The sequence below is a fragment of the Bacillus sp. SIMBA_005 genome (assembly GCF_046535585.1).
Lineage (GTDB): Bacteria > Bacillota > Bacilli > Bacillales > Bacillaceae > Bacillus > Bacillus pumilus.
In genome coordinates, this window is the sequence record NZ_JAWRWI010000012.1 from 1 (window position 1) to 54,522 (window position 54,522).

The window sequence follows — 54,522 nt, forward strand, 5'->3', positions numbered from 1 at the left end:
AGCCAGGATCAAACTCTCCGAAAAAGTACAAAACCGAAGTTTTGTTTTTCGTCAGCGTTTGACTGACTACCTATGATGTTTCATAGGATTTTTTTATAAAAACTCGAATTAACAGGTACGTTTTGTCTTGTTTAGTTTTCAAAGATCATCTTCGCCGTTCTTAGCGGCTTTAATAATATAACATTTCGCTTCATTTTATGTCAACAACTTTTTTCAAGTTTATTTCCCGAAGCGTTTTGTGTTTGTCACTGTGTGTCAGCGACGATTAATAATATATCACGAAAACATTCTATCGGTCAACGCCTTTTCGAAACTTTTTTTGAAATAGTTTTATTGTGCATCTCAAACCCTTGTCCTGCATACAATCAAGTAACAATCTCGGACAAGTCAGGAGTGTTTGAATTGAGTCGATTATATGTGTTGCCAATTAAACGGCTGAAGCAAGTTGTCATTATTCTTGTAGCAGCCCTTGCAGCTGCAACCTTTTTTTATGTACAAAAGGCACCGCCGCTGTCGGTATTTAAAACAGAACATGGGCCCCGAGCCATTTATAAAGGCGAGACTTCCTCAAAGCATGTCTCCCTGACTTTTAATATCGGCTGGGGAGATGAGAAGGCAGTCCCAATTTTAAATGTCCTTCGAGAGCACGATATAAAGAACGCTACTTTCTTTCTATCTGCTTCTTGGGCCGAGCGTCATCCTGATATCGTCAAACAAATTAGAGAGGACGGCCACCAAATCGGCAGCCTTGGCTATGCTTATAAAAATTATAGCCAGCTTGAAGATAGTGAAATCAAGCAAGATCTTGTCCGGGCACAAAATTCATTTCAAAAGCTTGGACTAGATGACATTCAACTATTAAGACCGCCAACTGGGCAATTTAACGAAAAAGCATTAAAAATTGCCACACAGTACGGTTATACCGTTATCCATTACAGCGTCAATTCACAGGATTGGCTGAATCCAGGCATCGATCAGATTGTTCGGAATGTAAATGATCGAATGAAAAGCGGAGACATTGTTCTCTTCCATGCCTCAGATTCAGCAACCCAAACCGCTCAAGCCTTACCAGCTATTTTGAAACAAATCAAAGAGAAGAATTTAAAAAATGTGACGGTTGGCGAACTGATCTCCAATACCAAAACAAGGTCATCGGAAGTTAAGTAGCTTTCGCCTTTGAAAACCGCGGCATAGCTAATAACTGAAACGCATTACAGCCTAATAGCGGCAATAGCATTAAATACAGCCAGTCCTCTTCGTTAACTCTAAGCGCCGGGAACCATTCTAGCGACGTGATGACAACCATGAGAAACATTGCGGAAACAAATGTTTTCTTAGAGGACTGCTGCTGTTTAAAGTAAGCCACGATCAATGCGAACACACCGATAAAGACAGGCAGCCATAAGTATGGAAGAAATGATTCATTTTCCCCGAAAAGCAAAAACCGCAAGTAAGCTAAATCAAACAGCACAAAGATCACCAGAAACAGCTGAATGGTATTCCATAAAGAATGTGACCGGAAAATCTCTAACGCAAACCGGTGCACCGTCAAAAAGACAACAAACCCCATCTGGCTAATGACACTAAAAATCATCCCCACACCAATGAACCAAAACAACACAGATGCGATTTCTAGAATGTCAAACGATATAAAAAGCTTCTGATATTTCCCCCACTCCAGCGCAAAGCCTACCACGCTTGTAATGACCGCTCCAACAGCTAGCACAGAGAAGAAAAAACGAACTAAATCCCGACTTTTCATTGAATTGATCCAACCCCTATTTTTGTTATGTATAAATTTACGTGAAACATTCATATTAAAAGTAAGACATGTATCGAAAGGAGCCACAGTATGTCAAAAGGCATCTTGCGTATAATGAGCTGTTTTCTCCTTTTATCTCTAACAGCTTGTGCTCCCAAAACCCAATCCTCATCTAATATGGACTATGACGAAACAAAGAAAATGGTCGTCGATATATTGAAGACAGATGACGGTAAAAAGGCCATTCAACAGTTATTAAATGACGAGGCAATGAATGAAGCTTTGGTAATGGATGAACAAACTGTGAAAAAAACGATAGAGAAAACACTGACTTCTGATAAAGGCAAAGAGTTCTGGAAGAAGGTCTTTGAGGATTCTAAATTTGCCGAGACTTTCGCAAAATCCATGCAGCAACAGCATGAAAAGATGTTAAAACAGTTAATGAAGGACCCTGACTATCAGCAATTGATGATGGATATTCTCAAGGATCCCGAAATGGAAAAGAAATACGGTGAACTGGTCAAAAGCAAAGAGTTCAGAAAGCACTTAGAAAAAGTTATTACGGAAACATTAAGCAGTCCTCTCTATAAGAAGAAATTCGAAGATGAGCTGAAAAAAGCAGCATCTGAAAGCAGCAGTGATTCCGGTTCACAAGGAAGCGGCAGTTAAACATCACCCGAGTGGCACAAGGTCCACTCGGGCTTTCATTATGCTTTTACTGCTAATTGTTCAATAACTTTATTCGCAATGTGTTGATACACTTCTCCCGTTGGATGACTCGCATCATAGACGGATGGAGCAAAATCATCTTCATTCCAATCAGGCTGTCTTAAAGGAATTTGACCAAGGACCGATACTCGCAGCTCTTCCGCCAGCTTGTCCCCGCCGCCCTTTCCAAAAACATATTCCTTCTCACCTGTTTTCTTGCTTTCATAGTAGCTCATATTCTCAACGACCCCCAGCACCTCGTGATCTGTTTGCAGTGCCATTGCGCCTGCTCTAGCAGCAACGAAAGCAGCTGTTGGATGCGGTGTTGTAACAATGATTTCTTTACAGCTTGGAAGCATTGTATGAATATCAAGCGCCACATCTCCCGTTCCAGGTGGAAGGTCTAATAGTAAGTAATCTAATTCTCCCCACTCGACTTCGTGGAAGAAGTTATTTAGCATTTTACCAAGCATCGGTCCTCTCCAAATGACCGGTGCATTTTCTTCAACAAAAAAGCCCATTGAAATCACTTTGACACCAAAGCGTTCCACAGGAATAATTTTTTCCCCTTTAACCGTTGGTCTGACGGTAATTCCCATCATATCCGGTACACTAAAGCCATAAATATCTGCATCAATCAGTCCGACTTTTTTTCCTAGACGAGCCAGTGCTACAGCAAGGTTCACAGACACGGTGGATTTCCCAACGCCTCCCTTTCCACTCGCAATCGCAAGGAATTCAGGAGGATTTTTAGAATTGAGTAGGTTTTCTTCCTCATCTTGTGACGGCATAAACCTTTCAAGAGTTTCCTGAGGCAGTTCTTCAAAACGAAGTCCTACTGTGTTAGCACCCTCTGCTTTCAAGGCTTGTACGATGTCTTGCTGCAGTTTCATTTGCTCAGCAGTACCCGTTTTAGCAATAGCCACCTTTAAGCTCACATGTTCTTTTTCAGGTTTTAGGCTGATTTCCTTGATGGCATCCAGCTCACCAAGCGGTATATGAAGGAAAGGTTCGTCCATCTTCCCAACTAGTTTTCTCACATCATCTTGTCCGATCATAGCAGAACCTCACCCTTTATTGAATTCGTTTACAATCCAAGTATATCATACATATCCTTACAATGTCTGTCCTGTTTGCCTGCGTTCAAAAGGAAAAAGCCCCTTATTCAGGCGGCTCTTTTTGCTCTGTTAAATATCTTAATATGCCTTTATAAATGGAGGCGGCTATTTGATCTTGATATTTAGGTGTTGCCAGCTGGCCGGCCTCTTTCGGATTGGAGAGAAATCCAATTTCCACAAGAGCTCCGGGCTTTGTGACATTTTGCATTAAATAGATGCCATTGATACGCTTCGCCTTTCGATCTGTGTTTTCAAGATTATTGCGTAATTCATCTTGTATGAACTTCGCTGCCTTTTCATTCTCTTCATATTTTCCGTAAAAAAACGTCTGTGCGCCGCTCCATTTGTTCGATGGGATCGCATTTAAATGAATACTTAAATAGAGATCCGCTTCAGACTCATTGATGGCTTTTACACGGTTTCTTAAATCCTCCGCTTTCTTCCGCGCATATCCCTTTGTATTCTTTGACGATAAATCAGAATCATCCTCGCGGGTCATAAGAACAAGTGCTCCCTGCTCCTGTAAATAGTCACGTATCTTCATGGATACATCCAGTGCAATCTCTTTTTCAAGCAGTTCTCCTCCTACAGCCCCGCCATCTGGACCGCCATGACCCGGATCTAAATAGATGATCTTGCCGCTCAGAGGCAAGTTCCACGATTTCCACGAATCATCATTTAGAAATTGAAACCTGAATAAGAATAAGAGGACAATAAACCCGATTAAAAACCCTGTCCATTTCAGCTTTCTTTTCATCCCTGTCCCTCCCATACACCATTATTTTATAGATATGGGACAAGGGCTGGAAATATGCTTAGTGCAGCCGAAGCTTATGCCTTTTTTCTGATTCTCGAAAGCCTTCCTGCCACCACATGCTTAAAAAATCCTTCGCAAATGGATACAGACATGACATCTTCCGCTCCATTCGGAACATATTCGCCCACGATTGCAAACACCCTGCTAGCTCCTCAGCCAGCTCATCTTCTTCTTGAACTGACCGCTTCTTTATATCATCGAACGATTCACCGTACTTACTTGACTCACCGTATCTCCCACCTGCTAAAAAAGCTTCAATGGCGAAATCGATACAGCCATCACTCATAATCCCAGCTGGATCATCTGCAAATGGGAACAGCTTCTTCGTGAATTTCTCAGAAGCGACCGTCACCTGTTGAAGAGACAATGTACGCAACAGCTTCTTTTCAAGCGTGACATCTCGTTTTGTTTTCAATTGATAAAATGAAAGAACCTCTGCCATAGACTGAACTCCTTTTTTCTTTGTATTGTTCGTTGGTTTGAACAAAACATGCAGTTCAGTAAATGGAAATCAATGAGCTAATGGGTTGGAAAATTGTGATAAAATGAACATTTATATATAGAAAGAATGAAAAGGGGCAAAATTCATGAAGAAGTGGATGTATATCCTAGTGCTACTAACAATCGTCTTATCTGGTTGCAGCAGTAAGGCGACTGAGCAGAAGAGCGACATAAAAGGAATAGAAGACATATCATTAAAACAGCTTTCCAAGTACAAAAATTCCTATATTGGAGACAACGGAGCAATTGGCGCTATTTTATCCGATCTTCCAGGTAACGTGATTCGTGAGTATGAAATCATAGATGAAAAAGAGCTAAAAGTGACATATGGCGTGAAAGAAAATAGCAATTATACAGAAGAACAATTTGATACATTTTGGTTTGACAAGAAGGATACCATTGAAAAGAACTACTTATATAACGCATTGGCACTTTTTATTCTTATCGATAATGCTGAGCAAGTGACACTCAAGATAAACTCTAACGATAAACAATCCGTCACGTTTAAAAGACAAGAGCTAGAAAAAAGGCTCCCTCACTCCTTTAAAGAGTACCAAGACGATGTAGCGCTTTGGCAGAAGGAACTGGTTGATGGAGTTGTGAAGTCAAAAGAGAAACGCCAAGATGTATACAAATCGTTTCCCATGCAAAATTAATAAAACAGAGGGCTGTCTCCCTCTGTTTTTTTTGATTATTTAGTAAAAGCTTGAATCAATCGTTGTCGAAAGTTTTGATCCACTGCTGCAGTCAGTATAAATTCATTGAATACTTCTCCAACCCAGTGAGAATGATTCGCTTTCGGATCATTGATAAAAAAAGAAATGGATATTGATGATGTATCTGTTTTTCGATATAAAGCACCTGTAAAAACAAACAACGTTGCTCCGCCTTTACCTTCTAACGCCTTTTTATGCTTTGGGTCATTTTTCATGATATTAAAAATCTCATTCATTAGAGATTTGTATTGTTCTTCGGATACACCGCTCATTTTCTTGTATGCATCCCGACGACGATCAGATACATAAGCGGACCACAAAAGCATTGGCGTCAGCGGCATGAGTTCATCATGTTCTGTAAGACCTGCTTGTTTCATCTGATCATTGATCCTTTCTAAATCGAGCAAGTCAATCAAATAATCCGTACAAGCATTCGAACTGAATTGCATCATCCCTTTGGCAACATCTAGTAAAGTTGCATGCTCAGAAAAATCATTGACCTCAAGCCAGTACGTGTGTGCACCACCATCTGTTCTATCAATAAAAAACTTCTCTATATCAGACAATGCCACTTTTTCATCTATCTAGCTTGATGTCACCGCTAGAGACAGTTTTAACAAAATGAAACAAAACCATTAATTTCACCGTACTTGCAAGTGGTGTTTTTTGATCACCATTCCAATCTAATACCACCTCTTCATTTTCAATCATTGTCGCTGATACGTCCTTTTTGTTTTTCGTGACAAATGTCAAAAGATCTTCCTTTGTTTTATTCATATCTCTTTTATACAGCCAGATTTGAACCACCACGTAAAGTATGACTGCAACGATGACAACTAGACCAACTTTGAGTAACATGTTTCTCCTTTCCAAATAACAGAGGTTTTATATATTTAATATAACAAATATTTGAAATAAAGGCACAAAAAAGCAAAGGATTATGAATACCTTTGCTTCTTTGTGTGTTTATTGACGATGAATTTGCAGCTTCATCCCATCATGCGTAGCTTCAAAGCCCAACTTTTCATAAAAACGGCGTGCATCTGGTCTCTGTTTGTCTGTTGTTAGCTGAATCATATGACAGCCGCGGTCGCTTGCATGTTGAATAGCCTTTTTTATCAACATCGTGCCAATTCCTTTTCCTCTATGAGTCGAGGCCGTACGAACTCCTTCTATTGAAGCTCTCCATCCTCCTTGATGTGTAAGAAATGGCGTCATGGTCAATTGAAGAACACCGACTGCTTCTTCCTGATCACACGCAACAATGAGTTCAATATTTGGATCAGCATCTATTGAACGAAAGGCTTCGATATAGCTGTCTAATAATGGTTGCGTGTAACGCTCTCTTTTTTGACCTAACATATCATCCGCAAGCATGAAGACGATTTTGTCGAGATCATCCAGCTTGGCTTCTCTGAACGTCAATTGACTGAACTCCATTGAACACACCTCCTATGAAATTATTGACCAAAATACCATTGATGTGCGTTCTTATATAAGATGTGATCAGCTGCCTTTTCATTAAAGAGCTGTTGAATCAACTCAACATCACCGTATTCAAATGGACGCTTTGCTCTTGTGGATGGAAGGTCTGTACCAAACATCAATGCATCAGGATTCGTTTGATAAATGGACGTCAATGCATGTTCCACGTTTAAATCGACTCGTCCAAAACCAGTTGCTTTTACCCGAACCCCTTTATCAACCAGCTTGAGCAAATGCGGCAAACCTTCTTCCGACAAGCCTAAATGATCAATCGAAACGGCTGGCAGCTGTTCAAATGATCAATCGAAACGGCTGGCAGCTGTTCAAGCGTAGATGAGATGTCAGGGAGATGCTTAGCGTCTATGTAGAGCTCACTATGCCATCCCGCAAGCTCATACACCCTTCTCGCAAAATAATCGAGCTTCGAAATATCCTCCGAACCGCCCCGCTTCACATTAAAACGTAAAGCCTTCACCCCATGTTGATCCAAATGAACAATCTCATCATCGGCTGCGGTATAAGGTAATTGAGTCACACCGCAAAAAGCCGGTCCCATTTCATCCAGCGCCTTCAACAAATAGCCTTGATCGAAGCCTTGAAATGACCCTGAGACAATGGCTCCACCTACAATCCCCAGATCAGCCGTCTCTCTCCTATAATCATTCACCACATAACTCGGCGGTGTATATCCTTGGTTTTCTTGAATGGGAAAATCAAAATCAATGATATGAAAATGTGCATCAAAGATCCTCATGCTCGCGCCCCTCTTCTGCTTATTTGATCTGATTATATCAATAGCGAAAGCCAAGGGATATTTGGAATGACGAATTACTTCATATCATGAATACTTATCAAGCTTTCCATTCCTCTCGTAAGATGGCATAGTAAAACTCATCCCACCACTCATTTCCCTGGGGTATACATTTTTTAAAATATCCCTCTCTTCTCATCCCCATTTTCTCCATCACTCTCCACGATGGCACATTTTCAGGCTGACAAGTGGCAATGATTCGATGCAAATTCATTGTGCGAAAACCATGATGTAGGACAGCATAAGCCGCTTCTGATGCATAGCCTTTGTTTTGATATGCAGGATTGAAGACCCAGCCAATTTCATATGTGTGCTCACCAAAGTAAGGATGAAATGCGATATGCCCGATACATGTATGATCTTCTTTTAAAAGAACAGCAACATACTTAGCATCTTCATGAGAATTATTTTTGACAAATTCTTTCGCATCTCCTTTAGAAAATACATCTTCCGGAATATACTTCATCACGACCGGATCAGATGTATATGCATAGACATCCTGCCAATCATCATCCGTAAATGGTCGAATGAGACATCTTTCTGTCATTAGATTCATAGGACAACCTCCATCTTTTTTAACAGAAAACTTCTATACTCATATTTTATACGTATTCAAGAGGAAGAGACCAGTCATGATCTATCACATAAAAAGCACAAAAAAAAGCACCAGCACGAAGCTGATGCTTTTTTTATAAGGTTTGTCTGTAACAAACCTTTGTAAAACGTCCATACAATATAAAATTGATTAACGTTTTGAGAACTGAGGAGCTCTACGTGCGCCTTTAAGACCGTATTTCTTACGCTCTTTCATACGAGGGTCACGAGTAAGAAGTCCAGCACGTTTAAGTGATGTACGGTACTCAGGATCTACTTCTAGAAGAGCACGAGAGATACCGTGACGAATTGCTCCAGCTTGACCAGAGAATCCACCACCGTGAACAGTTACAAGAACATCGTAGCTGTTAGCTGTTTCTGTGATGTTCAAAGGTTGTTTCACGTCTTCGATTAAAGCAGCGAATGGAATGTATTCAGTAATTTCACGATTATTAACGACGATACGGCCTTCACCTGGAACTAAGCGAACGCGCGCTACAGAACTTTTACGACGACCTGTACCGTAATATTGAACCTGTGCCAAATTGTTAACCTCCCTTATAATTAACCGCGAAGTTCGTAAACTTCAGGTTGTTGTGCTTGATGTGGATGCTCAGAACCACGGTACACATTTAATTTTTTGAACATTTGACGGCCTAATGGACCCTTTGGAAGCATACCTTTGATAGCAAGCTCCAACATTTTTTCAGGGTAGTTTGTACGCATCTCAAGAGCAGTTCTTTGTTTCAAACCACCTGGGTGCATTGTGTGACGGTAGTAAATTTTGTCCGTCAATTTCTTACCTGTTAGTTCGATTTTCTCAGCATTGATGATGATGACATGATCACCTGTATCAACGTGTGGTGTATAAGTTGGTTTGTGCTTACCGCGCAAAAGTGATGCTACTTCAGTAGAAAGACGACCTAGAGTCTTGCCTGCCGCATCAACAACTAGCCATTTGCGCTCAATTGTGCTTGCGTTCGCCATTGGTGTTGTACGCATGAGTTTCCCTCCTAAATAAATCAATGAATTTTCCTTGAATCAAATGCTACGTTCTATTTCAAAACACAAGATAAGTCTTCCGGGGCTTATTTGTGGGGTTGAAATACATACCATATGATATCTTATAACTTTCTGCTTCCTGTGTCAAGAACATGTTACACCTGGTTTAGTTGTCATAGATAACTTCCCATAAATACAGTCCGTGACTAGGCGCAGTCTTGCCTGCCGCTTCGCGATTTCGGGCGGCAAGCATGGCTTTTATCTCATCAGGGTGGAATTTACCAGATCCGATTTCAAGTAACGTTCCAGCGATAATTCGCACCATGTTGTATAAAAAGCCATTTCCTCTCACACGCATTTCAAGGCCGTCTGAGACGTTTTTCCACTCAAGGGTGTAAATCTCCCTCACCTTGTCCTGAACCTCTGTATTGGCCGCACAAAAGCTTGTGAAATCGTGTGTGCCAATGAGGTGCCCAGCAGCTTCTCTCATTTTGTCTGCATCCAGCCGGTAAGGAAAGTGGCAGGCATACTGTCTCGTGAACACATTTTGGTGCGTTTCCGTTGAGACCTTATAACGATACTCCTTCGAAACGACACTAAAACGTGCATGAAACGATTCATCCACTTCCTCAGCCTTTAGAACCCTGATGTCATCCGGCAGGAGACTATTGAGGGCAAAAGGCCATCTTTCCATCGGGATCGAGAGCGGCGTGTCGAAATGGATGACCTGCCCCTTCGCATGGACACCGCTGTCCGTACGGCCAGAAGCCACAATCGGAATCAGTTCATCCCGTTTATGCATTCTTGCAAGAGCCGACTCGATCTCCGTCTGTACAGTTCGCTGCCCAGGCTGCACCTGATAGCCTTTAAAATGTGTCCCATCGTAGGATACGGTACATTTGACCTTCATCTAGGAATCACCTAATTTCTCAGAAGCACAAGGAGTGCTGTTAACAGGATGAACAGGAGCAGTGTGAACGTGTCTTTCATGCCCCAGACAAGCTGACGGTATTTCGTCCGCCCTTCTCCTCCGCGGTAGCCTCTCGCTTCCATAGCAGTCGCCAGCTCCTCTGCACGCTTAAACGCACTGACGAAAAGCGGAACAAGTAAGGGAACGATGGCTTTCATGCGATCTTTAAGAGGTCCGCTTGTAAAATCAACACCTCTTGCCATTTGTGCCTTCATGATTTTGTCCGTCTCTTCTAGTAAAGTTGGAATAAACCGAAGAGAGATCGACATCATGAGAGCAAGCTCATGAACAGGCAGTTTGATTTTACGGAATGGGTGAAGCAGCTTTTCCATACCGTCTGTCACTTCTATAGGCGTTGTGGTTAACGTCAGAAGTGTCGTCATCATGATGAGATAGACAAAACGGAGAGAAATGAAAATCCCCTGCTTTAGACCTTCTTCATAAATATTTAAAAAACCAAAGTGAAACAGCAAAGCGCCATCCTTAGTCATAAAAATATGCAGAATGAAGGTAAACAGGACAATCCATAGGATCGGCTTCATTCCTTTGAGAATAAAGTATAGCGGCACCTGAGAAACCATCACCACAAGGAGGGTAAAGACACCTAAAAGCCCGTAAGTGATGTAATTATTAGCAAAAAAGACAATAAAGACAAAAAAGAAAATTGATAACAGCTTTGTCCTTGGATCAAGACGATGGACAAAGGATGTACCTGGCACATATTTGCCGATAATCATACTATCCATCATGATGTCGTGTCCTCCTGATAAAGAGCTGTTAAGGCTTCTGCCATTTCATCCATGGTCAGAAGCGGCCTTGGAAACGTAATACCCAGCTTTTCTTCTACAGTCTGCTGGAATTTAATCGTTTCTGGGAGGTCGAGACCAAACGAAGACATGTCTGTACGATTGGCAAACAATTCTCTCGGCGTACCTGTCGCCTTCACCGTTCCTTTATGCATCACAATCATTTGATCCGCATAATGAGCGGCATCCTCCATACTGTGTGTAACCAGAATCGTGGTGAGGTTTGCCTTTTGATGAAGCTCATAGAACATGTCCATGATTTCCTTACGTCCGCGTGGATCTAACCCTGCAGTCGGCTCATCCAGCACTAGCACTTCCGGTTCCATCGCTAGAACACCTGCAATCGCCACACGTCTCATTTGACCACCGCTTAGTTCAAAGGGAGATCGAGATAATAAGGATTCAGGAAGACCAACCAGCTTCAGCATTTCCTTCGCCTTTGCTTCTGCCTTTTCCTGAGGAACACCGAAATTCATTGGACCAAAGCAGATATCCTTAAGGATCGTTTCTTCAAAGAGCTGATGCTCAGGAAACTGAAACACGATGCCTACTTTTTTCCTGAGGGACTTTAAATCCTTCTGCTTTTTATTGGCTTGTAAGACGGTGTCCCCAAGCTCAATGCTCCCCTTCGTTGGTTTGAGCAAGCCATTTAAATGCTGCAGCAACGTGGACTTGCCAGAGCCTGTATGACCAATGACAGCAACATAACTGCCCTCTTGGATGGAAGCATTGACATCATACAAAGCGAGACGCTCAAACGGCGTTTTCATTTGATAACGATGCTCTAATTCTTTGATCGTAATGTCCATAGCTCTTTCACCAATCCTTCTTGTGTCAAATGGGCATTTGCAAGCGGTACACCTTGCTGCTTCAATTGTTTGCTCAACCGATAGGAGAATGGCAGATCAAGTCCAATTTGAACTAGCTGTTCGTCTAATTCAAAAACTTCCTCTGGGGTTCCCTCGGCAAATTTTTTCCCGCCATTCATGACAATGACCCGGTCTGCCTTGGCGGCCTCGTCTAAATCATGTGTGATGGAAATGACTGTGACCGTTCCTTGTTCCTTCAGTAGTCTAACAGTCTCTAACACTTCTTCACGGCCAATCGGATCAAGCATCGATGTTGCTTCATCCAAGATCATGATGTCAGGGCTTGCGGCAAGTACACCTGCAATGGCGACTCTCTGCTTTTGCCCGCCTGATAGATGGTGCGGCTCTTGATCAAGAAACTCCTGCATATTGACCTGTTTGACAGCCCAATCTACACGTTCTATCATCAATTCCCGCTCAACCCCGTTATTTTCTAAACCAAAAGCCACATCATCACGAACCGTTGAGCCAACGAATTGGTTATCTGGGTTTTGAAAGACCATTCCGACCTTTTTGCGAATATCCCAGACACTCTCTTCTTTCAGCTCAATCTCTCCAACCTTGACCGTTCCAGCATCCGGTAAAATGAGCCCATTCAGTACACGGGCAAGTGTGGATTTACCTGAACCGTTATGACCAACAATGGCGAGCCATTCATTTTGATTCACATGCAATGACACTTGATCTAAAGCGGGCTTGTCCGCATCCTTGTGATAACGAAATACAATGTCCTTTACGTCAATTAATGTCTTCCCCATCTCTACCGGACCTCCTCTCAGCTCAACCTCTTCTTTGCTTCTTGCTAAAAAGCCGTAGTATCTAAAAAAGGGCATAGATCCAGTTATGAACTGTCCCGCCCTTTCTTAGATACACGCTATGTGATTAAACTAATTCAATGACAGCCATTGGTGCGCCATCGCCGCGACGAGGTCCAAGCTTCATGATACGAGTGTATCCACCTTGGCGATCTTCGTAGCGAGTTGCAACGTCAGCGAATAATTTTTGAAGTGCATCTTGGTTTGTTTCAGCGTTAGCTACTTCATTACGAATGTAAGCTGCAGCTTGACGGCGAGCATGAAGATCTCCGCGTTTGCCAAGAGTGATCATTTTTTCAACTACAGAGCGAAGTTCTTTCGCACGTGTTTCAGTTGTTTCGATGCGTTCGTTGATGATCAAATCAGTCGTTAGGTCACGAAGCATTGCTTTACGTTGTGCACTAGTGCGTCCTAGCTTTCTGTATGCCATGTGATGTCCCCTCCTTAGTTAGAGAATGCTGTATGAATAAAAAACACACGAAAATCCTAGTTCACAATGAAACTAGTCAATCGTCTTTACGAAGACCCAGTCCAAGTTCTTCTAGTTTCGCTTTCACTTCTTCAAGAGATTTACGTCCAAGGTTACGAACTTTCATCATATCCTCTTCTGTCTTGTTAGCAAGCTCTTGAACAGTATTAATACCCGCACGCTTCAAACAGTTGTAAGAACGAACAGAAAGATCAAGCTCTTCAATTGTCATTTCAAGCACTTTTTCTTTTTGGTCTTCTTCTTTCTCAACCATAATTTCAGCATGCTGAGCTTCGTCAGTTAACCCAACGAAAATATTCAGGTGTTCAGTTAAAATCTTAGAACCTAGAGCGATCGCTTCTTTCGGTCCTGTGCTTCCATCAGTCCATACATCTAGTGTTAATTTATCATAGTTTGTGATTTGCCCAACACGGGTGTTCTCCACTTGATAAGTCACACGAGATACAGGTGTATAGATTGAGTCGATCGGAATCACACCGATTGGCTGATCGTCTCTTTTGTTTGCATCAGCAGGATTATACCCGCGACCTCTTTGTGCAGTTAAGCGAACACGGAAGCTCGCATTCTTGCCAAGAGTTGCGATGTGGAGATCTGGATTTAAGATTTCAATATCGCTGTCGTGTGTAATATCAGCAGCTGTTACAGTACCTTCATCTTGTACATCAATTTCAAGCGTCTTCTCTTCTTCAGAGTAGATTTTGAGTGCAAGCTTTTTAATGTTTAAGATAATCGTTGTAACATCTTCAACCACGCCTTCGATCGTTGAGAATTCGTGTAAGACACCATCTATCTGGATCGATGTTACAGCTGCACCAGGAAGTGAGGATAAAAGGATACGACGAAGGGAGTTCCCTAAAGTGGTACCATATCCACGCTCAAGTGGCTCTACGACAAACTTGCCATACTTGGCATCGTCGCTGATTTCAACCGTTTCGATTTTTGGTTTTTCAATTTCGATCATCTAATAAAACCCTCCTTCAAAACGTCGAAACCTCGAATAGAATCATATGAGATTCCATCCGAAATTCCTCATTGTTTAGTCCCGTATGTGCTCAGGCAACGAGTCGTGTATTCGTCTCATAAATAACTGTATCATAACCCATTATTGACAGGGACACAAAATCTATACAAACAAATTACACGCGGCGACGTTTTGGTGGACGGCATCCGTTATGAGGAACTGGAGTTACGTCTCTGATTGCAGTAACTTCAAGACCTGCAGCTTGAAGTGCACGAATTGCAGCTTCACGACCAGAACCAGGACCTTTAACAGTTACTTCAAGTGTTTTAAGACCATGTTCGATAGAACCTTTAGCAGCAGTTTCAGCAGCCATTTGTGCAGCGAAAGGAGTAGATTTACGAGAACCTCTGAATCCTAATGCACCAGCACTTGACCAAGAAATTGCGTTTCCATGAACATCAGTAATCGTTACAATCGTGTTGTTGAAAGTGGAACGGATATGAGCGATTCCAGCTTCAATATTCTTTTTCACGCGACGTTTACGCGTATTTTGTTTACGAGCAGCAGCCATTCTTTAACTACCTCCTTTACTTATTTTTTCTTGTTAGCTACAGTACGACGCGGACCTTTACGAGTACGCGCGTTATTTTTTGTGTTTTGTCCACGAACAGGAAGTCCTCTACGATGACGGATTCCGCGGTAGCTTCCGATTTCAATTAGACGCTTAATGTTAAGTGAAACTTCACGACGAAGGTCACCTTCTACTTTAAGTTTGTCAATGATATCACGGATTTTACCAAGTTCGTCTTCAGTTAGATCGCGAACGCGAGTGTCTTCAGAAACACCTGCTTCTTTAAGGACTTGTTGCGCAGTCGTACGACCAATTCCAAAAACATATGTTAAAGAAATGACAACACGTTTATCACGTGGAATATCTACACCAGCAATACGAGCCATGATTTGGGCACCTCCTTGTTATTAGCCTTGTTTTTGTTTATGTTTTGGGTTTTCACAGATCACCATTACTTTTCCTTTTCTGCGAATAACCTTACATTTTTCACAGATAGGTTTAACAGATGGTCTCACTTTCATGTGTTTCCAACCTCCTTCTTCCGGAGTTGCTTTATTTGTAACGGTACGTAATTCTACCACGAGTTAAGTCATATGGAGATAATTCTACCGTAACTTTGTCTCCAGGTAAAATGCGAATGAAGTGCATACGGATTTTTCCTGATACATGAGCCAAAACTGTATGACCATTCTCTAGTTCAACTTTGAACATTGCATTTGGCAAAGTTTCTGCTACAGTACCTTCCACTTCAATTACATCGTCTTTCGCCATTCAAGTGTTCTCCCTTCTTCAAATCAGTAACTTGCTCTCTGACAAATGTCCAAATGAGTTCATCTCAATTGTCCATCTATCACCCGACCTGTTTTGAATATACTGTTCTGAACTTCCGGAGATACGCAACCATAAAGGTTATATGATTGATATTTTTTCTTAGGAGAATGAAATTTACGCTTTTCTCCGTCTGCGATTAGTACATGGCAGCCACCGAACATGCCGATGACACCTGTATACTGATCTTGTTCTTTCCTTTGGACTATACAGACAACCTGCCCGATTTGGGCCTGAAAGGCTTCAGTGAAGACCTAAATCTTAGTCAGTATATCAAAACCTGTATCTGTAATCGCAATCGTATGCTCAAAGTGAGCACACTTTTTCCCATCAACCGTTACAACCGTCCAGTTATCAGCCAATGTTTTCACATATCGGCTGCCTGCGTTCACCATCGGTTCGATGGCCAACACCATTCCAGGTTTTAGCCGCGGGCCTTTGTTGGGCGGACCATAATGAGGAATTTGAGGGTCCTCATGAAGATCCTGTCCGACCCCATGTCCAACATATTCTCTAACAACTGAGAAATTCTCGTTTTCTACATACGTTTGTATGGCATGGGAAATGTTCGACAGACGTTCGCCTGGCTTTGCTTCCTGTAAGCCTTTATATAGAGATTCCTCTGTGACTTCCAGTAGTTTGCGGTCTTCATCACTGATTACCCCAACTGGATAAGTCCAAGCAGAGTCACCATGATAGCCATTTAACTTCGCGCCAATATCGATACTAATGATGTCACCATCACGTAAAACCCGTTTACCAGGAATACCGTGAACGAGTTCTTCATTCACCGAAACGCAAATGCTCCCGCGAAAACCATTATACCCTTTAAAAGATGGGATTGCACCCTGCTTTGTAATAAAACGTTCGGCAATTTGATCCAATTCTTTTGTCGAAATACCTGGTTTTATATGTTTCTTCAGCTCTTCATGAGTCAGTGCGACAATGCGTCCAGCTTCTCTCATAATCTCAAGCTCGCGAGGAGTTTTACAGATAATCATTTATTTAATCCCCCAAGCAGGTCCTTGATATCTGCATATACATCGTTAATGTGTTTTGCACCATCAATGTTTGCAAGATATCCTTTTTCTGAATAGAAGTTCAGTAAAGGTTCAGTCTGCTTTAAGTTTACTTCAAGTCTAGTCGAAACGGTTTCTGCATTATCATCTGCACGTTGATAAAGCTCGCCTCCACACTTATCGCAAACATTTTCTTTCGCAGGTGGATTGAATACTAAATGATATGTTGCTCCGCAATTTTTGCAAATTCTTCGGCCAGTCAGACGCTCCATCAAAGCATCTTTATCGACTTTAATATTAATGACATAATCAATCGTTCTGCCAAGGTCCTTTAGAATGTCTTCTAAAGCTTCAGCCTGAGCGACTGTTCGCGGAAATCCGTCCAGAAGAAAACCTTGCTCACAATCATTTTTGCCAAGTCTTTCTCTAACAATACCGATTGTGACCTCATCAGGAACAAGCTCTCCTTTATCGATAAAGGATTTTGCTTCGAGCCCAAGTTGTGTCTCCTCTTTCATAGCAGCGCGGAACATATCTCCTGTTGAGATATGAGGGATCCCATAATCATCAACAATTCGTTCTGCCTGAGTGCCTTTACCAGCACCCGGAAGCCCCATTAAGACTAAGTTCATTTCGGATTTCCCCTTCCTTACTTAGAGAGGTTGGGCAGGAGCCCAGCCCTCTGTTTTATTTCATAAATCCACGGTAGTTTCGTTTCACTAATTGGCTTTCAAGCTGTTTCATTGTTTCAAGTGCAACACCTACAACAATGAGAAGACTTGTGCCGCCAATTTGTGCAGCGGAAGGTAATCCAGCGAATTGAATGAAAAAGATAGGAAGTATTGAAATCACGGCTAAGAAAATGGCGCCCACAAACGTGAGTCGGTACAAAATGCTCGTAATTCTATCTTGAGTCATTTTCCCTGGACGAACTCCCGGGATATAGCCACCCTGCTTTTGCAGATTTTCAGCCATTTGTTCAGGATTCACTTGGACAAAGGCATAAAAATATGTGAAAGCAACAATCAGTGCTACATAAATCGTCATACCGATTGGCTTAGTATAGTCAAAGTTGTTGGTTATCCAAGTTGTCACATTATTAGTTCCGAAGAACGATGCGACCGTCTGCGGAGTAATAATGAATGAAACGGCAAAGATGACTGGAATCACCCCTGCTGGATTCACTTTCAATGGAAGGTGCGTTGCTTGACTAGCAGACATTTGTGCACGGCCAGTTCCTTTTGAATATTGAATCGCAATCTTTCTCACTGCCATTTGAATGTAAATAACACCGATAACAATGACAAGGATAGCAATGACAATAAGGGCAATTTTCAGGATTTGCATGAACAGCTGTCCATCTCCACCTACAAACTGCTGAGCGTACACTTGTTTTAATGTTTGAGGGATACCTGCGATGATACCGGCAAAGATAATAATCGAAATACCGTTACCAACGCCGTGAGCAGTAATCTGCTCTCCCAGCCACATTAAAAATGCTGTTCCCGCAGTGAGTACGACCGCAATTAAGAGGTACGTTGAAACACCTGGGTTTTCAATCAGCATGCCTCCTGCCATATTATTGAATCCATATGACATTCCTAACGCCTGGATAAAACCTAGAACAATTGTAAAATACCTTGTGAATTGTGCTAATTTTCGGCGGCCAACCTCTCCTTGCTTTGACCACTCAGTGAACTTCGGAACAACATCCATCTGCAAGAGCTGAATGATGATCGAAGCAGTGATATACGGCATAATCCCCATTGCAAGAATGGAGAATTGGAAAAGTGCCCCGCCCCCAAACGTGTTGAGGATCCCGAAAACACTCATTTGATCCTGTGCCTGGAGAACTTCGGCGTTCACATTAGGCACAGGGATGAAAGCACCTATACGAAAGACGATTAACATTAAAAGAGTGAATATAATCTTATTCCGTATATCTTTCACGCGCATAAAATTGGAGATTGTCTTAAACAAGTTAGATCACCTCGGCTGTACCGCCAGCAGCTTCAATCGCTTCTTTAGCAGAAGCAGAGAATTTATTGGCTTTTACAGTTAATTTTTTTTCTAATTTACCGTTGCCAAGAATTTTTACTCCTGCTTTTAACTTGCTTATTGCACCAGTCTCTAGAAGAAGTTCAGGAGTTACTTCCGTTCCTTCGTCAAAACTGTTTAATCTGTCTAAGTTGATTACCGCGTAATCTTTACGGTTGATGTTTGTAAAACCACGTTTTGGAAGACGTTGGAATAAAGGCATCTGACCACCTTCGAAACCAGGGCGTACACCGCCGCCAGAACGAGCGTTTTGACCTTTATGACCTTTACCAGAAGTTTTACCGTTACCTGATCCAATACCACGACCAACACGGTTGCGTTCTTTACGTGAACCTTCTGAAGGCTTCAATTCATGAAGTTTCATTTGGGCACCTCCTTATCGATTAAAAATGTTTTATTGTTCTTTAACAGAAACTAAATGAGACACCTTGTTAATCATGCCGCGGATCGCTGCATTGTCTTCATGTACGACTGTTTGGTTTGTTTTCTTTAGACCAAGAGTACGAACAGTGACACGCTGATCTTCTGGGCGACCGATTACACTGCGTTTGAGGGTAATTTCTAATTTATTTGCCATTATTGTTCCCTCCTTATCCTAACAGGTCTTCTACAGATTTTCCACGAAGCTTCGCAACGTCTTCAGCACGTTTAAGTTCACTTAAACCCTGAAGTGTTGCGCGGATCATGTTGATCGGTGTATTAGAACCTAGAGATTTAGAAAGGATATCAGCTAGACCAGCAAGCTCAAGAACCGCACGCACTGGGCCTCCAGCGATAACTCCTGTACCTTCTGAAGCAGGCTTCAATAGAACGTTTCCTGCACCGAATCGACCGATGATTTCATGTGGAATTGTAGTTCCAACCATTGGTACTTCAATTAAATTCTTTTTCGCATCTTCAACAGCTTTGCGGATCGCTTCTGGTACTTCTTGTGCTTTACCAGTACCGAAACCTACATGACCGTTTTTGTCACCGACAACAACTAAAGCTGCAAAACGGAAACGACGTCCACCTTTAACAACTTTCGCTACGCGGTTAACCGTAACTAAGCGTTCTTCTAACTCTAATTTGCTTTGGTCAATACGACTCATTCGGATGTGTCCCTCCTTCTTTTATTAAAATTTAAGTCCAGCCTCACGAGCAGCTTCAGCTAGAGCTTTTACACGTCCATGATATAAGTATCCTCCGCGGTCAAATACCACGTTAGAAATTCCTTTTTCAACAGCACGTTTTGCAACAAGTTCGCCAACTTTAGTAGCAGCTGCAGCGTCAGAACTATTCTCGATCTTTAACTCTTTATCAAGAGTAGAAGCACTTACAAGTGTTACACCGTTAACATCATCAATTACTTGAGCGTAGATGTTCTTGTTAGAACGGAAAACGTTAAGGCGAGGTCTTTCAGCAGTACCTGAAAGTTTCGCACGAACACGAGCGTGTCTTTTAAGACGAGTAGCGTTTTTGCTAGTTTTCGTAATCATCCGAGTCACTCCTTTCTTCACATTAAGCGATCTTACTTACCAGTTTTTCCTTCTTTACGGCGAACGAATTCACCTTCGTAACGAATTCCTTTACCTTTGTAAGGCTCTGGAGAACGGACAGCGCGGATGTTAGAAGCTAGAGCTCCCACACGCTCTTTATCGATACCTTTAACGACTACTTTCGTTTGAGATGGAACTTCGACTTCAACTCCAGCCTCAGGAACGATTTCAACTGGATGAGAGTATCCAACGTTAAGAACAAGTTTGTTTCCAGATTTAGCTGCACGGTAACCGACACCGATAAGTTCTAAACCTCTTTCGAAACCTTTAGATACACCTTCAACCATGTTTGCAATTAAGCTACGTGTTGTACCATGTAAAGCACGGTGTTCTTTATGATCAGACGGACGGCTTACAGTTAAGACGCTGTCCTCAATTTTAATTTCCATATCAGGGTGAAATGTACGAGTTAGTTCACCTTTTGGTCCCTTTACTGTCACTGTGTTATCGTTGTTTGTCACAGTAACTCCTGAAGGGATCTCGATTAGTTTTTTACCTATACGAGACATACCAAGCACCTCCATTCATCTTAAACTTTTTTTACCATACGTAAGCAAGTACTTCTCCACCAGCTTGTTTAGCACGGGCTTCTTTGTCCGATAAAACACCTTGTGATGTAGAAATAATTGCGATTCCAAGTCCGTTAAGTACACGTGGTACTTCATTTGATTTCGCATATACACGTAAACCAGGTTTACTGATTCTTTTTAGACCAGTGATAACACGTTCGTTGTTTTGGCCATATTTAAGGAACATACGGATAATTCCTTGTTTGCTGTCTTCAACATATTCAACGTCACGGATAAAACCTTCACGCTTTAAGATTTCAGCAATTTCTCTTTTGATTTTTGAAGCCGGTACTTCTAGCTTCTCATGACGTACCATGTTCGCATTGCGAATACGAGTCAGCAAATCTGCAATCGGATCTGTCATAACCATTATTTAATAACCTCCTTCCCATTTATGGGGATTACCAGCTGGCTTTTTTAACGCCAGGAATTTGTCCTTTATATGCAAGTTCGCGGAAACAAATACGGCAAAGTTTAAACTTGCGAATTACTGAATGTGGACGTCCACAACGTTCGCAGCGCGTATACTCTTGAACTTTAAACTTTTGTTTGCGTTGTTGTTTCGCAATCATAGACTTTTTAGCCACGATTTCGCCTCCCTTTCATTGATTATTTCTGGAACGGCATACCTACTTGAGTTAATAACTCACGTGCTTCTTCGTCCGTATTGGCAGTCGTAACGATAACGATATCCATACCGCGGACTTTTGTTACTTTATCGTAATCAATTTCTGGGAAGATTAACTGTTCTTTAATACCAAGCGTGTAGTTTCCACGACCGTCGAAAGATTTCTTAGAAATCCCGCGGAAGTCACGTACACGTGGTAAAGATACAGAAATAAGTTTATCAAGGAAATCGTACATGCGCTCTCCGCGAAGTGTTACTTTCGCACCGATTGGCATTCCTTCACGTAGACGGAATCCAGCAATAGACTTCTTCGCACGAGTAACGACAGGTTTTTGACCAGCGATAAACGTTAATTCTTCAACAGCAGTATCGATTGCTTTAGCGTTTTGAACGGCGTCACCAACACCCATGTTGATCACGATTTTTTCGATTTTTGGCACTTGCATTACTGATTTGTATTCAAACTTAGAAACTAATGCAGGTGTAATTTCTTTTACATACTTTTCTTTAAGGCGGTTCATGAGAAAGACCTCCCTTCCTTATTTACTATTTATCTAGAACTTGCCCAGATTTTTTCGCTACACGGACTTTCTTTCCGTCCTCAACTTTATACCCAACACGTGTCACTTCACCCGTTTTAGGATCAAGCGGCATAACGTTTGATACGTGGATCGGCGCTTCTTGTTCAGAAATTCCGCCCTGAGGGTTAGCTTGGGTTGGTTTAGAGTGTTTTTTCACAAGGTTAATACCTTCTACTAAAACACGGTCATTCTTAGGGAAAGCAGCAAGGATGACTCCTTGTTTACCTTTATCTTTACCAGAGATAACCACTACTTTATCGCCCTTTTTAACATGCATTTAATCGCACCTCCTTGAGTCGCGGATTGTATTCATTAAAGTACTTCTGGTGCTAGAGAAACAATTTTCATATAGTTGTTTTCACGAAGTTCACGTGCTACTGGTCCGAAGATACGAGTTCCACGTGGGCTCTTGTCGTCACGGATAATGACACATGCATTTTCATCAAAGCTGATGTAAGATCCATCGTTTCTGCGAGCTCCGCTCTTTGTACGAACGATAACTGCTTTCACAACTTCACCTTTTTTGACAACGCCTCCTGGTGTTGCTTGTTTAACCGTACAAACAATGACATCACCGATGTTAGCCGTCTTACGTCCAGAGCCACCAAGAACTTTAATCGTTAGTACTTCGCGTGCGCCAGAGTTGTCAGCTACTTTTAAACGAGTCTCCTGTTGAATCATTAATGTTACCTCCTTTCGGAAAAAGAAATCCGAACTTTATTAGATAATAACGGCTTCTTCGACAACTTCAACTAGACGAAAGCGTTTAGTCGCAGATAAAGGACGAGTTTCCATCACCTTTACGATGTCTCCGATTTTTGCTTGGTTGTTTTCATCATGTGCTTTTAACTTTTTAGAGTATCTTACACGTTTGCCATAAAGTGAATGCTTTTTGTATGTTTCAACTACAACAGTGATGGTTTTATCCATTTTGTCAGAAACAACACGACCTTGATACACTTTACGTTGGTTACGTTCGCTCATGTTTGCGGGGCCTCCCCTCTAATTATTATTTATTAGCAGCGATTTCTCTTTGACGAATCACAGTTTTCATGCGTGCGATTGATTTACGCACTTCACGAATGCGAGCAGTGTTTTCAAGCTGCCCAGTCGCTAATTGGAAACGAAGATTGAAAAGTTCTTCTTTAAGAGACTTTACTTTTTGTTCAATTTCAGCAGTGGTAAGGTCACGAATTTCATTAGCTTTCATTTGATTCACCACCAATTTCTTCACGTTTTACGAACTTCGTTTTAATTGGCAATTTGTGAGATGCAAGACGAAGAGCTTCACGAGCAACTTCTTCAGACACACCAGAAATTTCAAATAAAACTTTGCCCGGTTTTACTACAGCTACCCATCCTTCTGGAGCACCTTTACCGGAACCCATGCGGACTTCTAGAGGTTTTGCTGTGTATGGCTTAGAAGGGAAAATTTTAATCCAAACTTTACCGCCACGTTTCATGTAACGAGTCATAGCAATACGAGCAGCTTCGATTTGACGGTTTGTGATCCAAGAAGCTTCTAGAGCTTGGATACCGTACTCACCGAAATGTACTTCAGTACCACCTTTTGCACGACCACGCATTTTTCCACGATGTTCTCTGCGATACTTCACGCGTTTTGGCAATAACATATTATTTTCCTCCTTCCGCAGTATTCTTCTTAGTTGGAAGGACTTCTCCACGATAGATCCATACTTTTACGCCAAGCTTACCATAAGTAGTGTCAGCTTCAGCAGTAGCATAGTCGATGTCAGCACGAAGTGTGTGCAACGGAACAGTACCTTCACTGTAATATTCAGAACGAGCAATATCTGCACCGCCAAGACGACCAGAAACCATTGTTTTGATTCCTTGTGCTCCAGCACGCATTGTGCGTTGGATTGTTTGTTTTTGTGCACGACGGAATGAAATACGATTTTCAAGTTGACGAGCGATGTTTTCAGCAACTAGCTGAGCATCAAGATCTGCTCTTTTGATTTCAAGGATGTTGATGTGTACACGTTTGCCAGTTAGGCTGTTAAGAGCTTTACGAAGTGCTTCAACTTCAGATCCGCCTTTACCAATTACCATACCTGGTTTAGCCGTGTGGATTGTGATATTTACGCGGTTTGCAGCACGTTCGATTTCTACTTTAGAAACAGACGCGTCAGACAAACGCTTGCTGATGAATTCACGGATTTTCAAGTCTTCATGTAAGAAGTCAGCGTAATCTTTTCCTGCGAACCATTTAGATTCCCAATCACGAATGACGCCAATACGAAGACCTACTGGATTTACCTTTTGACCCACGGATTATCCCTCCTTCTTTTCTGATACAACGATTGTAATGTGGCTAGTACGTTTGTTAATTGCGCTCGCACGACCCATAGCACGTGGACGGAATCTCTTAAGTGTTGGACCTTCGTCAACGAATGCTTGTGAAATCACTAGGCTGTTAGCGTCCAACTCGTAGTTGTGCTCAGCGTTTGCGATAGCAGATTTTAATACTTTTTCAATAATTGGTGAAGCAGCCTTAGGTGTAAGGTTTAAGATAGAAACTGCTTCTCCTACTTGCTTACCTCGGATCAGGTCCATTACTAGACGTGCTTTACGAGGAGCAATACGGACTGTTCTTGCGACAGCTTTAGCTTGCATTTAAAAGCCTCCTCTCATTAGCGTCTTGTTTTTTTATCGTCACTAGCATGACCTTTGTAAGTACGGCTTGGTGCGAATTCGCCCAATTTGTGACCTACCATATCTTCAGAAATGAAAACAGGTACATGTTTGCGTCCATCATAGACAGCGATTGTGTGACCGATGAATTGTGGGAAAATTGTAGAACGACGAGACCAAGTTTTTACGACTTGCTTTTTGTCAGTTTCATTCAATTTCTCGACTTTAGCCATCAAATGATCATCAACAAATGGTCCTTTTTTTAAGCTGCGAGCCATTGTGGAACCTCCCTTCGTGATTGAACTACGGTCCTAAATGAACCGTAGACAACCCCGTTACTTGTTTTTACGACGACGTACAATGAATTTATCAGACTTGTTGGTTTTCTTACGAGTCTTGAATCCAAGAGTCGGTTTACCCCATGGAGACATTGGTGATTTACGTCCGATTGGAGCGCGTCCTTCACCACCACCGTGTGGGTGATCGTTAGGGTTCATTACAGAACCACGAACTGTTGGGCGTACGCCTTTCCAGCGTGAACGTCCAGCTTTACCGATGTTAATTAATTCGTGTTGCTCGTTTCCAACTTGACCGATAGTCGCACGGCAAGCAGAAAGAATCATACGAACTTCTCCTGAGTTCAAACGTACAAGAACGTATTTACCTTCTTTACCAAGAACTTGAGCAGAAGTACCAGCAGAACGAACTAATTGTCCACCTTTACCTGGTTTTAATTCAATGTTATGCACAACTGTACCAACTGGGATGTTGATAAGTGGAAGAGCGTTACCTGGCTTGATGTCAGATTCTGGTCCAGAAGTAACTTCAGTACCAACTTGGATTCCTTTCGGAGCAAGAATGTAACGTTTCTCACCATCTGCATAGTTTACAAGAGCGATGTTCGCTGAACGGTTTGGATCATACTCGATTGTAGCAACGCGTCCAGGTATACCGTCTTTATCACGCTTAAAGTCGATGATACGGTATTGACGTTTATGACCGCCACCTTGATGACGAACAGTCATTCTACCTTGGTTGTTACGTCCGCCTTTTCTGTGAAGCGGCGCAAGCAACGATTTTTCTGGTTTGTCAGTCGTGATTTCAGCAAAATCTGAAGTAGTCATGCCACGACGACCATTACTGGTTGGTTTATACTTTTTAATCGCCATTTTGAATTTCCCTCCTTCTTTTTAAGATTTACGCTTCAAAAATTTCGATTTCTTTGCTGTCAGCAGTTAATTTCACGATCGCTTTTCTGCGACGGCTAGTCATACCAGTGTAGCGTCCAACGCGTTTAGATTTTCCTTTGTAGTTTTGAACGTTGACTTTCTCAACTTTCACTCCAAAGATTTCTTCAACAGCATCTTTCACTTCTGTTTTGTTAGCTCTGACATCAACTTCGAACGTGTACTTCTTCTCTGTCATTAGATCAGCAGAACGTTCAGTAATGATAGGGCGCTTTAGAACATCACGAGGATCTTTCATTATGCAAGTCCCTCCTCTACTTTTTCAACCGCTGCTTTAGTGATCAGAAGTTTCTCGTGGTTGACAACGTCAAGAACGTTGATACCGTTAGCTTCAACAACTGTTACTCCAGGGATGTTACGAGCAGATAAAGCAACTGTTTCGTTTGCATCCGCAGTGACGATCAACGCTTTCTTCTCGACAGATAATCCTTTAAGGATGCCTGCGAATTCTTTCGTTTTCACTGCATCAAGAGTCAGATCTTCAAGAACGATGATGTTGTTGTCGATTACTTTAGAAGACAATACTGACTTGATAGCCAAGCGGCGAACTTTTTTAGGTAATTTATAAGAATAGCTGCGTGGTGTTGGACCGAATACGATACCGCCTCCGCGCCATTGTGGTGAACGGATAGAACCTTGACGAGCACGACCAGTACCCTTCTGTCTCCAAGGCTTACGACCTCCGCCACGTACTTCAGAACGAGTTTTTACTTTGTGAGTTCCTTGACGTAAGGAAGCTCTTTGCATAAGAATAGCATCGAATACTACGCTTTCGTTTGGCTCAATTCCAAACACAGAAGCGTTTAATTCGATTTCACCGTTAGTAGAACCGTTTTGGTTAAATAATGCTACTTTTGGCATGACTTGTTTCCTCCTTTCCTAAGAGAGTTATTTAGATTTAACTGCACTCTTTACAGTTACTAGAGATTTTTTAGCTCCTGGTACATTTCCTTTGATCAATAGAAGATTGCGTTCTGCATCAACTTTAACGATCTCAAGGTTTTGGACAGTGATTTGCTCTCCGCCCATACGACCTGGAAGAAGTTTACCTTTGAATACTCGGTTTGGATCAACAGGTCCCATTGAACCAGGACGACGGTGATAACGTGAACCGTGAGTCATTGGTCCGCGTGATTGTCCGTGGCGCTTGATAGCCCCTTGGAATCCTTTACCTTTTGATGTTCCTGTTACATCTACGATATCTCCATTTGCGAAAATATCAACTTTGACTTCCTGACCAACTTCATACGCATCTAACTCCGCACCGCGTAATTCTTTTACGAAGCGCTTAGGAGCAGTTTCCGCTTTAGCAACGTGGCCCTTCTCTGGTTTGTTAGAAAGCTTTTCACGTTTGTCGTCAAAACCGATTTGGATTGCTTCATAGCCATCCGTGTCAGTAGTCTTCTTTTGAAGAACAACGTTAGCAGCAGCCTCAACAACAGTTACAGGGATAAGATCACCGTTTTCTGCGAATACTTGCGTCATACCAATTTTTCTACCTAAGATTCCTTTGGTCATTAGTCACACCTCCTATAATATGTGTTTTCTATTTGAATTAAAGTTTGATTTCGATATCTACACCAGATGGTAAATCTAAACGCATAAGTGCATCAACTGTTTGTGGAGTTGGATTCACGATGTCGATTAGACGTTTGTGAGTACGCATCTCAAATTGCTCACGAGAATCTTTGTACTTATGCACCGCACGAAGGATTGTGTAAACTGATTTTTCAGTTGGAAGCGGAATTGGACCAGATACACTAGCACCAGAACGCTTAGCCGTTTCAACAATCTTCTCAGCAGATTGATCAAGAATTCTATGATCATATGCTTTTAAACGAATACGAATTTTTTGTTTTGCCATTATTTTCCCTCCTTTTCGCCTACTTACGTTAGACAGTTCTCCGTGAGAAAAACCTGATCACCTTGCCATGGCAAAGCGGCCGGGTGTGTCAGCAACCTCTCACTTCATCGCAGTCAAAGACCAACATGCACTATTGTACCAAATTGGCCTGCGTGTTGCAATAATAAATCGGATAAATTTATGATTTGCACACTTTTCATATTATACAGGGGTTGAACCTATAAATCAAGCTTTCCCTGAAGATGATGTACAGCAGTCTTTTTTATGGTACGAATAAATTCTTCTGGTTCTTCTAGATGCGGGGAATGTGCAGATTCTTTAAAGGTGAACCATTCTTTGATTGGTGCTGTTAATTTCTCAACATATGGTTTTGATACAGCAGCTGGTGTAATCATGTCATATTCACCAATGATAAAGTAACAAGGTATTAATATAGTAGAAACTCGGTATTCAATGCTCTCATTCATCAATTCATCCCATAGCATGTCCTGACTAAGCTTCTGTCCTTTTAGGAAATTCCACTTATCTTTGAGCTGATATGTCTTACTAAAAAGAAACCCACGCAGCATTTGAATCAGCGGCCTCCACTTGTGTGTGAAACCTACGCTTCCGAGCTCTTTATATAGAGAGAACAGAGCATGAGCTGATATTCGTTTCCACGGAGGAGGCGTCAGTGATCGCAAACACCATGTAAACAACCGATTACGATGGTATTTCTTCAAAAGAAGGTCGTACGACACAATATCCTCTTTTAATACATCTACTACCTGACTAATTCCATAATAAGCATGATATAGATCTGGGCGTTTATGTACTGCTTGTATGGCGATTAATGACCCCCATGAATATCCGGCGATGTACAGTTTTGATTGACTTAGATATGAAAGGACCTTCTCTGTGAGTTCAATCGTATCTTCAATAAATTGCTGAATGGTCATGGAGCTATCTGGGAGATTCTTTTGATAGGAAAGTCCCGCACCTCGCTGATCCCAATGAACCACTGTAAAATCCCGATTAAGCCCCTCATGAAACGAATCAATATAACTGATTTGAGCGGAGCCGGGCCCACCGTGTACAAATAATAGAACAGGCTTCGTTTCACTTGTGTGATCTTCTTTGATCATAATCCATTGGTCAACTCCGCCGATTAACCATTTCTTCAAATATGTCTTCGCCATTCCAGTGATCCTCTCGGTTCCATTTAGATTCTATAGCTTATAGTAGCCGTTCTGATCTGGAAAAGCAAAAAAAGAGACCCTTTTGCAAGGAGTCTCTTTTATATGTTTTATTACTTAATGATAGTTGAAACGACGCCAGAACCTACAGTACGTCCACCCTCACGGATAGAGAAACGAGTTCCTTCTTCGATAGCGATAGTAGAGATAAGTTCAACTTCCATCTCAGTGTTATCGCCAGGCATTACCATTTCAGTACCTTCTGGAAGATGTACGATACCAGTTACGTCAGTTGTACGGAAGTAGAACTGCGGACGGTAGTTAGCGAAGAATGGAGTATGACGTCCACCCTCTTCTTTAGAAAGTACATAAACTTCAGCTTTGAAACGGCTATGTGGAGTGATTGTACCTGGTTTAGCAAGTACTTGACCACGTTGGATATCTTCACGAGATACCCCACGAAGTAATGCACCGATGTTGTCACCAGCTTCAGCATAGTCAAGAAGCTTACGGAACATTTCAACACCTGTAACAGTTGTTTTACCATTGTCTTCTTGAAGACCGATGATTTCAACTTCGTCACCGACTTTAACTTGTCCACGCTCAACACGACCAGTAGCAACTGTTCCACGACCAGTGATTGAGAATACGTCCTCAACTGGCATCATGAATGGCTTCTCAGTGTCACGCTCTGGAGTTGGGATGTACTCATCAACCGCGTCCATAAGTTCAAAGATTTTTGCTTCGTAATCAGCATCTCCTTCAAGAGCTTTAAGAGCAGAACCTTTGATAACTGGAACATCGTCACCAGGGAAGTCATAGTCAGAAAGAAGGTCACGAACTTCCATTTCAACAAGTTCAAGTAACTCTTCATCGTCAACCATGTCACATTTGTTAAGGAATACTACGATGTATGGTACACCTACGTTACGAGAAAGTAGGATGTGCTCACGTGTTTGTGGCATTGGACCATCAGCAGCAGATACTACTAAGATCGCGCCGTCCATTTGAGCAGCACCAGTGATCATGTTTTTAACGTAGTCAGCGTGTCCTGGGCAGTCTACGTGTGCATAGTGACGAGTGTCTGTTTCATACTCGACGTGTGAAGTTGAGATTGTGATTCCACGCTCGCGCTCTTCTGGAGCACCATCGATTTGGTCATATCCCATAGCTGATCCTTTACCAGACTTCTTATGAAGAACTGTTGAGATAGCAGCAGTTAGAGTTGTTTTACCATGGTCAACGTGTCCAATTGTACCAATGTTAGCATGCGATTTGGAACGGTCGAATTTTTCTTTAGCCATTCTAAAAATCCTCCTTAAAGGTTCATTGTATTTGGTATAGAGTGATAGAAAGTGAAGAGTTACCTCTCACTTTCTGATCTTCAATAGTAGTTATACTTTAGTTTAAAGGCAAAATCAATTATTCACCTTTATTTTTTTTGATGATTTCTTCACTAATGCTCTTAGGCACTTCTTCGTAGTGATCCATGTGCATAGTGAAAGTACCGCGTCCTTGTGTGTTAGAACGGAGTGAAGTTGCATATCCGAACATTTCAGAAAGTGGAACCATTGCGCGAACAACTTGAGCGTTACCGCGAGCTTCCATACCTTCTACACGTCCACGACGAGATGTGATATCACCCATGATGTCTCCCATGTATTCTTCAGGGATAACGACTTCCACTTTCATCATTGGCTCAAGTAGAACTGGGTTACATTTGCTGACAGCATTTTTCAACGCCATAGATGCAGCAATTTTAAACGCCATTTCGTTCGAGTCAACATCGTGGTAAGATCCATCAAATAATTTAGCTTTGATGTCGATTAATGGGAATCCAGCTAATACACCATTTTCAAGTGAATCTTCAAGACCTGCTTGAATAGCTGGAATGTATTCACGAGGAACAACCCCACCGACGATTGCATTTTGGAATTCGAAGCCTGCGCCTTCTTCGTTTGGTTCGAATTCGATCCAAACGTGTCCGAACTGACCACGTCCACCAGACTGACGTACGAATTTACCTTCAACTTTTGCACCAGAACGGAATGTTTCACGGTACGCAACTTGAGGAGCTCCTACGTTAGCTTCAACCTTGAACTCACGCTTCATACGGTCAACAATGATATCAAGGTGAAGCTCACCCATACCAGAGATGATCGTTTGACCAGTTTCAGGGTTTGTTTGTGTACGGAATGTAGGATCCTCTTCAGCTAGTTTAGCTAAAGCGATACCCATTTTATCTTGGTCAGCCTTTGATTTAGGCTCGATTGCTACATCGATAACTGGCTCTGGGAATTCCATAGACTCAAGGATAACAGTATCTTTCTCGTCACAAAGAGTGTCACCAGTAGATGTATCTTTAAGACCAACAGCTGCTGCGATATCCCCTGCATATACAGTAGAGATTTCTTCACGGCTGTTTGCGTGCATTTGAAGGATACGTCCAACACGCTCACGCTTGTTCTTAGAAGAGTTCTTCACGTATGAACCTGAAGCAAGTGTTCCAGAGTATACGCGGAAGAAAGTTAGTTTCCCAACATAAGGGTCAGTCATAACTTTAAATGCAAGAGCTGCGAATGGTGCGTCATCAGTAGACTCACGAACAACCTCTTCATTTGAATCTGGCAGGATACCTTTGATTGCAGCAACATCAGTTGGTGCAGGAAGGTAATCAAGCACAGCATCAAGTACAAGCTGAACACCTTTGTTTTTGAAAGCAGATCCAACAAGAACTGGGTAGAATTCAACATTCAACGTTCCTTTACGGATTGCAGCTTTCAATTCAGGAATTGTAATTTCTTCACCCTCAAGGTATTTTTCCATAAGCTCTTCATCAAGCTCAGCGACAGCTTCAATAAGGCTGTTGCGAAGCTCTTCAGCTTTGTCTTTATACTCAGCAGGGATTTCTTGTGCATCAGAGCGAGTTCCAAGGTCATCTTCGTAGAAGTATGCTACGTTATCTACAAGGTCGATGATTCCTTCGAATTGATCTTCAGCGCCGATCGGCAATTGAATTGCATGAGCGTTCGCTTGAAGACGATCTCTTAATGTGCTTACAGAGTAAAGGAAATCCGCACCGGTTTTATCCATTTTGTTAACGAATACGATACGAGGTACTCCGTAAGTTGTTGCTTGGCGCCAAACTGTTTCAGTTTGTGGCTCTACACCTGATTGTGCATCAAGAACTGCTACCGCACCATCAAGTACACGTAAAGAACGTTCAACTTCAACAGTGAAGTCTACGTGTCCTGGTGTATCGATGATGTTTACACGGTAACCTTTCCATTGTGCTGTAGTAGCAGCAGAAGTGATTGTAATACCACGTTCTTGCTCCTGCTCCATCCAGTCCATTTGGGAAGCTCCTTCGTGAGTTTCACCAATTTTATGGATACGACCAGTGTAGTATAAGATACGCTCAGTCGTTGTCGTTTTACCGGCATCGATGTGAGCCATGATACCAATATTACGAGTTTTGTCTAAGGAGAACTCTCTTGCCATTGGGTAATTTCTCCTTCCTTATTAGGGAATAGTTTTTTTAGTTTGGTATAAATCCTACCAGCGGTAGTGAGCGAATGCTTTGTTCGCTTCTGCCATTTTGTGTGTATCTTCACGTTTCTTAACAGCAGCACCAGTGTTGTTAGCTGCGTCAAGGATTTCGTTAGCAAGACGCTCTTCCATCGTTTTTTCTCCACGAAGACGAGCGTAGTTTACTAACCAGCGAAGACCTAAAGTAGTACGACGGTCTGGGCGAACTTCTACAGGAACTTGGTAGTTAGCTCCACCTACACGACGTGCTTTAACTTCAAGAACTGGCATGATGTTTTTCAAGGCTTGTTCGAAAACCTCCATCGCTTCATTACCAGTACGTTCTTTGATGATATCAAATGACTTGTAGAGAATTGTTTGTGACTTTCCTCTTTTACCGTCGATCATCATTTTGTTGATCAAACGAGATACAAGTTTAGAATTGTAAATTGGATCTGGCAATACGTCTCTTTTTGCTACAGGACCTTTACGTGGCATCTGATAGCCTCCCTTCTCATTTAAAAGGATTTCTATCTGTCTCTCATCTCAATATCATTGTCAGTTGCCTGACTCCACTGATCTGATATCAACTTCTAAAAACCCTTATGTTTGTTTGTATTATTTGCTTTGTTTAGGGCGTTTTGTTCCGTATTTAGAACGTCCTTGCATACGACCGTCAACTCCGGCAGTATCAAGCGCACCACGAACGATGTGGTAACGTACACCCGGTAAGTCTTTTACACGTCCGCCACGGATAAGTACTACACTGTGCTCTTGTAGATTATGTCCGATACCAGGAATGTAAGCTGTTACCTCAATCAGGTTAGACAAACGTACACGAGCATATTTACGTAGTGCTGAGTTTGGTTTTTTCGGTGTCATTGTACCGACACGAGTACAAACCCCGCGCTTCTGTGGAGATGTTACGTTAGTGTGCTCTTTTTTGAAACTGTTGTATCCTTTGTTAAGTGCAGGAGACTTTGAGTTTTCAACTTTACTCACGCGTCCTTTGCGTATTAGCTGATTAATTGTAGGCATGTTGTTATTCCTCCCTTCGTTGCTTTTTTTATAACCCACATACCCAGGTGGTTCATTAAAAGGCAAAAAACAATGCTTTTGCATTTACACATGCAAAAACAAAACAAGTACGCTATAACATAATGGCAACAGCTGCTGCCCCAACTTCAATTCCGCAGGCTTTGCCGAGCTTTTTCATGGAATCTACCACTAGAATGTCTACACCCTTCTCTTGCGCTAGTTTTGTTACACTAGCTGTTAAAGCAGGATCAGCATCTTTCGCTACGACGATTTCCTTTACTGAATCTCGTTTCAGAGCTTTTACTGTTTGCTTCGTACCAATAATAATGGATTGGGCCTGTGATACTTTATCATAAGACATCGAATATCCTCCAAAGTAACAGGTTTTATTTTGAGCACCTTGGTTATATTATCATCATGGCAGAAGGATGTCAATATCATATGACAGATTATCTTGACATCCTTCACCATTTTTTGATGATTTTATAGGAATCTCACGAGAAAGATTACTCTACAGGAACCATATCGTCAGACGGCTGCACTTGTGAAACCGGCTTAACTTTACGGTAGTTTGGCATTCCTGTTCCAGCTGGAACAAGTTTACCGATGATAACATTCTCTTTCAAGCCAAGCAGTTCATCACGTTTTCCTTTGATCGCCGCATCTGTTAGGACACGAGTCGTTTCTTGGAAGGATGCTGCAGACAAGAATGAGTCTGTTTCAAGCGATGCTTTTGTAATACCAAGAAGAACTGGGCGGCCTGTTGCAGGGCGTTTGCCTTCGAATAGTACTTTTTTGTTCGCATCAGTGAATTGATGTACATCAAGAAGTGTGCCTGGTAATACATCTGTATCCCCTGCATCAGCGACACGCACTTTACGAAGCATTTGGCGAACCATTACCTCAACGTGCTTATCTCCGATTTCTACCCCTTGCATACGGTATACTTTTTGTACTTCATGAAGCAGATATTCTTGAACAGCTGTCATGTCAGTCACTTTAAGAAGTTCTTTCGGATCGATCGAACCTTCTGTCAGTACTTGACCACGAGTGACTTTGTCACCTTCAACAACTTTCAGACGTGCATTGTAAGGAGCTGTGTAAGAACGAGTTTCAACGTCGCCTTGCACCACAATTTCCTGCTGCTTGTCACGAACATCGTTAATTTCAGCAACGACACCATCAATTTCAGAAATGGTCGCTTGCCCTTTCGGATTACGCGCTTCAAATAGCTCTTGGATACGAGGTAAACCTTGTGTGATATCGTCTCCTGCTACCCCACCGGTGTGGAACGTACGCATTGTAAGCTGTGTTCCTGGCTCACCGATTGATTGAGCAGCGATGATTCCAACTGCTTCACCGACTTCAACGTCAGTACCAGTTGCAAGGTTACGGCCGTAGCATCGTTTACATACACCATGAGGCGTGTTACATGTAAATGCAGAACGGATCCATACTTCCTCAATTCCTGCTTCAACTACTTCAAGTGATTTATCTTCATCAATTAGTTCGTTTTCGCCAACAATGACTTCGCCCGTTTCAGGATGAACAATTGGTTTTCTTGCAAAACGTCCAATTAGACGTTCTTCAAGTTTCTCAATAATTTCATTTCCTTCTCTAATGGACTTCGCCAAGATACCACGGTCTGTACCGCAATCTGTTTCACGGATGATAACATCCTGTGCAACGTCGACGAGACGACGCGTGAGGTAACCTGAGTCAGCTGTTTTAAGGGCTGTATCGGCAAGACCTTTACGCGCTCCGTGAGTGGAAATAAAGTATTCCAATACGGTTAAACCTTCACGGAAACTAGATTTGATCGGAAGTTCGATAATACGTCCAGCCGGGTTGGCCATCAGACCACGCATACCAGCCAGCTGAGTGAAGTTAGATGCGTTACCACGCGCTCCAGAGTCACTCATCATGTAGATTGGGTTGACTTCATCAAGGGACTTCATCAGTTTACCTTGGATGACATCTTTAGAAGAACTCCAGATCGAAATGACTCTCTCGTAACGCTCTTCTTCAGTAATCAAACCACGTCTGAATTGCTTCATGACGTTATCTACTTTTGCTTGCGCTTCTTCGAGGATCTTCTGTTTATCATCTAATACGACGATATCAGACACCCCAACCGTAATACCCGCTTTAGTAGAGTATTTGAAACCAAGATTTTTCATGCGGTCAAGCATTTTAGATGTCTCAGTGATATGGAATCTCTTAAAGATTTCCGCAATGATTTTACCTAAAATACCTTTTTTGAACGGCGCATTGATTTCTTGTTTCTCGATCGCCACTTTGACATCTTCACCTTTTTCAAGGAAGAAGCGGTCAGGCGTTTTTTCTTCAATATTGCTCTTTGTCGGCTCATTCATGTAAGGGAATGATTCCGGTAAGATTTCGTTAAAGATCAGTTTTCCAACTGTTGTAATCAACAATTTAGAACGCTGTTCATCAGTGAATGTTACATTCTTCAACGAGTTAGCTGCAACAGCTACACGTGTATGAAGATGCACATACCCATTTTGATAAGCTAGAAGGGCTTCGTTCGTATCTTTGAAGACCATACCTTCTCCGATAGCACCTTTACGCTCAAGTGTAAGGTAGTAGTTACCAAGCACCATATCCTGAGATGGCGTAACAACAGGTTTTCCATCTTTCGGGTTCAAAATGTTTTGAGCAGCAAGCATTAAGATACGAGCTTCAGCTTGAGCCTCAGCAGATAATGGTACGTGAACCGCCATTTGGTCACCGTCAAAGTCAGCGTTGTAGGCTGTACATACAAGTGGATGCAGACGAATTGCGCGTCCTTCCACAAGTGTAGGTTCAAACGCTTGAATACCAAGTCTGTGAAGAGTCGGTGCACGGTTTAGTAAGACTGGGTGCTCGCGAATCACTGATTCTAAAACATCCCATACTTCCGGCTGCACGCGCTCAATTTTACGCTTTGCACTCTTGATGTTGTGAGCTAAACCTTTTTCAACAAGCTCCTTCATCACGAATGGTTTGAATAATTCAAGAGCCATTTCTTTCGGAAGTCCACACTGATACATTTTCAAATGTGGTCCTACGACGATAACGGAACGTCCAGAATAGTCAACACGTTTACCAAGCAAGTTTTGGCGGAAACGTCCTTGTTTCCCTTTCAACATATGAGAAAGAGATTTCAATGGTCTGTTTCCTGGTCCTGTTACTGGTCGGCCTCTACGTCCATTATCAATCAAGGCATCGACAGCTTCTTGAAGCATACGCTTCTCGTTCTGAACGATGATGCTTGGCGCGCCAAGATCTAATAAACGTTTCAGACGATTGTTACGGTTGATGACACGACGATAAAGGTCGTTTAAGTCAGAAGTAGCAAAACGTCCACCATCAAGCTGAACCATTGGACGTAATTCTGGCGGAATAACCGGAAGTACATCAAGAATCATCCATGATGGTTTGTTTCCTGAGTTACGGAAGGCTTCTAGCACTTCAAGGCGTTTAATCGCACGTGTACGACGCTGACCTTGAGCAGTTTTCAGCTCTTCTTTCAGTGTATCTACTTCTTTGACAAGATCGATATCTTGAAGAAGTTTATTGATTGCTTCTGCACCCATAGCTGCTGAGAATGTATTACCGTATTTATCTAAATAAGCGCGGAATTCCTTCTCAGAAAGAAGTTGTTTCTTCTCAAGCGGTGTGTTGCCCGGATCTGTCACAACGTAAGAAGCGAAGTAAATCACTTCTTCTAACGCACGTGGTGACATATCAAGAACAAGACCCATACGGCTTGGGATACCTTTGAAATACCAAATGTGGGAAACTGGGGCAGCCAGTTCAATATGCCCCATTCTCTCACGACGGACTTTTGCCCGTGTTACTTCTACACCACAACGGTCACACACAACACCCTTATAACGAACGCGTTTATACTTTCCACAATGACATTCCCAGTCTTTTTGCGGTCCGAAGATACGTTCACAAAAGAGACCATCCTTTTCAGGTTTCAGTGTACGATAGTTAATCGTTTCAGGCTTTTTCACTTCACCAAAAGACCAAGAACGGATTTTATCAGGTGATGCGAGACCGATGTTCATATACTCAAAATTGTTCACATCTAGCAAGGGGCCTACCTCCCTTTTAATCTTCGGGTTATACCCTAGTCACTTGCTCTAATCGTTTCTGCTATTCTTTTGTGACTGCGTCACGTTCAAGATCGACAGGTGCGAGGTCTGCAGCATCTTCGTCATTAGATAACGCTAATCCGTCTGCTTTCTTCGTTTCCTCATCGTCTTCTAAATCTCTCATTTCTATCTCTTCTTCATCGCCAGATAGGATTTTGACATCCATACCTAAACTTTGAAGTTCTTTGATTAACACTTTGAATGATTCAGGGACACCTGGTTCAGGGACGTTATCCCCTTTGACGATGGCTTCGTATGTTTTCACACGACCCACAACGTCATCCGATTTAACTGTTAAGATCTCTTGAAGTGTGTATGCTGCACCGTAAGCTTCAAGTGCCCATACTTCCATCTCTCCGAAACGCTGACCACCAAACTGTGCTTTACCGCCAAGTGGCTGCTGCGTAACAAGTGAGTATGGACCAGTTGAACGTGCGTGAAGTTTATCGTCAACCATGTGAGCCAGTTTGATCATGTACATGATTCCGACCGATACACGGTTATCGAATGGTTCACCAGTTCGACCGTCATAAAGGACTGTTTTCGCATCACGGGACATACCTGCTTCTTCAAGCGTTTCCCAAACATCTTCCTCACGCGCACCATCAAATACTGGTGACGCAATGTGGATGCCAAGGTAACGTGCAGCCATACCCATATGAAGCTCAAGTACCTGACCGATGTTCATACGAGATGGTACCCCTAGAGGGTTTAACATGATATCAATCGGTGTTCCATCTGGAAGATACGGCATATCTTCTTCTGGAAGGATTTTAGAGATAACCCCTTTGTTACCATGTCGTCCGGCCATTTTGTCACCTTCAGAAATTTTACGCTTCTGAACGATGTATACGCGGACTAACTGGTTAACACCCGGAGGTAATTCATCTCCATCTTCACGGTTAAAGACTTTGACGTCGTGGATAATTCCGCCGCCGCCGTGTGGAACACGTAGAGACGTATCACGTACTTCACGAGCCTTTTCACCGAAGATTGCATGTAATAGACGTTCTTCAGCTGTTAGTTCGGTTACACCTTTAGGCGTTACTTTCCCTACAAGAAGGTCTCCGTCTTTTACTTCTGCACCGATACGGATGATTCCACGCTCGTCAAGGTTGCGTAAAGCATCTTCCCCAACGTTTGGAATATCACGAGTGATTTCTTCAGGTCCAAGCTTTGTATCACGAGCTTCTGATTCATATTCTTCAATATGAATCGACGTGTAGACGTCATCTTTTACAAGGCGCTCACTCATGATGATCGCATCCTCGTAGTTATAACCGTCCCAAGTCATGAAGCCGACCATGACGTTACGTCCTAGAGCCAATTCACCTTTTTCCATTGAAGGACCGTCTGCAAGGATTTCTCCTTTTACGACTTCATCTCCAACACTTACGATTGGACGCTGGTTGTAGCAAGTCCCTTGGTTAGAGCGGACAAATTTCAGCAAGCTGTATTTGTCTAGGTTTCCTTTGACTTGTTGTCCGTCGACATCTTCATAGCGGCGAACCCAAATATTTTTTGCTTCAACACGTTCTACAACACCTGGGTAGCGGCAGATGACAGCAGCACCAGAGTCTTTACCTGATACATACTCCATACCTGTACCAACAATCGGTGATTCCGGCTGCATCAAAGGCACAGCCTGACGTTGCATGTTCGCTCCCATTAGAGCACGGTTAGAGTCATCGTTTTCTAAGAATGGGATACATGCTGTCGCTGCAGAAACAACCTGCTTTGGCGAAACGTCCATGTAGTCAACGCGGTTTCGAGGAACAACGGTGTTTTCCCCTCTGAAACGAGCAATGATATTATCATCGATAAACGAACCATCATCAGCTAGAAGAGCGTTCGCTTGTGCTACTACGTAGTTATCCTCTTCATCAGCAGTTAAGTAGTCGATTCTCGGTGTCACTTTACCAGTTTCAGGATCAACCCTGCGGTAAGGTGTTTCAATAAAGCCGAAACGATTCACTTTTGCAAATGAAGATAGAGAGTTGATCAAACCAATGTTTGGACCCTCTGGTGTTTCAATCGGACACATACGACCATAGTGAGAGTAGTGAACGTCACGAACTTCCATTCCTGCACGCTCACGTGTCAAACCACCAGGCCCAAGCGCTGATAGACGACGTTTGTGCGTCAATTCAGCAAGCGGGTTTGTTTGATCCATGAACTGAGAAAGCTGAGAACTACCAAAGAACTCTTTGATAGAAGCGATCACAGGACGAATATTGATCAGTTGCTGAGGTGTGATCGTGTTTGTGTCTTGGATCGACATTCTTTCACGAACAACACGCTCCATTCTGCTTAAACCAATACGGAATTGGTTTTGCAGAAGCTCACCTACAGAACGCAGGCGACGGTTACCAAGGTGATCGATATCATCTGTGTCACCTACACCATGAAGAAGGTTGAAGAAGTAACTGATCGATGCAATGATGTCAGAAGGCGTGATGTTTTTCACAGCTTCCTCTACGTATGCATTCCCGATCACGTTGATCACTTGCTCGCCTTCTTGATCAGACGGTGCATAAATCTTAATAGATTGAAGTTCTACTTCATCTTCTACTACGCCACCATTTGGATAAAGCTTTCTAAATCCGATGCCGTTTTCTAAGTATGGAAGAACTTTATCAAGAACTCTTCTGTCTAAAATTTGACCTTTTTCTGCTAGAATTTCACCTGTTTCAGGGTCAACTAACGTCTCAGCCAATTTTTGATTGAACAGTCTATTTTTAATATGAAGCTTTTTATTAATCTTGTAGCGTCCAACATTTGCCAGGTCATATCTCTTCGGATCGAAGAAGCGAGAGTCTAGCAGGCTTTTCGCATTTTCAACAGTCGGCGGCTCTCCAGGGCGGAGACGCTCGTAGATTTCGAGAAGTGCTTTATCCGCATTCTCTGTATTGTCTTTTTCCAGCGTGTTGCGTAAGTATTCATTCTCGCCAATGAGGTCAAGAATCTCTTGATCAGAGCTGAAGCCGAGAGCACGCAAAAGAACCGTAACCGGCAACTTACGTGTGCGATCGATGCGTACATAGACTACATCCTTCGCATCAGTTTCGTATTCTAACCATGCGCCACGGTTTGGAATGACAGTCGCAGTAAAACCTTTTTTACCGTTTTTGTCTACTTTACCACTGAAATATACACTTGGAGAACGTACTAACTGAGAAACGATTACACGTTCCGCACCGTTAATGATAAAAGTACCTGTGTCTGTCATGATTGGGAAATCACCCATGAACACATCTTGGTCTTTTACTTCTCCAGTTTCTTTGTTAATTAATCGAACTTTTACTCTTAGTGGAGCAGAGTAAGTTACATCACGTTCTTTTGATTCTGCTACAGGATACTTAGGATCCCCTAGGCTGTAATCAATGAATTCAAGAGAAAGGTTACCAGTAAAATCCTCAATTGGGGATATATCTTGAAACATCTCTCTAAGACCCTCATCAAGAAACCACTGATAAGAAGAGGTTTGAATTTCAATGAGATTTGGTAATTCTAACACTTCGCTTATGCGTGCGTAGCTTCTGCGCTGGCGGTGTCGTCCATACTGAACTAGTTGACCTGTCAACTGATTCACCCCTCAAATCATGCGTATTATATGTGTAAAAAGTATTTCAGCCTTTCAAATGTCAGTAAAGAAATACTTTTACAAGACAAAAGAAAAAAGGGTTTCTAAAATAAGAAAACCACATCCAAAAACAAATACCGATTTTATTAGTTTTCCCAAGTATGCATAATTTATACAAAATAGTTGTTTTTTAAGCCTATCAAGCAAAATATACACATTGGCATTTTATAATGTTAACACAGCTAGGAAACTGCGTCAAACTTTTTTAGCTTTGATAATATAGTAGCCCTTTTTTTTCAATACAACTTCGACTTCTCCAAAGAGCTGTTCTAATTTCTCAATCGCAGATGGTCCGCCCTGCTTTTTCTGAATAACCACCCACAACTCACCTTCCGGCAATAAATGATCAGCACTTTTTTCAAAGATCGCATGTACAACTTTCTTCCCTGCCCGTATTGGGGGATTGGTCAGTATAGAGGCAAAAGCAGCTGATGAATGAACATTCGAGAACAAATCACTTTGATAGATGCGGACATTATCAATGCGATTATGTTTAGCGTTTTCCTTTGAAAGTTCGACTGCTCTTTCGTTCACATCAATCATATGAATGGTGCGGCTCGTCATTTCGTTTGCTAACGATAAGCCAATCGGTCCATAACCGCAACCGACATCTAAGACATCGCCACCCACGTCAGGTTCTTCAAAAGCTTCAATTAAAAGCCTCGAACCAAAGTCGACTTCTTTCTTAGAAAACACTCCACTGTCACTTGTAAAAGTATAGGTACGGTTTCTCAAGGTGAAGTCCCATGTCTGTTTATTGCTTTTCACTGATGGCTTTTCCGTATAATAGTGGTCACTCATGGTGAATTGGACCTCCTCTGGATTCAATCGTTTCAGGAGAATAGAAAAGAAAAAGCCCGCCAGTAAAAGCGAGCTTTCCCAAAAGATTAGGCGAAGATTACTTAACTTCTACAGAAGCGCCAACTTCTTCAAGCTTAGCTTTAAGTTCTTCAGCTTCTTCTTTAGCAATACCTTCTTTAAGTGGTTTCGGAGTGTTGTCAACAAGTTCTTTAGCTTCTTTCAAGCCAAGACCAGTGATTTCACGAACCACTTTGATAACTTTGATTTTTTGATCTCCAGCACCAGCAAGTACTAGATCAAAATCAGTTTTTTCTTCAGCAGCAGCACCGCCACCAGCAGCTACAGCTACAGGAGCAGCAGCAGTTACGCCAAATTCTTCTTCGATTGCTTTTACTAAGTCGTTTAACTCAAGTACAGTTGCTTCTTTAACTGAAGCAATGATTTCTTCGATATTTAAAGCCATTTGTAATTCCTCCATTTTAAGTTTTTTACGTCAAGTACGCATTAAGCGCCTTGTTCTTCTTTTTGATCTGCAACTGCTTTAGTAGCAAGAGCAAGGTTACGAACTGGAGCTTGAAGAACGCTAAGCAACATAGATAGTAAGCCTTCGCGAGACGGAAGTTCCGCAAGAGCCTTCACTTCTTCTACAGTCGCTACGTTTCCTTCGATGACACCAGCTTTGATTTCTAAAGCTTCGTGGCTTTTCGCAAATTCGTTGATGATTTTCGCAGGTGCGATAACATCTTCGTTACTGAATGCGATAGCGTTTGGACCTGTTAAGAAATCGTTTAAACCCGTTAGTTCAACTTGTTCAACTGCACGGCGAGTCAAAGTATTTTTGTAAACTTTGAATTCTACGCCAGCGTCACGAAGCTGTTTACGAAGTTCAGTCACTTCAGAAACTGAAAGACCGCGGTAATCTACAATGACAGTAGACATACTATCTTTAAATTTAGAAGTAATTTCATCAACGACAACTTTTTTTGTATCGATTGCATTGCTCATGGTTACACCTCCTGTACATTGTTTGTGTAACACTTATACCGATCAGGCCATCACGTTCCTAACGAACGGTTCTCCATATAAAAAGCCTCCATTAAGACATGGAGGCTGTATATACAAGCATACGTTAACGTAAGACTGTGACATATACACCTCGGCGGGTTAATTAAGCCATAAGGCCCCTGCTGTCTACGGTATAAATGGACATATTCTATTTTACAACATTTTGATATTATCAAAATGATTGTGATAAGTCAAGATTTATTTTGCAGAGAAAGAAGATGGATCCACTTTCACGCCAGGGCCCATAGTAGATGTAACAGAAACGTTTTTCACGTATACACCTTTAGCCGCTGCAGGTTTTGCTTTAAGGATTGTGTCATAGATTGTTGCAAAGTTCTCAACAAGCTTTTCGTCCTCGAAAGAAACCTTTCCGATTGGCGCGTGGATGTTACCAGCTTTATCAACGCGGTATTCTACTTTACCAGCTTTGATTTCATTGATTGCTTTTTCTACTTCGAATGTAACAGTTCCTGTTTTAGGGTTTGGCATAAGGCCTTTTGGTCCAAGTACACGACCGATCTTACCAACTTCACCCATCATGTCAGGTGTCGCAACGATTACATCGAATTCAAACCAGCCTTGTTGGATTTTAGTGATGTAATCAGAATCTCCAACGTAGTCTGCTCCAGCAGCTTCTGCTTCTTTTGCTTTTTCGCCTTTAGCGAACACAAGAACGCGTTGAGTTTTACCAGTTCCGTTAGGAAGTACAACTGCACCGCGGATTTGTTGATCGTTTTTACGAGGGTCTACGCCCAAACGAAAAGCAACTTCTACAGTCGCATCAAATTTCGCTGTATTTGCTTTTTTTGTAAGAGAAACAGCTTCAGCTACATCATACGCTTTAGTACGTTCGATCAGCTTAGCAGCTTCTACATACTTTTTACCTTTTTTAGCCATTATAAAAATCCTCCTTATGTGGTTTTAGCGGAATAACCTCCCACGAATAAGGGTTGCGAACTTGTCAAAACCAAACTCGCAACCCAACAAGACAATAAATTAATCTTCGATGACAATACCCATACTGCGTGCAGTACCTTCAACCATGCGCATAGCTGATTCAACGCTAGCAGCGTTTAAGTCAGGCATTTTTGTTTCCGCGATTTCGCGTACTTTATCACGCTTAACAGTTGCCACTTTATTACGGTTAGGTTCACCAGAACCAGACTCAATACCAGCTGCTTTTTTAAGTAAAACTGCAGCAGGTGGAGTTTTAGTAATAAATGTAAATGAACGGTCTTCAAAAACCGAAATTTCAACAGGAATGATAAGACCAGCTTGGTCAGCTGTACGAGCATTAAACTCCTTACAGAATCCCATGATATTAACACCGGCTTGACCTAGTGCAGGTCCAACTGGTGGAGCTGGGTTAGCTTTTCCAGCAGGAATTTGCAATTTAACAACTTTAACTACTTTTTTAGCCACGAGACACACCTCCTTAAAGTCCGTGATGTGGTAATAGGGGAATCCCCCTCCCACTCAACAACTTCATTCTTTATATGAATGACGAAATAACTAGCTAGCGATCTTGAGCGAACTCAAGACGTACCTTTGCTATATTACCACTTCTATACACTCATTTCAAGCTCTTTTGAATTACAATTTATCGATCTGCGTGAACTCAAGTTCCACGGGTGTTTCTCTACCAAACATATTAACGAATACTTTGACTTTGCTTTTATCGTAATCAATCTCTTCAATAGAGCCTGTGAAGTTAGCAAATGGTCCGTCGATGACCTTGACTGTTTCTTTCAATTCAAAGTCGATTTCTGTTTTGCGTTCTTCAAGGCCCATTCTCTTCAGAATGGTTTCAGCTTCGCCTGGCAGCAGCGCTGTCGGCTTCGAGCCTGATCCAGCTGATCCAACGAATCCTGTGACACCTGGTGTATTACGAACAACATACCAAGAGTCGTCAGTCATCACGATTTCCACTAGAACATAGCCAGGGAATACTTTCTTTTTGACAACTTTTTTCTTACCATTTTTAATATCTGTTTCTTCTTCTTCTGGTACGACAACGCGGAAGATCTTATCTTGCATGCCCATTGATTCAACACGCTTTTCCAAGTTCGCTTTTACTTTGTTTTCATAGCCAGAGTACGTATGCACAACATACCAATTCTTTTCCATTTCGTTCAGGACTATTCAGTCCTTCCCTCCCCACATTTCGTAATGTCTATTTGACGAATCTCGAGTACCGGTAAATATTTTCAAGCAATTGAAAAAACCCGTAAAACGGGTTTTTTGGCAAGTCATATTATGATCTATTATAGCACGTTCAGCAGACCATTATTCAAGTATTAATGAATTAATTCGATTAATTGTGAGATTCCTATATCAAGAAAAGAGAAAAAGATTGCAAAGAATACGACTGTTAAAATAACAGTGATTGTGTAACGAATCATTTCGTTTTTCTTTGGCCAGCTGACCTTCTTCATTTCTTTTCCGACACTTTTTAAGAAACTGATAATACGCATTGTAAAAGACCTCCACAGATTAAAGAACGCAAATCTTACTTCGTTTCTAAATGTGTTTTATGTGAATTACAAGTCTTGCAATATTTCTTAACTTCTAATCTTTCAGCTGCTGAAGCATCACTTTTCATTGTCGTATAATTGCGGCTTCCGCAGTCTTTACAGGCTAGAGTAATCTTTTTCCTCATATTTACACCTATTTTCTCGACATCATTTCCTTAGTACCTTATCACAGTGTCGAAAAAGCTGTCAATATAGGTTTGATTAGAGACTAATCTCGCGAAGCTCTAAATATTTCTCTAATTTTCTCTTTACTCGTTGGAGTGCGTTATCAATTGATTTCACATGACGGTTTAAATCTTCAGAAATCTCTTGATAGGATCTGCCATCAAGGTAAAGCACAAGAACCTTTCTTTCCAGCTCGCTTAGTAGTTCACCCATCTTCATTTCGATATCATCAAATTCTTCTTTGCTAATGATTAAATCTTCTGGGTTAAGCGCTTTAGCACCGGAAATGACGTCCAACAATGTTCTGTCTGATTCTTCATCATATATTGGCTTATCTAATGATACATAGGAATTTAACGGGATATGTTTTTGGCGAGTAGCTGTTTTAATTGCGGTGATAATTTGGCGGGTAATACATAATTCTGCAAAAGCCTTAAATGAAGTAAGCTTGTCCTCTCTGAAATCGCGGATAGACTTATAAAGTCCGATCATCCCTTCTTGGACAATATCCTCTCGATCCGCTCCAATCAAGAAATAAGATCTTGCTTTTGCACGTACAAAATTGCGGTATTTCGTTATTAAGTAATCTAGCGCATCACTATCTCCGACATGAACCCTTTCAATGACTTGTTCATCTTCCAACTGGCAAAATTGCTCTCTGATGGATTTATCCTTGCTGTTGTTTAGATTCACTTCGATCCCCCCGACCGCACCTAGATAGAAATATTATACATTAATGGTTGAAATATCGTCAAGCTATTCTAGATTCCCACGCCGCCATTTTTCAAACGTTTTCAATACATCTTCTGACAATTCAATCTTGGATGCTGGTTTATCAGAAGTAATCTTTTTGACTCTCGTTTCAATCTTTCGTTCGATCACTTCAATCTCTCTTAAAAGCTCTCGAGCCGACTTCCGAAGAGCTCCTTGTCCAAAGATTGCCCATTGTTCTGTAAAGTCTGAGGTCGCCACATGAATCTGCGTCCGAATATTATTCAAATCCTGGGCAAGCTTTTCAATCCGCTCATCAGCTGTTTCATTCTCTCTCGTAAAGATGACCTCTACCCGGTGATTGATCCGCTTTTTTTCGATTCCTTTGACCATATGGGCATCGAATACGACAATGACTCGATACCCTGTGTATGCTTGATATTCTGCTAAATTTTGAATCAGTATGTCTCTGGCTTCTTCAAAGCTGTTTTCCTTTAAGTGCTGCAGCCGCGGCCATGCACCTATCATGTTGTATCCATCGACTAAGAGGATGTCCATCTCTATTCTCCTAACGGATAACGTTTTCGATACACTTCATACATCAATAGACTAGCAGCAACTGACGCGTTTAACGAAGTGACCTTTCCGGCCATAGGCAGCTTAATCAGAAAATCACACTTTTCTTTGATCAATCGGCCAATCCCTTTCCCTTCACTGCCAATCACGAGAGCAAGCGGCATCGTGCCATCAAATTGTCTGTAATCCTGTTTGGCAGACGCATCTGTTCCCGCGACCCAGATTCCTCTTTCTTTCATCTCATCAAGAGCTCTTGAAAGATTGGTGACTTTGGCAACAGGAATATGTTCAATTGCTCCAGTGGATGCTTTGGCAACAGTTGTCGTTAAGCCGACCGCTCTCCTTTTTGGAATGACAATCCCGTGTGCACCTACAGCATCTGCTGTACGCATAATGGAACCTAAATTATGCGGGTCTTCAATTTCATCTAAGATCAGAAAGAACGGCTGTTCATTCCTCTGTTCAGCGATTTGATATAAATCGTCTAATTCTGCATATTCATATGCTGCTACTTGTGCAACGATTCCCTGGTGCTGACCTGTAACCATTTGATCAAGTTTTTTCCTCGGAACATACTGAATGGTGATATTTTGTTTTTTTGCGAGTTCAATGACCTGCTGGGCTTGTCCTTTTACAGTGTTTTCTGCCATCCAGAGCTTGTATAACTCCCGATCTGACTTCAGTGTTTCAATCACTGCATTTTTCCCAATCACATAATCATGTTGCTGACTCATTTGTCTTCCTCCCTGACGTTCCGATTTCAATCGCCTGACTAATCAGCTCTTCTAAGCGTTCGTCCTGCTTTTCAATAAATAAATAACCCATGAGCGCTTCAAACGCCGTACTATAACGATACGTTTGAACGTCTGTGTTTTTAGGCACTGTGCCTGATTTTGCATTTCTTCCTCTTTTCAACACCGCTTCTTCTGCTTCAGTGAAAAAGCCTTGCTGCTGAAGCGTAAATAAAATAGCTGCCTGAGATTTAGCTGAAACAATTTTGCTTGCTCGTTTGTGCAGCTCATTTGGTTTTGTCGCCCCCGTTTGGAGGAGGTGATGCCTCACGTAGACTTCAAAAATGGCATCACCCATATAAGCAAGCGCAAGTCCGTTCAATTGTTTACCGTCTTTCAGCTTTTCAAAATTCAACATGACCTATTCTCCTCTTTTCCAGCGAGTACCTTGAGGAGTATCCTCCAATACAATATTCATGCTTTTTAACTGGTCACGAATTTGATCAGATAGCGCAAAATCACGATTTCTTCTAGCCTCATTGCGTTTTTCAATTAACGCTTCTACTTCTTCGTCAAGCGTATGCTTTTCTTCTAATGAGAAGCCAAGGACAGAAGTGATTTCTTGGAACAAGCCGATAAATGCCTTGATCACTTCCTCCGAAGTATGATCATTTTCCATATAATAATTCGCCTGTTTCGCAAGTTCGAATAAAACAGAGATCGCATTTGCCGTATTGAAGTCATCATTCATTTCAGAAATAAACGTCGCTCGCTGCTCTTCAACCTTCGCCAGCCATTCAGCATTATCTTCTGTGATATTCGTGCTGCTTTCAAGGCGATGATGTAAATTAGCATACGACGTTTTGAGCCGGTTAAACGCACTCTTTGTACTCTCTAGTAAGTCCATTGAGTAGTTAATTGGATGACGGTAGTGAACCGACAACATAAAGAATCGAAGTACGTCAGGATCTTGTTCTTTCACAATGTCATGCACGAGCACAAAGTTGCCTAGTGATTTTGACATTTTTTCATTCTCAATATTAATATATCCGTTATGCATCCAATACTTTGCAAAAGGTTTGCCTGTCAAAGCCTCAGATTGAGCGATTTCATTTTCATGGTGAGGGAAGGTTAAATCCTGTCCGCCTGCATGAATATCGATCGTATCACCTAAATATTTTTTAACCATGGCTGAGCATTCGATATGCCAGCCTGGGCGTCCTTCGCCCCACGGGCTATCCCATGAGATTTCTTGGTCCTTTGCGGCCTTCCATAAAGCAAAGTCCAGCGCATCTCGTTTCTTCTCACCTACACGAATACGGGCACCAGTCTTTAGTTCATCAATCGACTGGTGAGAAAGCTTTCCGTAGCCTTCAAATGAGCGTGTGCTGTAATACACGTCACCATCTGCTTCATAGGCGTAGCCCTTTTCAATCAATGTCGCAATAAATGCAATGATATCATCCATATTTTCCGTCACTCGCGGGTGAAGGTCAGCTTTTTTGCAGCCTAGTGCACTGACGTCTTCAAAGTAGGCTTGGATAAAACGGTCAGCAATCGTCGGAACATCTTCTCCGAGTTCATTGGCTGCTTTGATGAGTTTATCATCCACATCTGTAAAGTTTGAGACAAAGTTCACATCATAGCCACTGTATTCTAAATACTTACGTACAGTGTCATAAACAATAGCAGGTCTTGCATTCCCAATATGGATGTAGTTATAAACGGTTGGTCCGCACACATACATCTTGACCTTTCCTGGTTCAAGCGGGACGAATTCTTCTTTCTTACGTGTCAATGTATTATAAATATTGATTGTCATGATTGTTCTTCCTTTCTGCTCAATGAAGCCAGCTCACCTTTTAGCTTTTCCATTTCTCGTTCCAATTCTTTGAAACGATCGGAAATTGGATCTGGCAAATCTTGATGATTGAGATCACGATTGATTTTCTTACCATTTTGAACGACGACTCGCCCAGGTATACCGACAACGGTGGAATGGTCTGGTACGTCCTTTAACACGACCGACCCCGCTCCAATCTTGGCTCCTTTTCCGACAGTAATGGAACCAAGCACCTTTGCACCTGTCGCAATGAGCGCATCGTCTAAAATGGTCGGGTGCCGCTTTCCCTTTTCTTTCCCTGTTCCCCCTAATGTCACGCCTTGGAAAACAGTGACGTTGTCTCCAATTTCACATGTTTCCCCAATCACCACTCCCATACCGTGGTCAATGAAGAAGCGCCTGCCAATGGTTGCCGCAGGGTGAATTTCCACCCCTGTGAAAAACCGGCTGACCTGAGAAATGATCCGAGCAAGAAAGTACAGCTTCCGCTTATAAAATGCATGCGCGATACGATGAGCCCAAATCGCATGAAGCCCTGAATAGGTTAGCACTACTTCAATATAGCTTCTAGCAGCAGGATCTTGATCAAACACAGTATCAATGTCTTCTTTCAGCATTTTGAAAAACACATGCTTCCCCCCCGTTCTTCCCCATCAATCTCTCTTCGGACTTGCTCTCTTTTTTGGACAAATAAAAAACGCCTCTGCCATATGACAGAGACGTTTTGAAAACGCGGTTCCACTCTGTTTAGAAAGCCCTCATTTCGCAGCCTTCTCAACTTAATCCCATAACGGAGGGTACCGCCCTTGCATACTAACGTACTCGTGTTCCTCAAGGGTCTTGAGGGTGCATTTCCAACGTCTGCCCATAAGTCTCTTTCAGCCGGTGAAGACTCTTTCTGTGATGGACGAAAACATTGTACTTCTCCCTCGCAACGATTTCCTTATATTTGTTTAATGCGGTTTAATACCGTTTCTTTTCCTAGTAGTTCAATACTTTGCGGAAGTTCTGGGCCATGCGTTTGTCCTGTGACAGCCACACGAATTGGCATGAAGAGTTTCTTGCCTTTATGCCCTGTTTCTTTTTGTACCGCTTTAATAGCCGCCTTGATTTCATCAGGTGTGAAAGATTCAAGTCGTTCAAGCTGACCAGCAAAAGATGCCATGACTTCTGGTACTTGCTCCTCTGCTAGAACTTCCTTCGCCTCTTGATTATACTCAATTTGCTCCTTAAAGAACAACTCTGTTAACTCAACAATTTCTGCTCCATAGCTCAATTGTTCGTGATACAGAGCAATCAGCTTGCGCACCCACGTGTTTTCTTCATCTGACAGCTGCTCACTTACTTTGCCTGCCTTTTGAAGATGTGGAAGTGTTAACGCAACAACCTGATCAAGATCAAGTGCTTTCACGTATTGGTTATTTACCCATTTTAGTTTATGCATATCGAATAGAGCTGGTGACTTAGAAAGTCGATTTACATCGAAAATGTCGATGAATTGCTCTTTTGTAAACAGTTCTTCTTCGCCCACTGGAGACCATCCAAGTAGTGCAATGAAGTTGAACAGGGCTTCTGGTAAATAGCCTAAGTTTTTATATTGCTCGATGAATTGAATAATGGATTCATCACGCTTGCTTAATTTCTTGCGGTTCTCGTTCACAATCAGCGTCATATGTCCGAATAGCGGAACATCCCAGCCGAATGCGTTGAAGATCATGATTTGTTTAGGCGTATTCGAAATGTGATCCTCTCCGCGGAGAATGTGAGTCATTTTCATCAAATGATCATCTACTGCTACAGCGAAGTTATAAGTCGGCGTACCATCTTTCTTCACAATGACAAAGTCACCGATGCCGTCTGTCTCAAATGAAATATCGCCTTTGACCATGTCGTCAAATTTGATGATTTCTCCTTTTGGCACTCGGAAGCGGATGCTTGGCTCTCTTCCTTCAGCAATTAGCTTGTCCTCTTCTTCTTTTGATAATTGACTGCATTTACCAGAATATCGCGGCATTTCACTGCGGGCGATTTGTGCTTCACGCTCTTCCTCTAGCTCTTCAGCCGTACAATAGCACTTATACGCCAAGTCCTTCTCTAGCAGCTCATCATAATACTTTTTATAAATATCATTACGCTCTGATTGTCTGTAAGGGCCGTAGCCGCCATCTTTATCAATGCTCTCATCCCAATCAATACCGAGCCATTGCAGGTGGCGCAGCTGGCTTTCTTCTCCACCCTCTACATTACGCTTTTGGTCCGTATCTTCGATTCGAATAATAAATTTGCCGCCTTGACTGCGTGCGAACAAATAGTTGAAAAGAGCCGTTCTAGCATTCCCAATATGTAAATGACCAGTTGGACTCGGTGCATAACGAACACGCACTTCATTTCCCATGAGTTTAACTTCCTTTCATCTGCATCATGTTGTCTGACACCAATTTTTTATAAACGTATTTTATCATCAAATCACATTCTCATCAAAATGAGTTTTACTTTTTCTGAAGAAGCACCGTTGCTTGAGAGGCAATTCCTTCGCCTCTTCCTGTAAATCCGAGTTTCTCCGTCGTTGTTGCTTTCACATTCACCTGTGTGACCTCTGCCTCAAGCGCTTCTGCAATCTTCTCACACATCGGTTGAATGTAAGGTGCCATTTTGGGCTTTTGCGCCATAATGGTGCAATCAATATTCACAAGTGTGTAGCCTTTTTCCTTTACTAGTGCCCACACATGCTGCAGTAATTTAAAAGAATCCGCATCCTTAAACTCAGGATCTGTGTCTGGGAAATGTCTGCCGATATCTCCTTCAGCAATCGCACCTAGGCAGGCATCTGCCACTGTGTGAAGCAGTACATCAGCGTCTGAATGCCCAAGCAGCCCCTTTTCATAAGGGATGGTAACCCCGCCGATAATCAAAGGTCTTCCCTCAGTTAATTGATGTACATCAAAGCCTTGTCCTATTCTCAACATGATCTAGTACCCTCTTTCCGCATCCATAATTGCCTTGGCAACCAATAAATCATCCGGTGTCGTCAGCTTAATATTGGTGTAATCTCCTTGGACAATATACACGTCTTCACCATGTAATTGTTCCACAAGACTGGCATCGTCTGTTCCAAGGAAACCGGTCCGCTCTGCATATTCATGCGCCTCTTTTAAAATAGAATGACGAAAAGCTTGTGGGGTCTGGACTGCCCACAAGCTCTGACGTTCAATGGTTTGTTCCACTTTGCCTTCTTGAACGCGTTTGATTGTGTCTTTCACTGGTACCGCTACAACTGCGGAGCCTTTTTCAATCGCTGCTTTAACGAGCAAGTCAATCTGTGTATGCTTAATAAAAGGCCTTGCCCCATCATGAACAAGCACGATGTCTGCATCTTTCACAGCCTTTAATCCTTCGTATACACTTTGCTGACGTTCTTCGCCGCCGGTAACAAGTGAAACAGGCGTTTGAAAAGCGTGTACCTTGAGTAGCCTTTCAAAGTCTTGACGCTCCTCTTCATTGATCGCTAGGATCATGCGTTTGCATTGAGCATGAGCGTCAAACACCTTTAGTGTATGAATAATGACCGGCATTCTTTTCAGCTCAATAAAAAGCTTATTGCGGCCGGCCTTCATTCGTTTCCCCTGCCCCGCAGCCGGAATAACTACTTCATAATACATGTTCGTTCTCCCTTTAGAGCGCCTTCTCCAGAAGTTTTGGCTTCGCAAAAATCATTCTTCCAGCAGCAGTCTGCAGCACACTTGTGACGAGCACATCGATGTCTTTTCCAATGTAATTGCGTCCTTCTTCGACCACAATCATCGTACCGTCATCTAAGTAAGCAACACCTTGGTTATGCTCTTTCCCATCTTTAATGACCTGTACCTTCATTTCTTCCCCAGGCAGCACAACCGGTTTCACCGCATTGGCTAGATCATTGATGTTTAACACTGCTACTTTTTGAAGTTCGCATACTTTATTTAAATTAAAATCATTTGTCACAACAACACCTGAAGTTAATTTAGCGAGCTTCACAAGCTTGCTATCAACCTCTTGAATGTCTTCAAAGTCACCTTCGTAAATTTCAACTTTGATATCTAATTCTTTTTGAATACGATTTAAAATATCAAGACCTCTTCGGCCTCTATTTCTCTTTAATACATCAGAAGAGTCTGCAATATGCTGTAATTCCTCGAGCACAAATTGAGGAATGACCATGATGCCTTCTAAGAATCCAGTTTGACAAATATCTGCGATTCTTCCATCAATGATAACACTTGTGTCTAAAATTTTCAGCTTTTTATCTTCTATTTCAGGTTCATCATCAGCTGCTCCTTTTTTCTTGGTGACCTTTGCAGATCGGGAGAACAGCCCCATCATTTCATCCTTCTTCTTAAAGCCTACCTGAAATCCAAGGTATCCTAAAAAGAAAGCCAGGAAAATCGGAATAATGGTACCAAAAATATGATATGGGATATTGTTTAGCGGGATCACGTTTACAATAAGATATGCTAGAATAAGTCCAAATACTAATCCGAAACTTCCAGAAATAAGATCAGGAAGAGGCGCCTTTAAGAGAGAATC

At 42.1% G+C, this 54,522-nt stretch carries 73 protein-coding genes, 2 pseudogenes and 2 other annotated features (1 of these 77 only partly in view); of the genes and pseudogenes, 3 read left to right on the plus strand and 72 right to left on the minus strand.

Going from position 1 to position 54,522, the window contains the following annotated elements; genetic code table 11:
• Positions 1 to 402 precede the first annotated feature (402 nt).
• Entirely contained in the window at positions 403 to 1,167 is a 765-nt protein-coding gene (gene pdaB / locus SB660_RS17170; RefSeq protein ID WP_058015821.1) for a polysaccharide deacetylase family sporulation protein PdaB, read from the plus strand.
• Here pdaB and SB660_RS17175 read toward each other — a convergent pair.
• A complete protein-coding gene (locus SB660_RS17175) occupies positions 1,160 to 1,762 on the minus strand; it encodes a KinB-signaling pathway activation protein (protein ID WP_410583501.1) in 603 nt (200 codons plus the stop codon). The two genes, pdaB and SB660_RS17175, sit on opposite strands and share 8 nt — an antisense overlap.
• Before the next feature lie 90 nt (positions 1,763 to 1,852).
• On the opposite strand from SB660_RS17175, the gene gerD reads away from it, so the two are divergent.
• The gene (gene gerD / locus SB660_RS17180; protein WP_058015819.1) at positions 1,853 to 2,431 is read left to right on the plus strand and encodes a spore germination lipoprotein GerD; all 579 of its coding nucleotides are present in this window, start codon (positions 1,853 to 1,855) and stop codon (positions 2,429 to 2,431) included.
• Between the two features lie 38 nt (positions 2,432 to 2,469).
• On the opposite strand, the gene SB660_RS17185 is transcribed toward gerD, so the two are convergent.
• The 3 genes from SB660_RS17185 to SB660_RS17195 all read right to left on the minus strand — a co-directional run bounded on the left by SB660_RS17185 (position 2,470) and on the right by SB660_RS17195 (position 4,847).
• Positions 2,470 to 3,528: an Mrp/NBP35 family ATP-binding protein gene (locus SB660_RS17185; protein WP_058015818.1), complete on the minus strand. Its 1,059-nt coding sequence runs from the start codon at positions 3,526 to 3,528 to the stop codon at positions 2,470 to 2,472.
• A 103-nt stretch (positions 3,529 to 3,631) separates the two neighbouring features.
• Positions 3,632 to 4,345, minus strand: a complete 714-nt coding sequence (cwlD, locus tag SB660_RS17190; protein WP_008345202.1) for an N-acetylmuramoyl-L-alanine amidase CwlD — start codon at positions 4,343 to 4,345, stop codon at positions 3,632 to 3,634.
• Between the two features lie 58 nt (positions 4,346 to 4,403).
• On the minus strand, positions 4,404 to 4,847 hold the full coding sequence (locus tag SB660_RS17195) for a DUF2521 family protein (RefSeq protein WP_058015816.1): 444 nt from the start codon (positions 4,845 to 4,847) through the stop codon (positions 4,404 to 4,406).
• Between the two features lie 145 nt (positions 4,848 to 4,992).
• Between SB660_RS17195 and SB660_RS17200 the strand changes: the two genes are divergently transcribed.
• The gene (locus SB660_RS17200; protein WP_410583504.1) at positions 4,993 to 5,562 is read left to right on the plus strand and encodes a DUF4825 domain-containing protein; all 570 of its coding nucleotides are present in this window, start codon (positions 4,993 to 4,995) and stop codon (positions 5,560 to 5,562) included.
• Between the two features lie 35 nt (positions 5,563 to 5,597).
• Here the strand turns inward: SB660_RS17200 and SB660_RS17205 are convergent, their stop codons facing one another.
• The 68 genes and pseudogenes from SB660_RS17205 to SB660_RS17540 form a co-directional block, all read right to left on the minus strand.
• Positions 5,598 to 6,194 carry a serine hydrolase gene (locus SB660_RS17205; RefSeq protein ID WP_410583506.1) on the minus strand — a complete coding sequence of 199 codons (597 nt, stop codon included), beginning with the start codon at positions 6,192 to 6,194 and terminating at the stop codon, positions 5,598 to 5,600.
• Positions 6,195 to 6,198: 4 nt separating this feature from the next.
• Positions 6,199 to 6,480 (minus strand): serine hydrolase, encoded by a 282-nt coding sequence (locus tag SB660_RS17210; RefSeq protein ID WP_410583508.1) that lies wholly within the window; start codon positions 6,478 to 6,480, stop codon positions 6,199 to 6,201.
• 108 nt (positions 6,481 to 6,588) lie between these two features.
• A complete protein-coding gene (locus tag SB660_RS17215; RefSeq protein ID WP_180309705.1) occupies positions 6,589 to 7,062 on the minus strand; it encodes a GNAT family N-acetyltransferase in 474 nt (157 codons plus the stop codon).
• A gap of 20 nt (positions 7,063 to 7,082) precedes the next feature.
• Positions 7,083 to 7,861: pseudogene (locus SB660_RS17220) on the minus strand (amidohydrolase family protein).
• Between the two features lie 97 nt (positions 7,862 to 7,958).
• The gene (locus tag SB660_RS17225; protein WP_410583511.1) at positions 7,959 to 8,474 is read right to left on the minus strand and encodes a GNAT family N-acetyltransferase; all 516 of its coding nucleotides are present in this window, start codon (positions 8,472 to 8,474) and stop codon (positions 7,959 to 7,961) included.
• A gap of 189 nt (positions 8,475 to 8,663) precedes the next feature.
• Entirely contained in the window at positions 8,664 to 9,056 is a 393-nt protein-coding gene (gene rpsI, locus SB660_RS17230; protein ID WP_003217273.1) for a 30S ribosomal protein S9, read from the minus strand.
• A gap of 20 nt (positions 9,057 to 9,076) precedes the next feature.
• The gene (rplM, locus tag SB660_RS17235; protein WP_003217042.1) at positions 9,077 to 9,514 is read right to left on the minus strand and encodes a 50S ribosomal protein L13; all 438 of its coding nucleotides are present in this window, start codon (positions 9,512 to 9,514) and stop codon (positions 9,077 to 9,079) included.
• Between the two features lie 166 nt (positions 9,515 to 9,680).
• Positions 9,681 to 10,424, minus strand: coding sequence for a tRNA pseudouridine(38-40) synthase TruA (truA, locus tag SB660_RS17240; RefSeq protein ID WP_410583514.1), 744 nt, complete (start codon positions 10,422 to 10,424; stop codon positions 9,681 to 9,683).
• A gap of 11 nt (positions 10,425 to 10,435) precedes the next feature.
• Positions 10,436 to 11,233 carry an energy-coupling factor transporter transmembrane component T family protein gene (locus tag SB660_RS17245; RefSeq protein ID WP_058015810.1) on the minus strand — a complete coding sequence of 266 codons (798 nt, stop codon included), beginning with the start codon at positions 11,231 to 11,233 and terminating at the stop codon, positions 10,436 to 10,438.
• Complete coding sequence (locus SB660_RS17250; RefSeq protein ID WP_410583516.1) at positions 11,230 to 12,099, minus strand: energy-coupling factor ABC transporter ATP-binding protein; 870 nt, start codon at positions 12,097 to 12,099, stop codon at positions 11,230 to 11,232. The genes SB660_RS17245 and SB660_RS17250 overlap by 4 nt, the downstream gene beginning before the upstream one ends.
• Positions 12,075 to 12,917, minus strand: a complete 843-nt coding sequence (locus SB660_RS17255) for an energy-coupling factor ABC transporter ATP-binding protein (protein WP_008356549.1) — start codon at positions 12,915 to 12,917, stop codon at positions 12,075 to 12,077. The genes SB660_RS17250 and SB660_RS17255 overlap by 25 nt, the downstream gene beginning before the upstream one ends.
• Positions 12,918 to 13,041: 124 nt before the next feature.
• A complete protein-coding gene (gene rplQ, locus SB660_RS17260; protein ID WP_003216944.1) occupies positions 13,042 to 13,404 on the minus strand; it encodes a 50S ribosomal protein L17 in 363 nt (120 codons plus the stop codon).
• Positions 13,405 to 13,480: 76 nt separating this feature from the next.
• Positions 13,481 to 14,425 (minus strand): DNA-directed RNA polymerase subunit alpha, encoded by a 945-nt coding sequence (locus SB660_RS17265; RefSeq protein ID WP_003217009.1) that lies wholly within the window; start codon positions 14,423 to 14,425, stop codon positions 13,481 to 13,483.
• A 175-nt stretch (positions 14,426 to 14,600) separates the two neighbouring features.
• A complete protein-coding gene (gene rpsK, locus SB660_RS17270) occupies positions 14,601 to 14,996 on the minus strand; it encodes a 30S ribosomal protein S11 (protein WP_003217231.1) in 396 nt (131 codons plus the stop codon).
• 20 nt (positions 14,997 to 15,016) lie between these two features.
• On the minus strand, positions 15,017 to 15,382 hold the full coding sequence (gene rpsM, locus SB660_RS17275; RefSeq protein ID WP_003217023.1) for a 30S ribosomal protein S13: 366 nt from the start codon (positions 15,380 to 15,382) through the stop codon (positions 15,017 to 15,019).
• Between the two features lie 21 nt (positions 15,383 to 15,403).
• Positions 15,404 to 15,517, minus strand: coding sequence for a 50S ribosomal protein L36 (gene rpmJ, locus SB660_RS17280; RefSeq protein ID WP_003156543.1), 114 nt, complete (start codon positions 15,515 to 15,517; stop codon positions 15,404 to 15,406).
• A 31-nt stretch (positions 15,518 to 15,548) separates the two neighbouring features.
• Entirely contained in the window at positions 15,549 to 15,767 is a 219-nt protein-coding gene (infA, locus tag SB660_RS17285; protein WP_003217190.1) for a translation initiation factor IF-1, read from the minus strand.
• Positions 15,745 to 16,051: pseudogene (locus SB660_RS17290) on the minus strand (KOW domain-containing RNA-binding protein). The gene infA and the pseudogene SB660_RS17290 overlap by 23 nt, the downstream one beginning before the upstream one ends.
• A gap of 27 nt (positions 16,052 to 16,078) precedes the next feature.
• A complete protein-coding gene (map, locus tag SB660_RS17295; RefSeq protein WP_003217210.1) occupies positions 16,079 to 16,825 on the minus strand; it encodes a type I methionyl aminopeptidase in 747 nt (248 codons plus the stop codon).
• On the minus strand, positions 16,822 to 17,475 hold the full coding sequence (locus SB660_RS17300; protein WP_012008711.1) for an adenylate kinase: 654 nt from the start codon (positions 17,473 to 17,475) through the stop codon (positions 16,822 to 16,824). Before SB660_RS17300 ends, map begins: the two co-directional genes overlap by 4 nt.
• A 55-nt stretch (positions 17,476 to 17,530) precedes the next feature.
• Complete coding sequence (secY, locus tag SB660_RS17305) at positions 17,531 to 18,823, minus strand: preprotein translocase subunit SecY (RefSeq protein WP_012008710.1); 1,293 nt, start codon at positions 18,821 to 18,823, stop codon at positions 17,531 to 17,533.
• A gap of 1 nt (position 18,824) precedes the next feature.
• The gene (rplO, locus tag SB660_RS17310; RefSeq protein WP_012008709.1) at positions 18,825 to 19,265 is read right to left on the minus strand and encodes a 50S ribosomal protein L15; all 441 of its coding nucleotides are present in this window, start codon (positions 19,263 to 19,265) and stop codon (positions 18,825 to 18,827) included.
• Between the two features lie 30 nt (positions 19,266 to 19,295).
• Positions 19,296 to 19,478, minus strand: a complete 183-nt coding sequence (rpmD, locus tag SB660_RS17315) for a 50S ribosomal protein L30 (RefSeq protein WP_003217067.1) — start codon at positions 19,476 to 19,478, stop codon at positions 19,296 to 19,298.
• Positions 19,479 to 19,491: 13 nt separating this feature from the next.
• The gene (gene rpsE, locus SB660_RS17320) at positions 19,492 to 19,992 is read right to left on the minus strand and encodes a 30S ribosomal protein S5 (protein ID WP_003217179.1); all 501 of its coding nucleotides are present in this window, start codon (positions 19,990 to 19,992) and stop codon (positions 19,492 to 19,494) included.
• 24 nt (positions 19,993 to 20,016) lie between these two features.
• A complete protein-coding gene (gene rplR / locus SB660_RS17325) occupies positions 20,017 to 20,379 on the minus strand; it encodes a 50S ribosomal protein L18 (RefSeq protein ID WP_003216951.1) in 363 nt (120 codons plus the stop codon).
• 32 nt (positions 20,380 to 20,411) lie between these two features.
• Complete coding sequence (gene rplF, locus SB660_RS17330) at positions 20,412 to 20,948, minus strand: 50S ribosomal protein L6 (protein ID WP_058015807.1); 537 nt, start codon at positions 20,946 to 20,948, stop codon at positions 20,412 to 20,414.
• A gap of 31 nt (positions 20,949 to 20,979) precedes the next feature.
• A complete protein-coding gene (gene rpsH / locus SB660_RS17335; RefSeq protein WP_003217040.1) occupies positions 20,980 to 21,378 on the minus strand; it encodes a 30S ribosomal protein S8 in 399 nt (132 codons plus the stop codon).
• Positions 21,379 to 21,409: 31 nt separating this feature from the next.
• Positions 21,410 to 21,595 (minus strand): 30S ribosomal protein S14, encoded by a 186-nt coding sequence (rpsN, locus tag SB660_RS17340; RefSeq protein ID WP_008356542.1) that lies wholly within the window; start codon positions 21,593 to 21,595, stop codon positions 21,410 to 21,412.
• Between the two features lie 22 nt (positions 21,596 to 21,617).
• Positions 21,618 to 22,157 (minus strand): 50S ribosomal protein L5, encoded by a 540-nt coding sequence (gene rplE / locus SB660_RS17345; protein WP_003217159.1) that lies wholly within the window; start codon positions 22,155 to 22,157, stop codon positions 21,618 to 21,620.
• Positions 22,158 to 22,182: 25 nt separating this feature from the next.
• Positions 22,183 to 22,494, minus strand: a complete 312-nt coding sequence (rplX, locus tag SB660_RS17350) for a 50S ribosomal protein L24 (RefSeq protein ID WP_003217151.1) — start codon at positions 22,492 to 22,494, stop codon at positions 22,183 to 22,185.
• Between the two features lie 35 nt (positions 22,495 to 22,529).
• On the minus strand, positions 22,530 to 22,898 hold the full coding sequence (gene rplN, locus SB660_RS17355) for a 50S ribosomal protein L14 (RefSeq protein WP_003216882.1): 369 nt from the start codon (positions 22,896 to 22,898) through the stop codon (positions 22,530 to 22,532).
• Positions 22,899 to 22,937: 39 nt separating this feature from the next.
• Positions 22,938 to 23,201 (minus strand): 30S ribosomal protein S17, encoded by a 264-nt coding sequence (rpsQ, locus tag SB660_RS17360; RefSeq protein ID WP_012008705.1) that lies wholly within the window; start codon positions 23,199 to 23,201, stop codon positions 22,938 to 22,940.
• A gap of 25 nt (positions 23,202 to 23,226) precedes the next feature.
• Complete coding sequence (rpmC, locus tag SB660_RS17365) at positions 23,227 to 23,427, minus strand: 50S ribosomal protein L29 (RefSeq protein ID WP_003217155.1); 201 nt, start codon at positions 23,425 to 23,427, stop codon at positions 23,227 to 23,229.
• The gene (gene rplP / locus SB660_RS17370) at positions 23,417 to 23,851 is read right to left on the minus strand and encodes a 50S ribosomal protein L16 (protein WP_003156478.1); all 435 of its coding nucleotides are present in this window, start codon (positions 23,849 to 23,851) and stop codon (positions 23,417 to 23,419) included. The genes rpmC and rplP overlap by 11 nt, the downstream gene beginning before the upstream one ends.
• A gap of 1 nt (position 23,852) precedes the next feature.
• A complete protein-coding gene (gene rpsC, locus SB660_RS17375) occupies positions 23,853 to 24,509 on the minus strand; it encodes a 30S ribosomal protein S3 (protein ID WP_003217241.1) in 657 nt (218 codons plus the stop codon).
• A gap of 3 nt (positions 24,510 to 24,512) precedes the next feature.
• Positions 24,513 to 24,854 carry a 50S ribosomal protein L22 gene (gene rplV, locus SB660_RS17380; RefSeq protein WP_058015806.1) on the minus strand — a complete coding sequence of 114 codons (342 nt, stop codon included), beginning with the start codon at positions 24,852 to 24,854 and terminating at the stop codon, positions 24,513 to 24,515.
• A 17-nt stretch (positions 24,855 to 24,871) separates the two neighbouring features.
• The gene (rpsS, locus tag SB660_RS17385; protein ID WP_003216920.1) at positions 24,872 to 25,150 is read right to left on the minus strand and encodes a 30S ribosomal protein S19; all 279 of its coding nucleotides are present in this window, start codon (positions 25,148 to 25,150) and stop codon (positions 24,872 to 24,874) included.
• Between the two features lie 57 nt (positions 25,151 to 25,207).
• Positions 25,208 to 26,041, minus strand: coding sequence for a 50S ribosomal protein L2 (gene rplB, locus SB660_RS17390; RefSeq protein WP_003217065.1), 834 nt, complete (start codon positions 26,039 to 26,041; stop codon positions 25,208 to 25,210).
• Positions 26,042 to 26,069: 28 nt separating this feature from the next.
• Entirely contained in the window at positions 26,070 to 26,357 is a 288-nt protein-coding gene (rplW, locus tag SB660_RS17395) for a 50S ribosomal protein L23 (protein WP_003217016.1), read from the minus strand.
• The gene (gene rplD / locus SB660_RS17400; protein WP_003217216.1) at positions 26,357 to 26,980 is read right to left on the minus strand and encodes a 50S ribosomal protein L4; all 624 of its coding nucleotides are present in this window, start codon (positions 26,978 to 26,980) and stop codon (positions 26,357 to 26,359) included. Before rplD ends, rplW begins: the two co-directional genes overlap by 1 nt.
• A gap of 27 nt (positions 26,981 to 27,007) precedes the next feature.
• A complete protein-coding gene (gene rplC / locus SB660_RS17405; protein ID WP_012008703.1) occupies positions 27,008 to 27,637 on the minus strand; it encodes a 50S ribosomal protein L3 in 630 nt (209 codons plus the stop codon).
• A 37-nt stretch (positions 27,638 to 27,674) separates the two neighbouring features.
• Entirely contained in the window at positions 27,675 to 27,983 is a 309-nt protein-coding gene (rpsJ, locus tag SB660_RS17410; RefSeq protein ID WP_003156464.1) for a 30S ribosomal protein S10, read from the minus strand.
• Between the two features lie 218 nt (positions 27,984 to 28,201).
• Positions 28,202 to 29,161 carry an alpha/beta fold hydrolase gene (locus SB660_RS17415; RefSeq protein ID WP_410583526.1) on the minus strand — a complete coding sequence of 320 codons (960 nt, stop codon included), beginning with the start codon at positions 29,159 to 29,161 and terminating at the stop codon, positions 28,202 to 28,204.
• Positions 29,162 to 29,271: 110 nt separating this feature from the next.
• Positions 29,272 to 30,462 carry an elongation factor Tu gene (tuf, locus tag SB660_RS17420; RefSeq protein ID WP_180309710.1) on the minus strand — a complete coding sequence of 397 codons (1,191 nt, stop codon included), beginning with the start codon at positions 30,460 to 30,462 and terminating at the stop codon, positions 29,272 to 29,274.
• A 118-nt stretch (positions 30,463 to 30,580) separates the two neighbouring features.
• Positions 30,581 to 32,659, minus strand: coding sequence for an elongation factor G (gene fusA / locus SB660_RS17425; protein WP_058015803.1), 2,079 nt, complete (start codon positions 32,657 to 32,659; stop codon positions 30,581 to 30,583).
• A 54-nt stretch (positions 32,660 to 32,713) separates the two neighbouring features.
• Positions 32,714 to 33,184 (minus strand): 30S ribosomal protein S7, encoded by a 471-nt coding sequence (gene rpsG / locus SB660_RS17430; protein WP_003216884.1) that lies wholly within the window; start codon positions 33,182 to 33,184, stop codon positions 32,714 to 32,716.
• 120 nt (positions 33,185 to 33,304) lie between these two features.
• A complete protein-coding gene (gene rpsL, locus SB660_RS17435; protein WP_003216962.1) occupies positions 33,305 to 33,724 on the minus strand; it encodes a 30S ribosomal protein S12 in 420 nt (139 codons plus the stop codon).
• Between the two features lie 112 nt (positions 33,725 to 33,836).
• The gene (locus SB660_RS17440) at positions 33,837 to 34,085 is read right to left on the minus strand and encodes a 50S ribosomal protein L7ae-like protein (protein ID WP_003216985.1); all 249 of its coding nucleotides are present in this window, start codon (positions 34,083 to 34,085) and stop codon (positions 33,837 to 33,839) included.
• Between the two features lie 145 nt (positions 34,086 to 34,230).
• Positions 34,231 to 37,830, minus strand: coding sequence for a DNA-directed RNA polymerase subunit beta' (gene rpoC, locus SB660_RS17445; protein WP_410583530.1), 3,600 nt, complete (start codon positions 37,828 to 37,830; stop codon positions 34,231 to 34,233).
• A gap of 61 nt (positions 37,831 to 37,891) precedes the next feature.
• Positions 37,892 to 41,473, minus strand: coding sequence for a DNA-directed RNA polymerase subunit beta (rpoB, locus tag SB660_RS17450; RefSeq protein ID WP_041815109.1), 3,582 nt, complete (start codon positions 41,471 to 41,473; stop codon positions 37,892 to 37,894).
• Positions 41,474 to 41,728: 255 nt separating this feature from the next.
• Positions 41,729 to 42,334, minus strand: a complete 606-nt coding sequence (locus SB660_RS17455) for a class I SAM-dependent methyltransferase (RefSeq protein WP_061406515.1) — start codon at positions 42,332 to 42,334, stop codon at positions 41,729 to 41,731.
• A 97-nt stretch (positions 42,335 to 42,431) separates the two neighbouring features.
• Positions 42,432 to 42,797 carry a 50S ribosomal protein L7/L12 gene (gene rplL / locus SB660_RS17460; RefSeq protein WP_008345418.1) on the minus strand — a complete coding sequence of 122 codons (366 nt, stop codon included), beginning with the start codon at positions 42,795 to 42,797 and terminating at the stop codon, positions 42,432 to 42,434.
• Positions 42,798 to 42,838: 41 nt separating this feature from the next.
• Positions 42,839 to 43,339 (minus strand): 50S ribosomal protein L10, encoded by a 501-nt coding sequence (gene rplJ, locus SB660_RS17465; protein ID WP_003217048.1) that lies wholly within the window; start codon positions 43,337 to 43,339, stop codon positions 42,839 to 42,841.
• Between the two features lie 69 nt (positions 43,340 to 43,408).
• Positions 43,409 to 43,549 (minus strand) — a sequence feature (ribosomal protein L10 leader region).
• Positions 43,550 to 43,597: 48 nt separating this feature from the next.
• Positions 43,598 to 44,296, minus strand: coding sequence for a 50S ribosomal protein L1 (gene rplA / locus SB660_RS17470; protein ID WP_007496292.1), 699 nt, complete (start codon positions 44,294 to 44,296; stop codon positions 43,598 to 43,600).
• Positions 44,297 to 44,395: 99 nt separating this feature from the next.
• On the minus strand, positions 44,396 to 44,821 hold the full coding sequence (gene rplK, locus SB660_RS17475; RefSeq protein ID WP_003216956.1) for a 50S ribosomal protein L11: 426 nt from the start codon (positions 44,819 to 44,821) through the stop codon (positions 44,396 to 44,398).
• Between the two features lie 171 nt (positions 44,822 to 44,992).
• Positions 44,993 to 45,526 carry a transcription termination/antitermination protein NusG gene (gene nusG / locus SB660_RS17480; RefSeq protein WP_003217197.1) on the minus strand — a complete coding sequence of 178 codons (534 nt, stop codon included), beginning with the start codon at positions 45,524 to 45,526 and terminating at the stop codon, positions 44,993 to 44,995.
• A gap of 170 nt (positions 45,527 to 45,696) precedes the next feature.
• Positions 45,697 to 45,873 (minus strand): preprotein translocase subunit SecE, encoded by a 177-nt coding sequence (gene secE, locus SB660_RS17485; RefSeq protein ID WP_003216942.1) that lies wholly within the window; start codon positions 45,871 to 45,873, stop codon positions 45,697 to 45,699.
• 35 nt (positions 45,874 to 45,908) lie between these two features.
• Positions 45,909 to 46,058: a 50S ribosomal protein L33 gene (gene rpmG, locus SB660_RS17490; RefSeq protein ID WP_012008694.1), complete on the minus strand. Its 150-nt coding sequence runs from the start codon at positions 46,056 to 46,058 to the stop codon at positions 45,909 to 45,911.
• Between the two features lie 76 nt (positions 46,059 to 46,134).
• Positions 46,135 to 46,791, minus strand: a complete 657-nt coding sequence (gene sigH, locus SB660_RS17495; RefSeq protein ID WP_003217132.1) for an RNA polymerase sporulation sigma factor SigH — start codon at positions 46,789 to 46,791, stop codon at positions 46,135 to 46,137.
• A gap of 63 nt (positions 46,792 to 46,854) precedes the next feature.
• Positions 46,855 to 47,367, minus strand: a complete 513-nt coding sequence (rae1, locus tag SB660_RS17500; protein WP_003216949.1) for a ribosome-dependent mRNA decay endonuclease Rae1/YacP — start codon at positions 47,365 to 47,367, stop codon at positions 46,855 to 46,857.
• A gap of 2 nt (positions 47,368 to 47,369) precedes the next feature.
• On the minus strand, positions 47,370 to 48,119 hold the full coding sequence (rlmB, locus tag SB660_RS17505; protein WP_003217141.1) for a 23S rRNA (guanosine(2251)-2'-O)-methyltransferase RlmB: 750 nt from the start codon (positions 48,117 to 48,119) through the stop codon (positions 47,370 to 47,372).
• Positions 48,103 to 48,534, minus strand: coding sequence for a Mini-ribonuclease 3 (locus SB660_RS17510; protein ID WP_003217007.1), 432 nt, complete (start codon positions 48,532 to 48,534; stop codon positions 48,103 to 48,105). Before SB660_RS17510 ends, rlmB begins: the two co-directional genes overlap by 17 nt.
• 3 nt (positions 48,535 to 48,537) lie before the next feature.
• On the minus strand, positions 48,538 to 49,938 hold the full coding sequence (gene cysS / locus SB660_RS17515) for a cysteine--tRNA ligase (RefSeq protein WP_003217177.1): 1,401 nt from the start codon (positions 49,936 to 49,938) through the stop codon (positions 48,538 to 48,540).
• Positions 49,935 to 50,588 carry a serine O-acetyltransferase gene (gene cysE, locus SB660_RS17520; RefSeq protein ID WP_012008691.1) on the minus strand — a complete coding sequence of 218 codons (654 nt, stop codon included), beginning with the start codon at positions 50,586 to 50,588 and terminating at the stop codon, positions 49,935 to 49,937. The genes cysS and cysE overlap by 4 nt, the downstream gene beginning before the upstream one ends.
• Before the next feature lie 83 nt (positions 50,589 to 50,671).
• Positions 50,672 to 50,903, minus strand: a binding site (T-box leader).
• A complete protein-coding gene (gltX, locus tag SB660_RS17525; protein WP_180309712.1) occupies positions 50,903 to 52,354 on the minus strand; it encodes a glutamate--tRNA ligase in 1,452 nt (483 codons plus the stop codon). Its footprint overlaps the feature before it by 1 nt.
• Before the next feature lie 94 nt (positions 52,355 to 52,448).
• A complete protein-coding gene (gene ispF / locus SB660_RS17530) occupies positions 52,449 to 52,925 on the minus strand; it encodes a 2-C-methyl-D-erythritol 2,4-cyclodiphosphate synthase (protein ID WP_058015797.1) in 477 nt (158 codons plus the stop codon).
• A 3-nt stretch (positions 52,926 to 52,928) separates the two neighbouring features.
• Positions 52,929 to 53,618 (minus strand): 2-C-methyl-D-erythritol 4-phosphate cytidylyltransferase, encoded by a 690-nt coding sequence (ispD, locus tag SB660_RS17535; protein WP_061406507.1) that lies wholly within the window; start codon positions 53,616 to 53,618, stop codon positions 52,929 to 52,931.
• A gap of 13 nt (positions 53,619 to 53,631) precedes the next feature.
• Positions 53,632 to 54,522, minus strand: the 3' portion of a protein-coding gene (locus SB660_RS17540) for a PIN/TRAM domain-containing protein (protein WP_058015822.1). It continues 210 nt past the right edge of the window; only the last 891 of its 1,101 coding nucleotides appear in the window; its start codon lies off the right edge, out of view; its stop codon occupies positions 53,632 to 53,634.

What these genes read in the sequence shown, in the direction of transcription:
- rpsS (WP_003216920.1), bottom strand. Translation starts at nt 25,150, where the DNA reads ATGGCTCGCAGCTTAAAAAAAGGACCATTTGTTGATGATCATTTGATG.
- rpsM (WP_003217023.1), bottom strand. Translation starts at nt 15,382, where the DNA reads ATGGCTCGTATTGCTGGTGTAGATATTCCACGTGATAAACGTGTTGTC.
- rpsL (WP_003216962.1), bottom strand. Translation starts at nt 33,724, where the DNA reads ATGCCTACAATTAATCAGCTAATACGCAAAGGACGCGTGAGTAAAGTT.
- SB660_RS17195 (WP_058015816.1), bottom strand. Translation starts at nt 4,847, where the DNA reads ATGGCAGAGGTTCTTTCATTTTATCAATTGAAAACAAAACGAGATGTC.
- rplL (WP_008345418.1), bottom strand. Translation starts at nt 42,797, where the DNA reads ATGGCTTTAAATATCGAAGAAATCATTGCTTCAGTTAAAGAAGCAACT.
- gltX (WP_180309712.1), bottom strand. Translation starts at nt 52,354, where the DNA reads ATGGGAAATGAAGTGCGTGTTCGTTATGCACCGAGTCCAACTGGTCAT.
- rpmJ (WP_003156543.1), bottom strand. Translation starts at nt 15,517, where the DNA reads ATGAAAGTGAGACCATCTGTTAAACCTATCTGTGAAAAATGTAAGGTT.
- SB660_RS17175 (WP_410583501.1), bottom strand. Translation starts at nt 1,762, where the DNA reads ATGAAAAGTCGGGATTTAGTTCGTTTTTTCTTCTCTGTGCTAGCTGTT.
- infA (WP_003217190.1), bottom strand. Translation starts at nt 15,767, where the DNA reads ATGGCGAAAGACGATGTAATTGAAGTGGAAGGTACTGTAGCAGAAACT.
- rae1 (WP_003216949.1), bottom strand. Translation starts at nt 47,367, where the DNA reads ATGGACATCCTCTTAGTCGATGGATACAACATGATAGGTGCATGGCCG.
- SB660_RS17415 (WP_410583526.1), bottom strand. Translation starts at nt 29,161, where the DNA reads ATGGCGAAGACATATTTGAAGAAATGGTTAATCGGCGGAGTTGACCAA.
- rpsH (WP_003217040.1), bottom strand. Translation starts at nt 21,378, where the DNA reads ATGGTTATGACAGATCCGATTGCAGATTTGCTGACTCGTATTCGCAAT.
- SB660_RS17215 (WP_180309705.1), bottom strand. Translation starts at nt 7,062, where the DNA reads ATGGAGTTCAGTCAATTGACGTTCAGAGAAGCCAAGCTGGATGATCTC.
- SB660_RS17440 (WP_003216985.1), bottom strand. Translation starts at nt 34,085, where the DNA reads ATGTCTTATGATAAAGTATCACAGGCCCAATCCATTATTATTGGTACG.
- rpmC (WP_003217155.1), bottom strand. Translation starts at nt 23,427, where the DNA reads ATGAAAGCTAATGAAATTCGTGACCTTACCACTGCTGAAATTGAACAA.
- SB660_RS17185 (WP_058015818.1), bottom strand. Translation starts at nt 3,528, where the DNA reads ATGATCGGACAAGATGATGTGAGAAAACTAGTTGGGAAGATGGACGAA.
- rplW (WP_003217016.1), bottom strand. Translation starts at nt 26,357, where the DNA reads ATGAAAGATCCTCGTGATGTTCTAAAGCGCCCTATCATTACTGAACGT.
- rplJ (WP_003217048.1), bottom strand. Translation starts at nt 43,339, where the DNA reads ATGAGCAATGCAATCGATACAAAAAAAGTTGTCGTTGATGAAATTACT.
- SB660_RS17250 (WP_410583516.1), bottom strand. Translation starts at nt 12,099, where the DNA reads ATGGACATTACGATCAAAGAATTAGAGCATCGTTATCAAATGAAAACG.
- map (WP_003217210.1), bottom strand. Translation starts at nt 16,825, where the DNA reads ATGATTATCTGTAAAACTCCTCGCGAGCTTGAGATTATGAGAGAAGCT.
- rplN (WP_003216882.1), bottom strand. Translation starts at nt 22,898, where the DNA reads ATGATTCAACAGGAGACTCGTTTAAAAGTAGCTGACAACTCTGGCGCA.
- rplC (WP_012008703.1), bottom strand. Translation starts at nt 27,637, where the DNA reads ATGACCAAAGGAATCTTAGGTAGAAAAATTGGTATGACGCAAGTATTC.
- rplB (WP_003217065.1), bottom strand. Translation starts at nt 26,041, where the DNA reads ATGGCGATTAAAAAGTATAAACCAACCAGTAATGGTCGTCGTGGCATG.
- rpsK (WP_003217231.1), bottom strand. Translation starts at nt 14,996, where the DNA reads ATGGCTGCTGCTCGTAAACAAAATACGCGTAAACGTCGCGTGAAAAAG.
- SB660_RS17200 (WP_410583504.1), top strand. Translation starts at nt 4,993, where the DNA reads ATGAAGAAGTGGATGTATATCCTAGTGCTACTAACAATCGTCTTATCT.
- rplE (WP_003217159.1), bottom strand. Translation starts at nt 22,157, where the DNA reads ATGAACCGCCTTAAAGAAAAGTATGTAAAAGAAATTACACCTGCATTA.
- SB660_RS17245 (WP_058015810.1), bottom strand. Translation starts at nt 11,233, where the DNA reads ATGATGGATAGTATGATTATCGGCAAATATGTGCCAGGTACATCCTTT.
- rpmD (WP_003217067.1), bottom strand. Translation starts at nt 19,478, where the DNA reads ATGGCAAATAAATTAGAAATTACCCTCAAACGCAGTGTAATCGGTCGC.
- rplM (WP_003217042.1), bottom strand. Translation starts at nt 9,514, where the DNA reads ATGCGTACAACACCAATGGCGAACGCAAGCACAATTGAGCGCAAATGG.
- SB660_RS17265 (WP_003217009.1), bottom strand. Translation starts at nt 14,425, where the DNA reads ATGATCGAAATTGAAAAACCAAAAATCGAAACGGTTGAAATCAGCGAC.
- tuf (WP_180309710.1), bottom strand. Translation starts at nt 30,462, where the DNA reads ATGGCTAAAGAAAAATTCGACCGTTCCAAATCGCATGCTAACATTGGT.
- rpsQ (WP_012008705.1), bottom strand. Translation starts at nt 23,201, where the DNA reads ATGAGCGAACGTAACCAACGTAAAGTGTATCAAGGTCGTGTTGTTTCT.
- SB660_RS17210 (WP_410583508.1), bottom strand. Translation starts at nt 6,480, where the DNA reads ATGTTACTCAAAGTTGGTCTAGTTGTCATCGTTGCAGTCATACTTTAC.
- SB660_RS17225 (WP_410583511.1), bottom strand. Translation starts at nt 8,474, where the DNA reads ATGAATCTAATGACAGAAAGATGTCTCATTCGACCATTTACGGATGAT.
- SB660_RS17455 (WP_061406515.1), bottom strand. Translation starts at nt 42,334, where the DNA reads ATGAGTGACCACTATTATACGGAAAAGCCATCAGTGAAAAGCAATAAA.
- rplO (WP_012008709.1), bottom strand. Translation starts at nt 19,265, where the DNA reads ATGAAACTTCATGAATTGAAGCCTTCAGAAGGTTCACGTAAAGAACGC.
- secE (WP_003216942.1), bottom strand. Translation starts at nt 45,873, where the DNA reads ATGCGTATTATCAGTTTCTTAAAAAGTGTCGGAAAAGAAATGAAGAAG.
- rpsE (WP_003217179.1), bottom strand. Translation starts at nt 19,992, where the DNA reads ATGAGTCGTATTGACCAAAGCAAATTAGAGTTAGAAGAACGCTTAGTT.
- cwlD (WP_008345202.1), bottom strand. Translation starts at nt 4,345, where the DNA reads ATGAAAAGAAAGCTGAAATGGACAGGGTTTTTAATCGGGTTTATTGTC.
- SB660_RS17510 (WP_003217007.1), bottom strand. Translation starts at nt 48,534, where the DNA reads ATGTTGAATTTTGAAAAGCTGAAAGACGGTAAACAATTGAACGGACTT.
- truA (WP_410583514.1), bottom strand. Translation starts at nt 10,424, where the DNA reads ATGAAGGTCAAATGTACCGTATCCTACGATGGGACACATTTTAAAGGC.
- gerD (WP_058015819.1), top strand. Translation starts at nt 1,853, where the DNA reads ATGTCAAAAGGCATCTTGCGTATAATGAGCTGTTTTCTCCTTTTATCT.
- fusA (WP_058015803.1), bottom strand. Translation starts at nt 32,659, where the DNA reads ATGGCAAGAGAGTTCTCCTTAGACAAAACTCGTAATATTGGTATCATG.
- rplP (WP_003156478.1), bottom strand. Translation starts at nt 23,851, where the DNA reads ATGTTATTGCCAAAACGCGTGAAGTATCGCAGAGAACATCGTGGAAAA.
- ispF (WP_058015797.1), bottom strand. Translation starts at nt 52,925, where the DNA reads ATGTTGAGAATAGGACAAGGCTTTGATGTACATCAATTAACTGAGGGA.
- rpsG (WP_003216884.1), bottom strand. Translation starts at nt 33,184, where the DNA reads ATGCCACGTAAAGGTCCTGTAGCAAAAAGAGACGTATTGCCAGATCCA.
- rlmB (WP_003217141.1), bottom strand. Translation starts at nt 48,119, where the DNA reads ATGAGTCAGCAACATGATTATGTGATTGGGAAAAATGCAGTGATTGAA.
- rplR (WP_003216951.1), bottom strand. Translation starts at nt 20,379, where the DNA reads ATGATTACGAAAACTAGCAAAAACGCTACTCGTCTTAAAAGACACGCT.
- SB660_RS17255 (WP_008356549.1), bottom strand. Translation starts at nt 12,917, where the DNA reads ATGGGGAAGACATTAATTGACGTAAAGGACATTGTATTTCGTTATCAC.
- rplA (WP_007496292.1), bottom strand. Translation starts at nt 44,296, where the DNA reads ATGGCTAAAAAAGGTAAAAAGTATGTAGAAGCTGCTAAGCTGATCGAA.
- SB660_RS17300 (WP_012008711.1), bottom strand. Translation starts at nt 17,475, where the DNA reads ATGAACTTAGTCTTAATGGGGCTTCCGGGTGCTGGTAAAGGCACTCAG.
- rpsJ (WP_003156464.1), bottom strand. Translation starts at nt 27,983, where the DNA reads ATGGCAAAACAAAAAATTCGTATTCGTTTAAAAGCATATGATCATAGA.
- rplX (WP_003217151.1), bottom strand. Translation starts at nt 22,494, where the DNA reads ATGCATGTTAAAAAGGGCGATAAAGTAGTGGTTATCTCTGGTAAAGAT.
- rplD (WP_003217216.1), bottom strand. Translation starts at nt 26,980, where the DNA reads ATGCCAAAAGTAGCATTATTTAACCAAAACGGTTCTACTAACGGTGAA.
- rplF (WP_058015807.1), bottom strand. Translation starts at nt 20,948, where the DNA reads ATGTCTCGTATAGGTAAAAAACTAATCGAGATCCCTTCAGGAGTTACT.
- rplQ (WP_003216944.1), bottom strand. Translation starts at nt 13,404, where the DNA reads ATGGCATACAGAAAGCTAGGACGCACTAGTGCACAACGTAAAGCAATG.
- rplV (WP_058015806.1), bottom strand. Translation starts at nt 24,854, where the DNA reads ATGCAAGCTAAAGCTGTCGCAAGAACAGTCCGTATTGCTCCTCGTAAA.
- rpmG (WP_012008694.1), bottom strand. Translation starts at nt 46,058, where the DNA reads ATGAGGAAAAAGATTACTCTAGCCTGTAAAGACTGCGGAAGCCGCAAT.
- nusG (WP_003217197.1), bottom strand. Translation starts at nt 45,526, where the DNA reads ATGGAAAAGAATTGGTATGTTGTGCATACGTACTCTGGCTATGAAAAC.
- cysS (WP_003217177.1), bottom strand. Translation starts at nt 49,938, where the DNA reads ATGACAATCAATATTTATAATACATTGACACGTAAGAAAGAAGAATTC.
- ispD (WP_061406507.1), bottom strand. Translation starts at nt 53,618, where the DNA reads ATGTATTATGAAGTAGTTATTCCGGCTGCGGGGCAGGGGAAACGAATG.